The sequence below is a fragment of the Chryseobacterium carnipullorum genome, assembly GCF_900142785.1.
GTDB lineage: Bacteria > Bacteroidota > Bacteroidia > Flavobacteriales > Weeksellaceae > Chryseobacterium > Chryseobacterium carnipullorum.
On sequence record NZ_FRCD01000004.1, the window covers coordinates 57,672 to 115,342 of the forward strand.

At 36.6% G+C, this 57,671-nt stretch carries 45 protein-coding genes (2 of these 45 cut by a window edge); 10 read left to right on the forward strand and 35 right to left on the reverse strand.

Annotated elements, in window-relative coordinates:
• The 12 genes from BUC06_RS05700 to BUC06_RS05755 all read right to left on the reverse strand — a co-directional run.
• Window positions 1–807, reverse strand: partial view of a helix-turn-helix domain-containing protein gene (locus tag BUC06_RS05700; RefSeq protein WP_083563982.1) — the 5' portion only. 627 nt of this gene lie to the left of the window's left edge; only the first 807 of its 1,434 coding nucleotides appear in the window; the start codon lies at window positions 805–807; its stop codon lies off the left edge, out of view.
• 31 nt (window positions 808–838) lie between these two features.
• The gene (locus BUC06_RS05705) at window positions 839–3,610 is read right to left on the reverse strand and encodes a polysaccharide lyase family 8 super-sandwich domain-containing protein (protein ID WP_073330961.1); all 2,772 of its coding nucleotides are present in this window, start codon (window positions 3,608–3,610) and stop codon (window positions 839–841) included.
• A 283-nt stretch (window positions 3,611–3,893) separates the two neighbouring features.
• Complete coding sequence (locus BUC06_RS05710) at window positions 3,894–4,337, reverse strand: transposase (protein WP_073331547.1); 444 nt, start codon at window positions 4,335–4,337, stop codon at window positions 3,894–3,896.
• Between the two features lie 154 nt (window positions 4,338–4,491).
• Entirely contained in the window at window positions 4,492–5,223 is a 732-nt protein-coding gene (locus tag BUC06_RS05715) for a hypothetical protein (RefSeq protein ID WP_073330964.1), read from the reverse strand.
• Window positions 5,224–5,238: 15 nt separating this feature from the next.
• On the reverse strand, window positions 5,239–5,991 hold the full coding sequence (locus BUC06_RS05720) for a hypothetical protein (RefSeq protein ID WP_139263308.1): 753 nt from the start codon (window positions 5,989–5,991) through the stop codon (window positions 5,239–5,241).
• 11 nt (window positions 5,992–6,002) lie between these two features.
• Complete coding sequence (locus BUC06_RS05725) at window positions 6,003–6,725, reverse strand: hypothetical protein (RefSeq protein WP_073330969.1); 723 nt, start codon at window positions 6,723–6,725, stop codon at window positions 6,003–6,005.
• A gap of 1,086 nt (window positions 6,726–7,811) precedes the next feature.
• The gene (locus tag BUC06_RS05730) at window positions 7,812–8,345 is read right to left on the reverse strand and encodes a hypothetical protein (protein ID WP_073330973.1); all 534 of its coding nucleotides are present in this window, start codon (window positions 8,343–8,345) and stop codon (window positions 7,812–7,814) included.
• A gap of 18 nt (window positions 8,346–8,363) precedes the next feature.
• Entirely contained in the window at window positions 8,364–10,268 is a 1,905-nt protein-coding gene (locus BUC06_RS05735) for a DUF11 domain-containing protein (protein WP_073330976.1), read from the reverse strand.
• 139 nt (window positions 10,269–10,407) lie between these two features.
• Window positions 10,408–11,880 (reverse strand): helix-turn-helix transcriptional regulator, encoded by a 1,473-nt coding sequence (locus BUC06_RS05740; RefSeq protein WP_073330978.1) that lies wholly within the window; start codon window positions 11,878–11,880, stop codon window positions 10,408–10,410.
• A 9-nt stretch (window positions 11,881–11,889) separates the two neighbouring features.
• Window positions 11,890–12,666, reverse strand: coding sequence for a hypothetical protein (locus tag BUC06_RS05745; RefSeq protein ID WP_073330981.1), 777 nt, complete (start codon window positions 12,664–12,666; stop codon window positions 11,890–11,892).
• Between the two features lie 97 nt (window positions 12,667–12,763).
• On the reverse strand, window positions 12,764–13,198 hold the full coding sequence (locus tag BUC06_RS05750) for a transposase (protein ID WP_073330983.1): 435 nt from the start codon (window positions 13,196–13,198) through the stop codon (window positions 12,764–12,766).
• 443 nt (window positions 13,199–13,641) lie between these two features.
• The gene (locus tag BUC06_RS05755) at window positions 13,642–15,783 is read right to left on the reverse strand and encodes a hypothetical protein (protein WP_073330986.1); all 2,142 of its coding nucleotides are present in this window, start codon (window positions 15,781–15,783) and stop codon (window positions 13,642–13,644) included.
• A gap of 1,364 nt (window positions 15,784–17,147) precedes the next feature.
• Between BUC06_RS05755 and BUC06_RS05765 the strand changes: the two genes are divergently transcribed.
• Together BUC06_RS05765 and BUC06_RS05775 are read left to right on the forward strand one after the other, a co-directional pair.
• Complete coding sequence (locus BUC06_RS05765; RefSeq protein ID WP_073330993.1) at window positions 17,148–17,366, forward strand: hypothetical protein; 219 nt, start codon at window positions 17,148–17,150, stop codon at window positions 17,364–17,366.
• Window positions 17,367–17,804: 438 nt separating this feature from the next.
• The gene (locus tag BUC06_RS05775; RefSeq protein ID WP_073330998.1) at window positions 17,805–18,662 is read left to right on the forward strand and encodes a hypothetical protein; all 858 of its coding nucleotides are present in this window, start codon (window positions 17,805–17,807) and stop codon (window positions 18,660–18,662) included.
• Between the two features lie 103 nt (window positions 18,663–18,765).
• Here the strand turns inward: BUC06_RS05775 and BUC06_RS05780 are convergent, their stop codons facing one another.
• Both BUC06_RS05780 and BUC06_RS05785 read right to left on the reverse strand, forming a co-directional pair.
• Window positions 18,766–19,938, reverse strand: a complete 1,173-nt coding sequence (locus tag BUC06_RS05780; protein ID WP_317041430.1) for a chloride channel protein — start codon at window positions 19,936–19,938, stop codon at window positions 18,766–18,768.
• A gap of 360 nt (window positions 19,939–20,298) precedes the next feature.
• Window positions 20,299–20,895: a class I SAM-dependent methyltransferase gene (locus BUC06_RS05785; protein WP_073331000.1), complete on the reverse strand. Its 597-nt coding sequence runs from the start codon at window positions 20,893–20,895 to the stop codon at window positions 20,299–20,301.
• Window positions 20,896–21,423: 528 nt separating this feature from the next.
• Here BUC06_RS05785 and BUC06_RS05790 point away from each other — a divergent pair.
• Window positions 21,424–21,909: a hypothetical protein gene (locus BUC06_RS05790; RefSeq protein ID WP_073331003.1), complete on the forward strand. Its 486-nt coding sequence runs from the start codon at window positions 21,424–21,426 to the stop codon at window positions 21,907–21,909.
• Between the two features lie 124 nt (window positions 21,910–22,033).
• On the opposite strand, the gene BUC06_RS05795 is transcribed toward BUC06_RS05790, so the two are convergent.
• Complete coding sequence (locus tag BUC06_RS05795) at window positions 22,034–23,230, reverse strand: FAD-dependent monooxygenase (protein WP_073331005.1); 1,197 nt, start codon at window positions 23,228–23,230, stop codon at window positions 22,034–22,036.
• A gap of 359 nt (window positions 23,231–23,589) precedes the next feature.
• Here BUC06_RS05795 and glk point away from each other — a divergent pair, with 359 nt between their 5' ends.
• Window positions 23,590–24,666, forward strand: a complete 1,077-nt coding sequence (gene glk / locus BUC06_RS05800) for a glucokinase (RefSeq protein WP_083563984.1) — start codon at window positions 23,590–23,592, stop codon at window positions 24,664–24,666.
• A gap of 6 nt (window positions 24,667–24,672) precedes the next feature.
• Here the strand turns inward: glk and pgi are convergent, their stop codons facing one another.
• The 8 genes from pgi to BUC06_RS05840 all read right to left on the reverse strand — a co-directional run bounded on the left by pgi (window position 24,673) and on the right by BUC06_RS05840 (window position 36,949).
• Entirely contained in the window at window positions 24,673–26,328 is a 1,656-nt protein-coding gene (gene pgi, locus BUC06_RS05805) for a glucose-6-phosphate isomerase (RefSeq protein WP_073331010.1), read from the reverse strand.
• 319 nt (window positions 26,329–26,647) lie between these two features.
• Entirely contained in the window at window positions 26,648–28,162 is a 1,515-nt protein-coding gene (zwf, locus tag BUC06_RS05810) for a glucose-6-phosphate dehydrogenase (protein ID WP_073331013.1), read from the reverse strand.
• Window positions 28,163–28,200: 38 nt separating this feature from the next.
• Entirely contained in the window at window positions 28,201–29,637 is a 1,437-nt protein-coding gene (gene gndA, locus BUC06_RS05815; RefSeq protein WP_317041431.1) for an NADP-dependent phosphogluconate dehydrogenase, read from the reverse strand.
• A gap of 4 nt (window positions 29,638–29,641) precedes the next feature.
• Window positions 29,642–30,265 (reverse strand): HAD family hydrolase, encoded by a 624-nt coding sequence (locus BUC06_RS05820; RefSeq protein ID WP_073331017.1) that lies wholly within the window; start codon window positions 30,263–30,265, stop codon window positions 29,642–29,644.
• Window positions 30,266–30,477: 212 nt separating this feature from the next.
• Window positions 30,478–30,954 (reverse strand): RpiB/LacA/LacB family sugar-phosphate isomerase, encoded by a 477-nt coding sequence (locus tag BUC06_RS05825; protein WP_073331020.1) that lies wholly within the window; start codon window positions 30,952–30,954, stop codon window positions 30,478–30,480.
• A gap of 71 nt (window positions 30,955–31,025) precedes the next feature.
• The gene (gene tkt, locus BUC06_RS05830) at window positions 31,026–33,035 is read right to left on the reverse strand and encodes a transketolase (RefSeq protein WP_073331550.1); all 2,010 of its coding nucleotides are present in this window, start codon (window positions 33,033–33,035) and stop codon (window positions 31,026–31,028) included.
• Between the two features lie 486 nt (window positions 33,036–33,521).
• Window positions 33,522–34,838 carry a PQQ-dependent sugar dehydrogenase gene (locus BUC06_RS05835; RefSeq protein ID WP_073331023.1) on the reverse strand — a complete coding sequence of 439 codons (1,317 nt, stop codon included), beginning with the start codon at window positions 34,836–34,838 and terminating at the stop codon, window positions 33,522–33,524.
• A gap of 80 nt (window positions 34,839–34,918) precedes the next feature.
• On the reverse strand, window positions 34,919–36,949 hold the full coding sequence (locus BUC06_RS05840; RefSeq protein WP_073331026.1) for a TonB-dependent receptor: 2,031 nt from the start codon (window positions 36,947–36,949) through the stop codon (window positions 34,919–34,921).
• Window positions 36,950–37,211: 262 nt separating this feature from the next.
• Between BUC06_RS05840 and BUC06_RS05845 the strand changes: the two genes are divergently transcribed.
• Window positions 37,212–37,568, forward strand: coding sequence for a response regulator transcription factor (locus BUC06_RS05845; protein ID WP_073331029.1), 357 nt, complete (start codon window positions 37,212–37,214; stop codon window positions 37,566–37,568).
• Between the two features lie 97 nt (window positions 37,569–37,665).
• Here BUC06_RS05845 and BUC06_RS05850 read toward each other — a convergent pair whose 3' ends face one another.
• From BUC06_RS05850 to BUC06_RS05860, 3 genes are all read right to left on the reverse strand, one after another.
• Window positions 37,666–38,040, reverse strand: a complete 375-nt coding sequence (locus tag BUC06_RS05850; protein ID WP_073331032.1) for a response regulator — start codon at window positions 38,038–38,040, stop codon at window positions 37,666–37,668.
• Between the two features lie 75 nt (window positions 38,041–38,115).
• Window positions 38,116–40,137, reverse strand: coding sequence for an ATP-binding protein (locus BUC06_RS05855; RefSeq protein ID WP_073331035.1), 2,022 nt, complete (start codon window positions 40,135–40,137; stop codon window positions 38,116–38,118).
• 488 nt (window positions 40,138–40,625) lie between these two features.
• Window positions 40,626–41,057, reverse strand: a complete 432-nt coding sequence (locus BUC06_RS05860) for a hypothetical protein (RefSeq protein ID WP_073331037.1) — start codon at window positions 41,055–41,057, stop codon at window positions 40,626–40,628.
• 674 nt (window positions 41,058–41,731) lie between these two features.
• Here BUC06_RS05860 and BUC06_RS05865 point away from each other — a divergent pair.
• Together BUC06_RS05865 and BUC06_RS05870 are read left to right on the forward strand one after the other, a co-directional pair.
• Window positions 41,732–41,923 carry a cold-shock protein gene (locus BUC06_RS05865; RefSeq protein WP_073331040.1) on the forward strand — a complete coding sequence of 64 codons (192 nt, stop codon included), beginning with the start codon at window positions 41,732–41,734 and terminating at the stop codon, window positions 41,921–41,923.
• Between the two features lie 90 nt (window positions 41,924–42,013).
• Window positions 42,014–42,205, forward strand: a complete 192-nt coding sequence (locus tag BUC06_RS05870) for a cold-shock protein (RefSeq protein WP_073331043.1) — start codon at window positions 42,014–42,016, stop codon at window positions 42,203–42,205.
• A gap of 167 nt (window positions 42,206–42,372) precedes the next feature.
• Here BUC06_RS05870 and BUC06_RS05875 read toward each other — a convergent pair whose 3' ends face one another.
• Window positions 42,373–43,155 carry a hypothetical protein gene (locus BUC06_RS05875; RefSeq protein ID WP_073331046.1) on the reverse strand — a complete coding sequence of 261 codons (783 nt, stop codon included), beginning with the start codon at window positions 43,153–43,155 and terminating at the stop codon, window positions 42,373–42,375.
• A gap of 379 nt (window positions 43,156–43,534) precedes the next feature.
• Here BUC06_RS05875 and BUC06_RS05880 point away from each other — a divergent pair, with 379 nt between their 5' ends.
• The 3 genes from BUC06_RS05880 to BUC06_RS05890 all read left to right on the forward strand — a co-directional run bounded on the left by BUC06_RS05880 (window position 43,535) and on the right by BUC06_RS05890 (window position 46,020).
• Window positions 43,535–43,738: a hypothetical protein gene (locus BUC06_RS05880; protein ID WP_073331049.1), complete on the forward strand. Its 204-nt coding sequence runs from the start codon at window positions 43,535–43,537 to the stop codon at window positions 43,736–43,738.
• Window positions 43,739–43,802: 64 nt separating this feature from the next.
• Entirely contained in the window at window positions 43,803–45,485 is a 1,683-nt protein-coding gene (locus BUC06_RS05885; protein ID WP_083563986.1) for a tetratricopeptide repeat-containing sensor histidine kinase, read from the forward strand.
• 244 nt (window positions 45,486–45,729) lie between these two features.
• Entirely contained in the window at window positions 45,730–46,020 is a 291-nt protein-coding gene (locus tag BUC06_RS05890; RefSeq protein ID WP_073331052.1) for a hypothetical protein, read from the forward strand.
• A gap of 60 nt (window positions 46,021–46,080) precedes the next feature.
• Here the strand turns inward: BUC06_RS05890 and BUC06_RS05895 are convergent, their stop codons facing one another.
• The 8 genes from BUC06_RS05895 to BUC06_RS05930 all read right to left on the reverse strand — a co-directional run.
• The gene (locus BUC06_RS05895) at window positions 46,081–46,338 is read right to left on the reverse strand and encodes a hypothetical protein (protein WP_073331055.1); all 258 of its coding nucleotides are present in this window, start codon (window positions 46,336–46,338) and stop codon (window positions 46,081–46,083) included.
• Between the two features lie 416 nt (window positions 46,339–46,754).
• Entirely contained in the window at window positions 46,755–47,909 is a 1,155-nt protein-coding gene (locus BUC06_RS05900) for an efflux RND transporter periplasmic adaptor subunit (protein WP_139263310.1), read from the reverse strand.
• 3 nt (window positions 47,910–47,912) lie between these two features.
• The gene (locus BUC06_RS05905) at window positions 47,913–52,262 is read right to left on the reverse strand and encodes a CusA/CzcA family heavy metal efflux RND transporter (RefSeq protein WP_073331061.1); all 4,350 of its coding nucleotides are present in this window, start codon (window positions 52,260–52,262) and stop codon (window positions 47,913–47,915) included.
• Between the two features lie 179 nt (window positions 52,263–52,441).
• Entirely contained in the window at window positions 52,442–52,819 is a 378-nt protein-coding gene (locus BUC06_RS05910; protein ID WP_073331064.1) for a hypothetical protein, read from the reverse strand.
• A gap of 259 nt (window positions 52,820–53,078) precedes the next feature.
• Window positions 53,079–55,583, reverse strand: a complete 2,505-nt coding sequence (locus BUC06_RS05915; protein WP_073331067.1) for a cation-translocating P-type ATPase — start codon at window positions 55,581–55,583, stop codon at window positions 53,079–53,081.
• Between the two features lie 45 nt (window positions 55,584–55,628).
• On the reverse strand, window positions 55,629–56,384 hold the full coding sequence (locus BUC06_RS05920) for a DUF6544 family protein (protein ID WP_083563988.1): 756 nt from the start codon (window positions 56,382–56,384) through the stop codon (window positions 55,629–55,631).
• A 92-nt stretch (window positions 56,385–56,476) separates the two neighbouring features.
• Window positions 56,477–57,310 (reverse strand): universal stress protein, encoded by an 834-nt coding sequence (locus tag BUC06_RS05925; protein ID WP_164466239.1) that lies wholly within the window; start codon window positions 57,308–57,310, stop codon window positions 56,477–56,479.
• A 29-nt stretch (window positions 57,311–57,339) separates the two neighbouring features.
• A protein-coding gene (locus BUC06_RS05930; protein WP_073331073.1) for a DUF1003 domain-containing protein crosses the window boundary here: on the reverse strand, window positions 57,340–57,671 show its end. Its footprint extends 361 nt past the window's final position; 332 of the gene's 693 nt are visible here — the last part of the coding sequence; the start codon falls outside the window, past its right edge; its stop codon occupies window positions 57,340–57,342.

Below are 57,671 nucleotides of genomic sequence, written 5' to 3' on the forward strand. Positions count from 1 at the left end.
ATAGGATTCGAGATTTCTTTTTTTCAGTCCTATTTTTTGGGTTATTTCAAGAGAGGCATCAAGGTAGGCCACCGCATGTTTATATTCTTTTTTCGCAATAGATAATTCCCCAAATGCACGCAAAACATTTGCCTTTCCTTCAATAGAAACCTTTTTTGTCAGGAGAAGATCATTTGCCTTATGGACGTAGTAATCTGCAGAATCTATATTGCCATTTTTTAAATGTCTTTTCGCTATTGTAATAAACAACATAGGTTTGGGAAATCTCATACACTTTCTTTCATAAACATCTACAGAATCCATTATATTTAAATTACTAAATGAAGAGAGCTTCCAGTCATAGTTATCATATATTCTCTTTTCCCTTATCTTTTGGTCTTTAATTTTATGGGCTACCTTAATTGATGTGTCAAAACTTTGAATTGCCTGCCTGTAAAGACCTAATGAATGGTAATTGGTCCCATAAAAAAAAGCAAGACGTGAATTCAATTCGTCATCTTCAAAATTCTGTAGTTTTTTTTCTGCAATTTCAAGAAAACGAAAACTGTTCTTACTGTCATTTGTTATACGTAGCGCTATGGCTAAATTAAGATATGCCGTGATTTCACCCTTGTCGTAATGAATTTCCTTCGATCTTTTAATGAGGTCCAGTTCCTGCAAAATAATCTGCCTGTAGCTCCCCAATGTGCTCAATCTGCTGTATCCATCGACTTGTATGCTGTCTATTTGAAAAATGGTATAATTCTGCGCCTTAACAAGTGAGACAGATAAGAGACAGATCAGTAACAGGATCATTTTACAATTCATTTTTTTGCTTTTTTATTCTACACCACACTCATTATTTTTTTAACACTTTAAAGGACTCATCTTCTATCTGTATAAAATAGATACCTGTGGGTAAGTTTTTAAGACCAAACGCAGCTTTATTCTCTGAAATTTCTACCATAACGTTCTGTTCCATCTTTTTACCAGTACTGTCATACACCTTAATTCTACCGGAAATCGGCATTTTATCTTTAGTGATGATGTATACCCAATCTGTTGCAGGATTAGGAAAAACTCTGTAGCGACTTTTCTTTCCAACTGATGAAACCGATAAAGTCTGAATCTGCTTCAAAGAAACCTGCTCTGTAAAACCGTTTTTGGTAATAAATGAAACCTCCGTAGATCCTCCGGCAGTCTGAAGGCTTACATTAGGATTCGGAATGTCTATTTCCCAAAGACCCGCCAATTTCACAGTAACTGTTTCACTTTGGGGGACTCTGTGCAGCCTGGAAGCCGTATTGCTGATCTGCCCAAAAGTATAGGATTCGTTAGGGGCAAGCAGACCTAATCCCGGATTGGTAAGGCTCATCTTTAATTTTGTATTGTTATCCGTTTTTTGAGTCATAATGACAGCTGGTTTATCTGATTTTTCCAGCACATCATAATTAAATGTTGTTGTAGCATCCCATATCACATAGTTATAGATTGATTCCGGAATATATAATGCGATGTGGGCCTGTGTATCCTGCTTCAGAACAGAGAAAATAGCATTAAAATTGCTCAGAAAATTTCCGGTTGCAGCCCCACCCTGCAGTTGAATAGCATATTGATAGGTTGAGGCTTGCGGAGCGACACCATGATCAATGAATGCCTTTACAAAGCTGCCTGTTGTACTTCCGGTGTTGGCCTGATTAGGAGAGTTTTGAATGCTTCGTTTTACAGTAACTGAATTATTGTTGTAGGTGGTGTTGGGTATGACATAGCCGTTTCCGTACGAATCAGTGGCCCATAGTCCGCCTCCGGTTGTATTAAAATTATAATCGGTACCTGAAGCTGTGTTCCCGTTTACCCAATTAGTATCCGCTGGATTTACAATCAACGTTTGAAATAAGGTGGTATGAATTGGATAACTGCCTGCATTATCTTTAATATCAGAGCCCAAACACAGGATTTTATCTCCAAAGAAAAAATAACTTTTAAGCGCTGTCATTCCCGTCAGTGAATTGGCATCTTTATAATCTATAGCAAAAACGCCATTGTTATGAGCCATATGGGCATGAGCCAGAAAGTTTTTCCCATTCATCTGTCTCATGGTATAGTCTGCCAGAATATCAAACGGAACACTGGCAACTGTTGTTCCCGGAATATGACTCCAATCCCAGCCGTTATACCGTAGGGCAACGTCATTGGCTAAAAAAGGGTTTCCCTGAGTAATAATTTCCGTAGCACCCGCGGAAGTATAAGCTCCGAAGCGGTTTTCTGAAGGTCCGTTTTCGAAGTGCCATATGTTTTTGCTGGTTCCTTTGACACTGATCTGCCAGCCATTGAATTTATGAACACTCAGTCCTGCATACGGAAAACCAAATGTCCCTGAGGTGAGTTCAGGTAAGGGAGATAAACCTGCATTCACGACATCAGAGATATTTTGTATCCCACCTAAGGAATGTATAAGATTGATGCTTACACTATTTTCTCTTACCAGTCTGTTGTTGGCATCACCGGAAATATTCCAGAGCCGCATGAATTCTTTTCCAGCATCTGCATTTTCTACAGGGCTCGAAATATAAAGATAAGCCAAAGCGGGTCTCAAAATATTATATGACGCTGTTGTAAAGGGAAAACGTCCTGCGAGTCCCTGAGGCATTGTAAAATCTTTACTGAAGGTTCTGTAATTAAGGATGGCTTTTTTAAGGTTTTGCCGGGCTATACTGTTCAGCTCATAAGGTGAGCCTTTCAACATCATATTAAGAATGGAGGCCTGGTGTAGAGCATCTATTCCATAGGAGTTGGAATAAGCTCCTCTGTGGTGAAAAGTAATATAATCCGGCTTTATAGCATCTGCCCAGCCATTGGCAATAAGGAGAGCATTATTGATGAAATTTTTCAAATGATTCATGTTGTTTACCCTGGAGGACTCTGTATCTTCCTGAGCTAATACATAGCAAAACCTTTGCTGGACCGATGCTCGTATGACATCACTGTTATAGCCGGGATAGGTAAAATTAAAATAACGAAATTCATGAGATAAAAAAGTGGTAATCCCATTGAGAGCACCCATATGATGGCTGAACTTTCCCGCAGCTTTGAGTTCATTTTTCATAAGCAGGATTGCTGTAGCATAGGCAGAAGATCTCAGCGCAATACCGTAATGGCTTGTCACGACCTCTTCATTGTCTGCCAACAGTTCATATTCAAAGTTGGTCGATGCGGAGACGCCTTTGTCTTCAATATATTTAAAGATTTTCAGAATATCTTCTTTGACAGCAGTACTATTATAATAAAGATTGGGTGAGGCGGCAGAGCCCTGAATCTTATACAGATAAACAAGACGGATAAGGGATTTTTCGGTACTATTGAAAAACTCATCTTTATCGGCATCTACAGAAAAGTCCCAGATATTTCCTGGATGATCAAAATCATACTGGGACAAATTAAGTGCTTGTATTCCTGAATTTTTGAAACTGTTATATCGGGTATTTACCAAACTGTTACTGTAATCTGCATTTTCACCAACAAGCCAATTCCTGTATTGATCTCCGATTGTATTAATTGCAGCGTTTTGAGCATCAATCGTGTTGCCAATTCCTAATAAAAAAACAAACAATAATGTTAAAGCTTTTTTCATAATTCTAATTTTAAGATTTCAATTAAAGATGTCTGCTGATTGTTATTGAACCTCTTACAGTACGATGATAGTCATCAAAAAAAATACATGTATTGAGTTTTATGTTTTTACCCGAGTCTTGAAAAAACATCCTCTCTCCATCTGGCCACCGTATTACGGCTTAATTTAAAATACTTCTCCAACGGAGTGTTATTAAGGGGATGTTTCCTATGATAATCCGGAATATCCCCTATGCTCTCGTAGTCATATAATTTCAATTTTTTGTTGAAATTAAACGACAAATCTATTTATCTGCATATTTGTTTAGCCACCTGTGCAGAGTCGTTTTAGGGATATGGTAATCATGGATGATGTCATGCCTTGTCTTTTTACCTGTTCTTATAAGTTCCAGAATAAATTCTATCACTTCAACGGTGTATATATTTTTTCTAAACTCAGGAAGACCGGGTGACTTGATACTTTGGTTAGATGATTGAACTTCCAAAGCTCTAGCAGGTGGAGAATACAGAATAAGATGTTGTGAATAAATTCTGAAAAAATCAAATTTCAATAGCTTGCTCCACCTTAAAACAATATCAGTCGGCAAATCTTTTTGCAAAAACATAGCTTCCATCTCAGACTCGTTACACTGAAGAAAATTACAAATACGATGCGGATCTGTTTCCAGCTCATTGACTCTTTGTTTAATCAATAAACCAATATTAATATCTTTAAAATGAGTATTCATTCTGTAATTTTTTATGTTATTACTAAATGTTCTATTTTTTGATTTGAAAATTTGAATAAAAAAATATGCTTTACACTCAGTATCAAATCGTATCATATTGCATTTATAAGTATGTATTTTTATTATCGCCTAAATGTTTCAGAATGTCTTATAGTTATTGACCTAGGTATACAAAAATATTGGCAGTTATATAGGCAGGCTCTATTGAAAACGCCTGACCGCCACCGCCTGTGCTACCACTTGCCGTATGATTATGGTTCCAGGCATCTGTTGAAGTCGTTGCACTTGTACTGGCAGATGTAAAATAGTAATTCACTGACGCTCCTGCTTGGGTACCCGTTCTGGCTGCCGAATTTCCTGGTGAAGCAAGATAGTTATCACTGGCGGTATGGTTATGATTTCCTGAACTTCCTGTGACTCCACTCACAACAGTATAACCAGGCATATTTGATTGTGTTAAAGTATAACTATTATTCCCATTAACAGTTCCTATCGTTTCAGTAGTATCTTTAATATAACGGTTTCTGGAATCATACAGGACTGAACCAAATAGTATTATGGCATTGTTTCTGGCTACTACAGAAGCAATTGAAGCTGCAGTCCTTCCGTCGAGTAGATACCAGCCTGAATGATCTGCTTTTTGCATTCCGTATTTTATATCTCCTAAAGACGGAAGTAACTTTACACCATCAGCTTTGTAAATATTGCCGTTATTATCCAAGGTAAGTACACTAGATCCGGACATTGTACTCACCTGCCGTATCCGCATATTACCATTTACGTCTAATGTTTTTGTAGGTAACGCTGTATTGATTCCCACTTGCGCAAAGGCATAGGAAAAAAAAGATCCTAACACCAATGTATATAATTTTATTGTCGTTGTCATTTTATAGGGTATTTATTATTCACCGAGATAGATAAAAGTATTGGTTGTTACATATTGGGGTACAATATTCAGGGCAGTAGCAGAACCTCCTGCGTTTGCAATAGAAAATGAGTGACTGTGATCGCCCGATGTTGACGTGGTTGAAGTTTCTGTATGCTCCAGCCTATTGTTACCACCAAGGGGATTATTTAATGTAGACAAGCTCACGAGCGTTGTTCCTGTAGACGCACTTGTTAAACTATACTGATCTGGTGTCATTTGATGATTATGAGAGGCATTATCAGAAGTCGTATTTCCGGTATAATTGTAATTGGGAAGATTCGCCTGAACTAGTGCAATACTATTATTGCCTCCCAACTGAGCGACCTGGCTTGCTATTGGTGAAGCTTTCAGAAACCGCCCTGTTGCATCAGGTAGATTACTTGCAAAACCTAAACTGATCGCGCGGCTTTGTGTGTTAACTGGTAAAGACGTCACCGCTCTACCATTAAGCAGGTACCAACCTTGATGATCAGCTGCCTGAAATCCTGTCTTTATGTCGCCAAATACATAACCTATTGGCATAGCACCTGTTAGTTTACCTACATTACCCTGACTGTCAGAAGTCACAATCTGATTGGTAACACTTCCTTCCTGAACATTTCTGATTCTCAAATCTCCGTTAATGTCAAGAGTTTTGGTAGGAGTATTAGTTTTAATCCCCACCTGAGCTTTTACATAGTACATCGAAAATAGAGATAGAATAATATAAATTATATTTTTTTTCATCACTTTTATTTTTAAGATCCCAGGTATACAAATGCATTTAGTACCAAATATGCAGGCGTTAAATTAAATGCCTGATTTCCGCCATTACTGTTCAACGTGACACTTGTATGGGTGTGACTGCCGCTGTTTGTTAACGTTCGAACATCTGTTTGTGTTCCATAAGGGGATCCAGGATTACCTACCAAAAATGCCCTACCAGTTCCAGCAGACCCGCTATTTTCTATTTGTGTTATACTGTGTGTATGAGCCCCGTTAGTACTAGTCGTTCCGTTTATGGCAAAATTGGGCAGATTATTTCTTGTCAGGCTAAGACTAGACGCCCCACCTAATACTCCTAACTGTTCTGACCCGCTTTTAGTTTTCTCTAATCTGTTAAGAAAATTCGGAATATTGGTAACAAAACCCAAGGTGGAAGAGCTCGCCTGTGCATTAGCAGGGAGGGATGCAATACTTCTCCCGTTAAGTAAATACCACCCTCCACTATCGCTGGTATCGCGGCTGTACTTAATATCCCCAACAATATCTTTTCTTATATTGATAGAACTTATTTTTAGCAAAAATCCATTACTGTCAACGGCGAGTAGCTGCGAAGTATTTGGAGCAACAGGTAAGGTCCGTATTCTGGCTTCTCCATTAACGTCCAACATGGCAGTAGGACTATTGGTGTTAACTCCAATTTGGCCTGAGGCAAATCCTGAAATAATCAAGGGAATTAATAGAATAATTTTTTTCATTTCTCTAAGTATTTAAATTGTTCCTACGATTTGGTGTACAAAAATTGTAGTTTTTAAAAACAATACTACATTCCAGGGATCGTGCAGTATTGTTTTGAGATGTGTTTTTAGAATCTGAATATTGTAAATGTTTAACTATGACTAATATATAACAAAAATTGATAATTTTAAAAAATAATTCATAAAATTTAAAATATACCACATTATTTTAGCTATTTTTAACTTAATTTATTCTTTTTTTTGTGATTTAATATGATAAAATCACATTAAAAAGATTTATTTAATTTTATCTTTTGCCGCTATAAGTAATTTTGCCTTATAATTATTTCTAAAATAATTCTCTAATTAGAGATAAAACATAAAGCTCTTTAATTTTTAAACGTCTTATTCTGATTTACGATTTTTATTTAATTATGGATTTATTACTGAAATATTTATTGAAATTCATTAAAATAAGTTGATCATTATCACCAAAACCCTAACAACATTGTGTTAAACAAAAACTATTACCCAGGTATGAGATAGAGCTAACTATTACCTCAAACATTATTTTCGGATTATTTTACCAAGAAGTGACATGTCATGGACTGTACAGAAAGTTGGAAATACATGGTACATGTATACTGTTGAAATTTTTCATCATTCTTTTTTTTAATAATTGTGTTTTTAGTAAATCATGAATTTGAAAAAGATATCTGTATTTTACCCATCAAATTCGATCGCAAATAAAATAAAAAAGCCAATCATCACAAAAAGCAAAGGCCCTCAATAAGCCCCCTAAATAAAAAAATTGATTGATAACGAATTACACTCTACTTTATAAGATAGCATCCACAATATATTCTATGTCATGGAAGTCTGCACTTTTATTTTTGAAGCGTCATCAACAATTTCTTAAACCTGAAAGTATCAATGCATCAACATAAGAGATAAATACCGGGATTTTAAAATACTATTGAGCTATAAGGTCTTTATGAAAAATGATTTCAATAACCCTATACGTCCATTGGAAAGAAGCCAGACAGATAAAACAAAATAAGCTGCCTCGTAAGTGAAGCAGCTTATTATTATTTACTGTATTAGGATTTATTGTTTCCAGAAACTCCAAACCCTACCGTTAAAAACAGCCAGTTGCTTATTAAACGTATCATACACCATCATTCCCGGGGCGGGGTTGATGATGTTAAGATGCGGACTGGCCACTTTTGGCAGTATCATTGCTTTAGTGGTGTCCTCCAGGACCAAAATACCCGGAGTAGAAGTTGGAGTTCCTATTGATGTCTTTGCGGATGTCTTTTCTGTCGCTGTATTTTGGATCAACACACCATCCACCCCCGTCAACGGGTCAACCGTTGTTCCGGATGTTTCTAACGAAAGGTCTTTCCATCCCGAAGCATACTTAATCTTAACTTTTTTATCGCTAAGATCATAAACCATGGTTCCATTGACAGCCCCTGTCACCGCTGCTGTCGATGTTACCCACGGCAGTATGATTCCCCTGTTAGCCGTTCCAAATTCCAGAGAAACAGACCCGGAAGAAACAGAGCTTTTTCCTATAGCAACTTGTGAAAAAAGAGATCCAAAGGACAAAGTCAATATGATTACAAAGATATTTTTCATCTTGAATAGATTTAAAGGTTAATTAGTTGGGCAAGTTTGAGTATTGAAGCAGGTCCATCCGGCCGCAGTTCCGTTGATGTTGACCTGTAAACAATCCAGCGTAATATTATAGACCATCATACCCTCTACAAGATTAGCTGTAGGAATTGCAGCAATCTGTGCTGAGGTAAGTCTATTGGGAACAAAGCCTTTCGTTTTGGCTTCCAAGACAGTCCAGGCACCGTTTCTTACCAGTGGCCAGTTGGCTCCTCCCGAAGAAGCTCCGGCTCGTCCGAGGGATGTAATTCCAGAAGGAGAAGTCAGACGAGTACCGGCAGTCACTGCGGGCCTGTAACACACAGCCTGAGTATCTGTATCTGTGGCCGTATTATTAGTATTGTTGCCATCTGTTACATTAGACGGAGGAGTAATCGTTGCGGTATTAACCAGATTTCCGGTATAAGAAAAAGGTATATTCACTGCTACAGTATAGGTTACCGTACTTCCATTCGGCAGACTTACCACATCATTAATTGCTCCGGATTGTGTTCCGGATACAGAAGTAGCCGCTCCACCAGCTGCAACTGTGGTGTAACTTACATTGGCTGATGGAATTCCAGCAGGAACAGGATCTGAAACCACGGCATTGAGAACAGCGGAAGGACCATTATTACGGGCGACCACAGTGTAGGTGGTCGTAGTTCCGGACGCATAGCTAGAAACTCCATCGGTCTTTGTAACCGCAAGATCTGCAATCAAATTGAGTTGAGTATCTGTATCTGTAGCGCTATTGTTACCTGTGTTGGAATCTGTTACATTAGATGGAGCGCTGATGGTTACAGTATTGACAAGATTTCCAGTATAAGAAAGAGGTACGTTTATTACAACGGTATAGGTTACCGTACCTCCGTTAGGTAAGCCCACCAAATCATTGATAGCACCGGTCTGTGTACCGGAAACAGAGGTGGTAGAACCACTGGATGCCACTGCGGTATAACTCATGTTTGAAGCCGGAATTCCAGATGGAACATTATCTATAACCCTTGCGTTCAATACCCCAAACGGCCCATTATTACGAGCCACTATGGTATAAGTGGTAGTGGTCCCTGGCGTATAGGTAGTAGACCCATCAGTCTTAGTGACAGTAAGATCAGTATTTAATGTGATAGGTGACGTAACACAATGCGCACCATCATTGGCCGAACTTGCCGGAGCATCAGAAAGTAAAACCCTTCCTCCTGTCGACAGATTAAACTGATAAAACCCTCCAGCATTACTTACCCCAAACATTTCGCCTGAATTGGAGCCGAACATCGCCCCATAAGGTCCATCAAAATAGCTTCCCCCTATTTGAGTCACAAGTCCCGTATTTGGATTGATTGATATTAATTGTCCATTTGTTAATTCGACCCCATATAGAAGTCCAGTAACCGGGTTATATGCCAAATCAGGCAGATTAGTATTTGCTGACAGAGTTATGGTTGTAAAAGTTAATGTTGTGAGATTTATTTTGAAAATCTGATTGTTGCTGGTATTCTGTTTCACATAAAAATTACCCACATTATCTATTTCTCCGGCATTATAAATTGCAAGTGGAAGGCCTGTTATTGACCCATGAACAGAAGAAGTTCCGTTGGAATTGATCCTTAAAACAGTATTAGAGGCAGAACCAGTGGCCATACCATACATGACGCCATTAACCGGATTAATACCGATAGCATTATAATTACCAGAGGCAGTTCCGACTGTAGTATAGGTAAAAGGATTGGTTGATATTCCAACATCATACAAAATATTAGCCTGTGAAAGATAGAGCTTATTGCTGTTACATCCAAAAGCCTGAGCTTTTGAAAAAACAGCGAATAATAATAGCGCTAATAATACCAGCCTTTTCCCAATAATTTTTTTAAGGTCTTTGAAGTCGAGGGAATAAATATTTTTCATGGTTAAAATTTAGATTAAACTACTTGTGTATTTTGAAATTACTTGTACCTAAGCAAATCAACTGAAAAATCTAAAATTTACAAAAAAAACAGGCCCCCAACAGGCCCTCTAATAAAAAAATAAGCTAATAATCAACACTTTACACATCCCCCATAAAGCTAAGCATCCATATCGAAAGATCCTGATCAGGAGATAATTTCAGTTTTTTCCTAAGATTATACCTGTTATTTTCAACAGTCTTGACCGCTTTAAAGGTGAACTCAGCAATTTCTTTTGTAGAAAATCCCAGATAGATATAGGCACAATAAGTGAGTTCTGATACTTTCAGATTGGGATTCACTTCAAGCATCTTGCCTAAAAAAAAGGGATACACTTCCTGAAACCGGGTCCAGAAATGTGGACTTCCTTCTTTAGCCATTTTTAATACTTCAGAAAATGATTCGTTAATCTTTTTCTGAAGATCCCCGGCATGTTTTTTTTTCAGGAACAGTCTAGCTGCCGTCTGTTTTTTTATAGTTTTTGCTTTTTTATATAAATAAAGAACTGAAAATAATGCACTCACCCCTATAAATACAATAATGTAATAGAGCTCTTCCCTACGCTTCCTTTCATCTTCCACCTGATCATCAAGAAACCTGGATATAGGAATATCTAAAACATTTCTTTCAGCCAGCGTGACACTATCATTCAATTCAGTATACTTTAAAAGGTATTCATTTTCTTTTTCCGTAAGATGAAGATTCCTGTAGGCAACTGACAGCAGTTTATAGGTTTCCAGATTTCTTTTCTTAAAGCCCATTTTCTGAGTGATTTCAAGAGACTCATTAAGATAGATCAGAGCTTTTTTATACTGTTTTTTCGCAATAGATAATTCACCAAATGCACGCAATACATTTGCCTTTCCTTCAATAGGGACCTTTCTGGTAAGAAGGAGGTCATCTGCTTTGCGGATGTAGTAATCTGCAGAATCTATATCATCTCTTTTTAAATGCCTTTTAGCTATTGTAATAAATAGCATGGGTCTTGGAGACCTCATACACTTTCGTTCGTAATAGTATACAGAATCCATCATGTTTAAATTCCCGAAAGAGAAGCGTTTCCATTCATAGATATCATATATTCTTTTTTCCTTCCTTTTTTGGTCTCTGATCTTATTAGCAATAAGCAGGGACTCATCAAAACTTTGGATGGCGTACCGATGGAGTCCGAGCGAATAGTAATTGATTCCATATACATAGGAAAGGCGCGATTTCAATTCATCATCCTGACATTTTTTCAACTTATTTTCTGCAATTTCAAGAAAGAGAAAACTGTTCTTGTTATCATTCATTCCACTTAATGCAGTAGCTATGTTAAGATATCCCGTGATTTCCCCTTTATCATAACGGAGCGTTTTGGCTCTTTTGACAAGCTTCATTTCCTGCAAAACAATTCCTTTATAGTTGCCTACATTACGTAATCTTCCATAACCAATGCTTTGCAAACGATCTATTTGCAAACGGGTATAGTTTTGCGCTTTATATAGTGAAAAAGATAAGATACAGAGTAAGAATAATGTATTTTTAAAATTCATTGTTTCATTCATCAAATCGGCATATTTAAAATACCCCATATTCAAATATTAAATATCTTTCTTGTAAAGCTGTGCAGTCATCGTTCCTTTCCCCCAATTATAATTGAGTCCACTTGCACTGTTCATATTATAACGGATTATACATGGAGAAGCTGTCGTGGAGCCCTGCAGCTCCAAATAGCCGTTTAATGTGTAAGCGACAGTTATATCACTGCTTGTATTATTTATGATCCGTTCAACATATGAGGCACTTACTGTTGACATTTTGACACCATTGGACCCCCTTGGATAAGAAAACTTTCTTGATCCCGCAGGCATTTCAATACCATTCTTAACAAAACGGATTCCATAATAAAGCATCACTCCATCAGCACAGTTTAGATTGCCTGATTCTACTGCCAGCCCTAAAGGAATAGAATAATTAATAACGACCTGCACATCTTTATTGGCGGGAATTACAATGTTCAGTCCCATCCCAATATCAATATTATTAACTGAGCTACCCGTTGCCCAGGTTCCGGTTATATCAATATTATAAGGATTCGTAGCAACTAAAGAATAGATATCATCTAAAGCATATTTTCCAGGGGGCTGTAAAGCAGAGACCGGAAGCCTTTTCCCAACTCCACTGGCATCCAATACCAAAACGAGATCTGTGGAAAGTAAAGATCCATACTGAGGAACAGCCCTCAGACGGATATTCCCGTTTACATCAAGAGATTGTGTGGGGTTTGCTGTGTTAATACCCACATTATTTACCTGGGCAAGAAAATGAACGCTCACCAAAAGTGAAACGGCTAAAAAAGATTTTTTTGAAATCATCATGTTTTTTTAATTTAAAATTCATCAAATTATTCCTTCATTATTTAATGATGGAAAGGAGTATCGATTTTGTGTTTGTATTTACTTTATAGTAATCAGTCTATTCATTAGAATATTTACTTATCCATTTATAAAGTGTGGTTTTAGGAATTCTGTAGTCGGCAATGATCTGGGCTCTTGTTTTTTGTCCGGTATGAATGAGATCCAAAATAAAATCTATCATTTCTCTTGTATAAATATTTTTCCGGAACATTGGTTTTACCGACGTATGGTTTAACTTTTTTATTTCATGAGAAGAGACTGGCGGAGAATACAAAATAAGATGTTGAGAATAAACTCTGAAAAAATCAAATTTCAACAGTTTGCTCCATCTCAATACAACATCTGTTGGCAAATCTTTTTGCAAAAACATCGCTTCTATCTCAGATTCTGTGCATTTTATAAAATTGCATATGCGAAGGGTGTCAATTTCCAGTTCATTGACTCTTTCTTTAATCAATAAACCAATATGAATATCTTTAAAATGATTGCTCATCACCGAATTTTTATACTATTAATACACTTTTAAACAGACTCTTTTAATTGGTAAAACCCATTGTATCTTTTTTATTAAGAATTCAAAAAAGGCATATCCTTTTTCAAAGTAAAGACCTAATGCAAATAAAAATAAAAATCTCAAACACTCCCAAAAAACGACACCTCAAGAAGCCCTCTAATTAAGAAAATACTGCCTATAACTCATTTAAACAGTACTTATAAATACACATCCGCAATAAAAGCTCACATTGTATGCTCTGCTATCAGCAAACAGTAGAAATCATGCTAATACTTAATATTATTTCATTCATTTGATAAAATTCCAAAGTGATAAAGACTTCTTTATATTTCTCTTATAATAAAAATAATTTAACACATTGATAAAAGAGCCAGATACTAAATATCCAGCCCTTACTATTAGAAAATTATTAAATATCAAAATCAGTTCATGGGCACCGCGAAAAAATAATTCTCCCCATGACTACCCACTGTTGCACTTGGAGGAGTACCAGCAGGAGAGTTATTAGCAAACCATGTATAAAGTGTAGTAGAATTTGTAACTTTCACTGGAATTATACCTGATAAAAAAGAAAAACCGCCCATACCCGATATACTAGGCGCTAACCATCCAGAAACAAGACTACTTCCTAAAAAGCTGAAATTAGTAGTAGAAATAGTAGAACTGCTACTACTTAAAGTAATTCTCATCCATAAATTATTATTTGTTGTGGCAGCAACACTACTATCAACTAACTGCCCTATGTAAACAAGCCATCTTCCAGGTGCCAAAGTTAAAGATGAACCTATTAACGTACTAGAATTCACAGTTTTACTTGTTGTATTTATAGTACCCAGAACAGCAGGAGTAACGCCTGAACTGGTCGCCCAAGTAGCTTTACCCGTTGCATCACTAATCAAAACTTTATTAGTCCCCTCACTACCATCCTGCATTTGAAAAGCGGTGTACTGCCCAGAACTTACAGTATGTAATTTTGCAGTAGGTATTGTGATACCTATTCCCACATTTCCGCCAACAGGATTTAATACTAATGGCAATCCGCTATTTAAAACTTTATTATGACTTGAAATATAAGAGCCATAAGGTGAATCTGCAAAAGTTCCAAAATCTAATGCATGATTAGTTTCTCCATCGATTCTTAATGTTGCATTAGTGATAGTACTACCCGAATCAGATGGTTGTGCGTTTTTCCCTGTAACTACTAATTTATTGGATGGCGTTGTGGTACCAATCCCTATCCTTTTATTAATCGCATCTACAGAAAATGTACTTCCGTCTACAGAAAACGCATTGATAAGATTAGCATTGTTAAAGGCCAGTGAAAAACCTGCCTGATTTACCGTTCTTGTGCTATTAAGTGTTCCGTTAGAGTTGTACATGTTTACAGGAGAACCTACGTTTAATTTCACCCAAAGACTTCCGTCAAAATAATAATAGCCTAAAGCATCTACATTAGCAGCTATTCCTCCTTGTGTTCCGTTGAGATTATTTACGTATATCAACGTTGAAGTGGGTATAGCGGTCATGCTGAAAGCTCTTTGCCTGTCTACCCGGGGAACAAGAAGACCATCTACATTAGAAGTTGTTCCTGTAGCATTTTTAGCTGTAATATCGAGTGTCGCTTGAGGGGAAGTAATACCAATTCCTACATTCCCTGTATTGGTTAATACCATCCCGGGAGACCCAGCAATAGGAGAAGAAGCGTGAAATTGAAGCGTATTTAAACTGATACCCAAGCCTGAGAATAGACTTCCATCATTATAAAGCGCTAGTTTTTTTCCTTCCGCAGCAGTAATACTACTCCCAATATTATTTCCCAGATGAAGCAGACTGAGTGGTGATGCAATACCTATTCCTACGTTTCCACCAACAGGATTTAATACTATAGGCAATCCGCTATTTAAAACTTTATTATGACTTGAAATATAAGAGCCATAAGGTGAATCTGCAAAAGTTCCAAAATCTAATGCATGATTAGTTTCTCCATCGATTCTTAATGTTGCATTAGTGATAGTACTACCCGAATCAGATGGTTGTCCGTTTTTCCCTGTAACTACTAATTTATTGGATGGCGTTGTGGTACCAATCCCTATCCTTTTATTAATCGCATCTACAGAAAATGTACTTCCGTCTACAGAAAACGCATTGATAAGATTAGCATTGTTAAATGCCAGTGAAAAACCTGCCTGATTTACCGTTCTTGTGCTATTAAGTGTTCCGTTAGAGTTGTACATGTTTACAGGAGAACCTACGTTTAATTTCACCCAAAGACTTCCGTCAAAATAATAATAGCCTAAAGCATCTACATTAGCAGCTATTCCTCCTTGTGTCCCGGTGAGATTATTTACGTATATCAACGTTGAAGTGGGTATAGAGGTCATGCTGAAAGCTCTTTGCCTGTCTACCCGGGGAACAAGAAGACCATCTACATTAGAAGTTGTTCCTGTAGCATTTTTAGCTGTAATATCAAGTGTTGCCCGAGGGGAAGTGGTACTAATTCCGACTTGCGCTTTTGTAAATATCCCAATAACCGCCAACAGAATTGTTAAACTTTGTTTTTTCATGTGTTTATATTTATTTCAAAATTTTTGGCCGACATAAAAAATAATAACTTCAAAAAAATGACCTCACAGAAAAACTTGTTGATAGTTTCCTAATTAGAATACAAAAAAGCATTGAGATCGAAACAAGTTAACAAGACTTTTATACTTCTAACCAGACAACTTTTCGGGAAGCATCATTCTATCTTCTAGAAAAATTCAATCCTATAATTGTTTTTAACCCTTTAAATGTTACGAACTTTAAAAAGTTTAGGATATTTTTTTCTAATTATGTTTTTGAAATTTTCATCATTATCTATTTATAATTTAGATCTTCATAAGTGATTTTTGATAAGGATATCACTGTGTACAAACAAAGGAAAAAATAAAAAGTTTAACAAAAAAGAATGCCCTCAATAGTCCCTCTAAAGAATAAACAATTATGAATCAAATAATTAAACAAGATCATTACATCCAGATATCAACATTTAAAAAAAATAATATGAATCAGAAATAAAACTATCATCCTGTTTTTGTTTAGTGTTTATTATTAAAATTTTACTCGTGTTTTATATCCCAAAATATTTTCCAAAGCACTATCATTTATTTGAATTATTCATGATTCGGAACGTTTAAAATTGTTATAAAAATCAAATTCATAATAAAAAAAAAACGTTATAATAAAAAACCATAAAAAGCTTACTACCAACAGTTTAAAAATCAAAAAACGTTAACTACTTGTAATTACGAATTATTTATTAACGATCTATAAAGTTACTTTTATAAGAATTCAGTTTTTATAAAGAAAATGATTCATCGACAAACCAAACTGATCAGGAAAAGGGAATAATCAATTATTTAATGAGTATCTAGCCTAGTTTAAAAACAACAGACTAGAAAATCACAATTAATGAAGTTGTTCAGAAATATTATTCTTACCAAAACGATATCTTCAACTTAAAAAAGATCTCGGAAAAACTGATACAGCTCAATCATACCTCTAACGACGAAAATCGTAGGAACTTAAAGCAAACGTCAGATATCCTGAATAATTTTATTATAAAAAATATTAATAAAAAAAATGAATACCATATAAACAGCCAGAAAAGAGAAGTACATTTTTAGTAAGTTTGATTTTTTTGACCATCATTATAATATATAGCAGAAAAAACAACCGAAAAGAAATTGCAAAAAGTCAGAAATTAATATTTGAAAAAAATCAAAAAATCCTTAGACAGGATCTTGAATTTCAAAATGAGAGAATTAAGAATTTATGAAAATATCAAACAAATAAAGAGGATAAAAAATATAGATATAGAAAAAAAAGTAAATAATCTGTTTTTCAAAATCAGCAACCTGATGGAAATTGACAAAAAAATTATGATCTGATGACCGAAAGCTCTGGTGGAAATGATCAGTTCATCCAAAAGCTTTCCACCCAATTTCCTTTTCTCACCAAAAAAGAATTAAAACGTGGTATCTATTTCAGAATGAATTTATCTTCAAAAGAAATCTCCGCTCTGAGCAATACAACCATTATTGCAGGTGAAAATTACAATATTCAACTTATCTTTAATACTTTAACAATAATCAATATTTATATTTAAAAAAAAACATTAGAATTGTTTAAATACATAGAGATAATTTAATTAACTTTAAAGATGCAAATTGAACCGTAAAACGACATCGTCATGAAAAAAATATTTCTTATGGTTTTATATTTTAGCAGGCAGATACATTTTACTTATGAATATCAGTATGAAAATAGAAGTAAAAATATTCAACCTGTAGCACCCAGGTGTGCAGAACAGGACATTCCTTTTTATTCCTGTAAAAAACTCATCTCTCATTATTTTAATACAACATTAAATGATACCAAAAGCAAAACTCTTTTTCGTAACCTCATGTCTGAAAATTGTTTCAATATAAAAATACACTCTTTACTACATTCCTTTTGGCTGTCAGCAATCAGGGCTCCACCTCTTTTATTCAGATGAAAATATAATATACAGATAATCAGTTCAATTAATTTAATTTTTATACTTATGAAAAAAATCATGTTATTACCAATTGTCTTCTGCTCCTGTTTAGCAATCGCTCAGGTAGGGATAAACACATCAGTTCCTAATGCTACCCTTGACGTCACAGGAGTGCCCAATGTCACGACTACACCAGACGGCGTGATCGCTCCGAGGCTTACCGGTGATCAACTAGCAGCAAAAGATAATGCTTATGGAACAGCTCAGACAGGCACTTTGGTTTATGCAACAGCTGCTGTAACCACTCCTACAGTAAAAACAGCAGCAGTCACACAAGCCGGTTATTATATGTTTGACGGAACCAAGTGGGGATATGCATTTGGTGGCAGCAGCACAGGAACGATTTCCCCAGGCCAGCTCGTATATTATCATGGCACAATCACGAACGCTACTGCTAACAATAACTGGATGAACTCTTATTTATCTGATCTACCTGTATTGGATGGAATTTTGAGACTGGACGGAATTTTCCAAGCCAGTTCGGTAGCAGGTCCTGGTACGGTATCATTTAACCCTAGGCTGGTGAATATCTCCAGTACCAATCAAAAAATATGGGTTGCGGAAATCTCGAGCGTAGACCGCTTTAACTTTGGAAATGTTATTTTGGGAGCCAGTGGCGGCTGGATCAATATCGATAATGGTATTTATCTTAATTATGGAGATAATATGACCTCAGCCAGTGTACCTTATGGCCTGACCGGAGGAACACCCAATAACAACAGTAATGAAGTAGTGGTATTGGACGTCATCTTAAACGGCAAATGGTACAGATGCTACTACTTTTTGGTCATAGATAATAAAAACCAAACCGCACCAGCAGGCTACACCAGAGAAGTTTATTTATCCATCCAGAGACTGTACTAATGTTTTTTCGGAAAAGGAAGTATTTATGATGGTAAAGACTACCGATTGAGCCCCATGTTTCTAATCTATATAAAGTGATATAAAATCTTGGGGCTTTTTTTATTTATGATGCTTTTACCTGACTTTTCAAATGGTACGTATATACATTATACGGCAATATTCTTTTAGCTAAGTTTTTTGAAATAATACAACCGATTAAAACAGGAAAAAACAAAGCGTAGCCATTCGGAACGAGATTACAAACCAGGAAAAGTGCTGTAAAAGGAGCATCAATGGAGGCTGATAAGGTAGCCGCCGCTCCTACCAAGACAAAATTTAAATAAATAAGGGAGGTTTCGAAGAACGTATTACAGAAAAGAGCAAATGTAAATCCCAGAAAAGCACCAGCTACAATACTAGGCGCAAAAACGCCCCCGTCTCCCCCAGATCCGAGGGTTAATGAAGAAGCCAAAGGCTTTAAAAAGATCAGCAAAATCAGAAATACAAAAGAATAGCTTTGGGGATGAGTCAGAATTTCAGAAAGAGAATGATAGCTGTCTCCGTATAAAAATGGAAAACAAAAAATCATAGTTCCCACAAGCAAAGCACCAAGATTCACTCTTAAAAAATTATTCGGAATTCCTGAAAAAAAGTCTTTAATTTTAATAACCAATATGGTAAAATAAACTGACAAAATACCTCCCAATGCACTCAGGATTACAAAAAACGGAACCGCCATCCATTTCCAATCTGTAATCTCAAAGGAAAGCAAAGGTTCGCTTTTAAGGAAATAAAGAAAAATGCCTGAAATAAGAGCTGATGTCGTACAACTGATAAAAAGGGTTTTATTGAATTTTCTGGCAATCACTTCCATGGCAAATAGCCATCCCACAAATGGACTTCCAAACAAAATAGAGACCCCGGCCACAACACCCGCGCAGATCAGCTCCAATTTATAAATATTAGCAGAAAACTGTCTTTCATAGACTGCATTTCCGAGAGTCGCCGTGGCAACAACCGTAGAAACCTCAATTCCGGTGGAACCACCGAAGATCACCGTCAAAAATCCATTAAAATAATGAGATGGAATTTTAAACAGTGGCAAATGATCTTTTCTCTGATCCACGGTTTTGTAAATTTCAGTAATCCCTTTATTCTTTCTGTTCCTGAAAAGGTATTTTCGTAAAAAATAAATAGCCGTAATTCCTATGGTTGGAAGAAAAATAAAGAATACAGAATTGGTATTTTCGGCAAAATGAAATATGTTTTTTTGAAAATGCTCTGTGATCAACTTCAATGAATATCCCAAAAAGGATGCACAGATACTGATTAAAATGGAAACCAGCACTTATCTGAAATAGTGGTGTCTTTGTATTATTTTCCTTTTCATTACCTTATTGGATTCAAATTTTTGCAAAATTAGTTGTTATGCAAGTGTATTCAAAAAAAATAATGTATCAAATACTCTGAAAGTTGATTTAAGTCAGAATAATAATTATTTTACTTATCAATCTGTAGTTCCTATTATATCTCTTTATTTTACATACAGCTTATTACCAGAGAGATAGAATGAAATATTTATTTTTTAAGCTAAAAAAACAACAGGACTGGAAAAAAGTCGCGTAGTTTCTGAAAATCAGAACCCCACGATTCTTACCTATATAATTTTTTTCCAAAAATTCAATAATCCATTAAATGCAGTCCCTGTCAAATCAAAACTACCAGGAATTTCATCCCATTTGCTCCAATATGTAACCAAGCGTGTTCCAACAGGAGTTGTATCAAGCTGCTCTTTGACGTATTGTGAATAAGAATAATATAAATCTTTATCCGGCATTATCTTATCGTCAATTGAACCAATTGTGTCCATATTTTCGTAGAAAGAATTAAAAAAGTAGAAAGCATCATAATCAAAAAAGGAAATTTCATTGATATTGGAGTGTATAAATTCTACATTGGTAATTTTATAACGGTCAGCTATTTTTTTTGATATTTTAGTAAGAGAAGCTCTTTGCTCAACCCCAAAAAACATTCCTTTTGTGGAAGCCGCTCCAACCAGACAAAATTTTCCGACACCGGCACCGATATCCAATATTTTACTATCAGGCTTTTCAGCGAGATAATCAGCCGCCATTTTGGCAACATCTACAGGGGTCCAGTGTTGACTCGCCAATTCTCTTATGTGATTTGGATAAAGTTCATTAAAAGTACTGTCTTTAACTTCTATATTGAGTTTGAGATGTTCAAAAATCATAACATAAATTTTTCTTTGCCGCAAGTAATTTTTAATATAATAAAAATAATCGGATTAACCTACAAACTGATGTTAAAAAAGTAAAATTGACAGGCAGATCCCACAACAATATGACTGATAAAGCATTTTTGGTTTTTCTGTTTTAGTAAATAAGAACGTAACAACGTCCACTCTTGAGATCTTCCCCACCATCATGGCTTCTCATCTTTAAGCCGATCCACTTAAAGAGATTAACTTTATTAACATTTAAATTGATCCTTAATAGTGTATAATTTTCACCCATTGATTAGTATCAATGACAATACCATCTTAATGGATCGTGAGCCGTACAAACATTTTTTTTGAGCCGTACATGCAACGCTTATTTTCTTTGAACATTTAATTTTGTCTTTATGAAAAGTGCGATCTTTCATAACCGCCATACTGACCCGTTATTACTCTCCTATCCTGCACTAATATTGTCTAAGAATATTAAACAATGTCTTTTCTATACAAGCTTTTTTAAGTATTTTTACCTCACATTGATCTATGAGAAAAATCTTACTTGCAGGAATTTTGACTTTAGAAGGATTTCTAACCGTCAATGCACAGTGCACAAGTGTATCCGCAATTACAGAAAATTTTGATAGCTGGAAGGATATCAGCAAATGCTGGACTGCTCAACAGGGAAAAGCCATGCTGTATGCCAATGATAAAAGAATTATATTTTATTCGATGAGCAGCCCGGGAGAAAACATGTACCTCATTACTCCAAAAATCAAAGCTGGAACCTATACGCTTTCTTTTGATATATCCGACAACGGAGGAGAAACTACGCTTGAAATGTTCTCCATCAACAACCCATCGGATTCAAAATCATATGTTTCAATCGCTAATCCCTCAAAAATAACGGGAGATAAAAAAAGATTTGATATCTACTTAAAAAAAGATTCAAGTTTGGGTCTGAAAGTTTTGTTGAATGGAGTTCATCAGGCAGTGTATGTGGATAATTTTTCCCTTAAACCAAAAAAATAAACGCTTAGAGTGAATATTTTAGAAGTCTTATTAATCCAGAATAAAACATTTCGATGGCACCTTTACTCTCCGAAGTCTCACAGCTTTGGAGATTTTTATTCTTCATTACTTCTGTAAATAAATTCTATTCAAATACAGGAAGCTCAATGTCATCTTTAGTCACCTCTTTTTCTTTACTCCTCAACAGTTTGCTCACCATCTTGACAGGACGACTGGCTAAAAGGGCCGCTGCCTTATTCACTACGGTAACGCCAAGTTTTGATTTAGGATGTGCCAACCAGGGAACTCCAGGAGGTAACTTCTGAACTTTTTCTACAAATGGACGCATCCGTTTTTCATACGCTGCAAATGCATCTTCGTGGTGGTCATGACGTGAAAGTTCACCCGCCAATAAATAGGCCCCCACCATAGCTAATGTAGTTCCCATCCCTGTTAAAGGGGTCGGGCAATAAGCAGCGTCACCAATCATGCCCGCCCGGCCATCGAACCATCGGGGTGCTTTCACCTGACTGATGCCATCAAAATACACTTCGCTGTTATTATCGATTTCTTTCATCAATCGTTCCGCTTCCCATCCGGCACCCGAAAGTTTCTCCTTCAGCACTTTTTTTTGTTCACGATCCGATTGACTGAGATATCCTTTATCATCCGATAGAAAGCTGAAGGAAGCCCTTATCGTACCATGATTGTCGGGACGCAGAAGCATTACCCGCGATCCAGGTGCTGTATACCAGCGTGCCCATTGCGTATCGCTTTCCAGTCTGGGTATCGTATACCATGCATTATAATGCCCTAAAAATTTTAATTCCGGCTCATCCCCAAAAATTAATTTTCTCGTGGCAGACCGAACTCCATCAGCAGCAATCAATAAGTCGAACGATCCACTTTCGTTATCACTGAATGTAACCTCAACTTTATTGGGTCCCTGATGTATGGCTGTAATGTATTTCCCAAAAACATAGTGTACATCATTCTTAGTGTGTTCATATAAGATATTCACCAAATCACCTCTGAGTATTTCGGCTTCACTCGTAAAACTGCCACTGCCTTCTGCTGGAAATTCAGCTTCCACCTGATTATCACAGTTGATGAACTGTAATCCTATCTCTCCGGTATTGGCGGCAAGTATTTCTTTCTCAATGCCCATCATTCTTACGATGGCGCGCCCGGCTCCCCTGATATCCAGATTCTGACCGCCTAATCTCAACGATTGGGAACGCTCCACTATGGTTACCTCAAAGCCATATTTAGCCAGCCAAAACCCTAAGGTTGGACCTGCAATGCTTGCCCCGGAGATGAGTACTTTATTTTTACTATTCATTTCGTTTTTATGCTAAATTTGTAATTGATACAATGCCCTCACTTACTTTTTATACGATTTTTATCTGCCTTTTTTAAGTCCTCTGATTTTTGGGAAATCTCCTCCAGACTCAGGCCTTTATAATTTATAAATAGGTCATGATGGTGATTATCCAGTTTTTGTAATAGGAATGACAAGGAGCTAATGTTTACGTTTTAAGTATATAACTAAAAATACGAATACGTTTTAAAATGATGAAATTATTTTGAATATAAAAAAGACTGACTGTGAAAATATTATATTTTTTATAACGTATTTAAACAATTAAATGTCAAAAAATCTCGCTAAATTAACCTGTTGATTACCAATGCGCCACCCCTATGAAGAATTTTAAAGAAATAAGCTTACCTGATTTGTCACATACGACTTTATCAATGGCCTATCCTTCCGGACAAAAGACATTACCTGAATCAGGAATTGTCTTAGCAGCAGATGTGGGCGGAACTAAAACAGAACTGGCGCTTTTCCAGATAAAAAAAAAGAAACTGGTTGCCATCAAAAGTGAACGATACGCCACCACAGATCACAATTCATTCGTAAAGGCAATCCAGCATTTTCACGAAGATAAAACTTCTGTTATTGACTGCGCTTGTTTAGGAGTAGCCGGTCCCGTAGATGGTGATAAAGTCCGGGGCGTTAACTTCGCCTGGGAAATCGACGCCAAAAAATTAGAAGCTGATTTGGAAATAAAGAAGGTATTGTTAATCAACGATCTTCAGGCCAATGCTTACGGCCTGTCTGCCTTTAAAGCTTCCGACTTTGAAACAATTTCCAAAGGAGAAAAAAGCGAAGGGAATGCGGTCGTTATTTCACCGGGAACAGGTCTTGGTGAAGCGGGAATGTATTGGGACGGGGCCTATTATCATCCCTATGCCACAGAAGGAGGACATTCTAATTTTGCCCCAGGCAATGAACTGGATCTGGAATTATGGAAATTTTTACATCATAAATTTAAACACGTAAGCTGGGAAAGAGTGATTTCCGGACAGGGCATCAACAATATATATGATTTTTTAAGAAATTACAGGGGTGAAAAAGAACCCGGCTGGCTCACGGAACAGTTAAAGGGTGACAGCCCCTCCAAAGTCATATCTTCAGCAGCCATAGAAAAAAAGGATTCCGTATGTGTTGAAACCATGCTGCTGTTCTTAAAATACCTGGCTGTAGAATCCAGCCAACTGGCTTTAAAAGCAAAAGCGACCAGCGCAATTTATATTGGTGGCGGAATTCCTCCAAAAATTCTCAGTCTGATTGATAAAAAAGAATTTTATAAAAATTTCATCAACGTCGGACGAATGGAACACCTGCTAAAAACCATTCCCATTAAAGTCGTGCTTAATGATAAAACAGCTTTAATGGGAGCAGCTTACTATGCGGCAATGGGAATTTTGAAATGATAACAACTATTTATTTCGCCACTTTTTATACGCATTGATTAATCCGTTGGTAGAAGCATCGTGGGAATCTATTTCATCGTTATTATCCAGTTGTGGAAGTACATTGGTAGCTAACTGTTTACCCAGTTCCACGCCCCATTGGTCAAAGCTGAAAATATTCCAGATCACTCCCTGCACAAAAATCTTGTGTTCATACAGTGCCGTCAGTGCGCCTAACGAAAAAGGGGTAATCTCTTTAAGCAAGAAGGAATTGGTAGGCTTGTTCCCGGTGAAAACTTTAAACGGAATTAATTTTTCCATCTCTGATTCTTCCATTCCTGCATCTTTTAATTCGGCGGCAACCTGCTCTGCGGTTTTCCCGTTCATCAAAGCTTCAGTTTGGGCGATAAAGTTTGAAACCAATATTTTGTGATGCTCTCCGACAGGGTTATGACTGATTGCCGGTACAATAAAATCACAGGGAATCAAATGAGTTCCCTGATGAACCAATTGATAAAACGCATGCTGTCCGTTGGTTCCGGGCTCCCCCCAAACAATAGGTCCGGTGCTGTAGGTGACATCATTTCCATTCCGGTCGGTATGTTTTCCGTTGCTCTCCATATTTCCCTGCTGAAAATAGGCCGGAAAACGGTGCATATACTGATCATAAGGAAATATGGCTTCTGTTTCCGAACCAAAAAAATTGTTATACCACAACCCTATTAAAGCCATGATCAAAGGAATGTTTTCTTTAAAATCTGCCGTTCTGAAATGCTGGTCAGTTGACTCAGCGCCTTTAAGTAATTCTTCAAAATGATCATATCCTATGGTGAGCGCAATGGAAAGTCCGATACTGCTCCAAAGACTGTAACGACCGCCTACCCAATCCCAGAAAACAAACATATTTTCGGGATCAATTCCAAATTTTTCCACGCCTTCCTTGTTAGTGGAAAGAGCGACAAAATGTTTAGCGACAAATTTTTCATCTTTAGCCGATTTTAGGAACCAGTCACGGGCTGTTTGTGCATTGGTCATTGTTTCCTGTGTGGTGAACGTTTTGGAGGCAACCGTAAAAAGTGTTTCTTCAGGATCTAAGTTTTTTAAAGTTTCCACAATTTGAGTTCCATCCACATTGGAAACAAAATAGGCATGAATTCCCTCTATCCAATAAGGTTTTAACGCTTCGGTAACCATCACAGGTCCCAGATCACTTCCTCCTATCCCGATATTGACAATATTTTTAATTTTTTTCCCGGAATATCCTTTCCATTCTCCGCTATGAATTTTTTCACAAAAAGCCTTCATCTTCTCACGGGTTTCGCGAACTTCCGGCATAATATCTTCTCCATCGATACTCATAGACTGTTCTGAAAAATTTCGCAGGGCGGTATGCATCACGGCGCGGTTTTCTGTTCCATTGATTTTTTCACCTGCAAAAATGGCATCCATCGCATTTTTCACCTTACAATCTTCCGCCAGCTGCAGCAGTTTTTCAAGAGTTTCATCAGTGATGATATTTTTAGAATAATCAAAAAGGATCTCATTGAATGTAATGGACATTTTCTCAAACCTTTTGGAATCTTTTGTAAAAAGGTCTTTTATCTGAACGGTTTTTATTTCGGTATGGTGTGCCAGTAATGCTTTCCAGGCTGCTGTTTCTGTGGGATTTATTGTAGGAAACATTTTTTATTTTTTTACTATTAATATTTTACTTTCTAAGAAGCTTTGCTAAGATTAAGGAAGAATCTAAAAATTAAGAGCCTGTTTACATTTTAAAATTTTTCACCATCTATAAATAATCGGTCACTTTCATTGTCATTATCTATAAATTTTTACCATTAAGATCTTATTAAGAAGTGAAGAATATTAAGTTTAGCTTCGCTTTAAGATGTATTTAAAAATCTATTTGATTTTTCTTACTTAACCTTACCTTCTTCAATGTTCTTAAGGGTTTGGATGTTTATCAATTATTGAATAGAATGTAAACAGCCACTCTGTATTCTTATTTTTTGTCAGGCAGATTGATCCAGTGGAAGCCATCTTTTGCGATCAGAGCGTCTGCATTTTCAGGGCCCCAGGAGTTGGCAGGATAATTCGGGAAGTTGTTCATTGTATTGTTTTCCCAATAATCAAGAACCGGCATGACCACTTCCCAGGCTGCTTCTACCTGATCTGCGCGCATAAATAAAGTCTGATCTCCTGAAATAACATCCAGCAAGAGGGTTTCATAGGCCTCCGGAGCATCTGTTTTTGTTTTCGCTGAATAATCAAATACCATATCTACCGTATTTAAATTCATTTCAAGACCTGGTATTTTGCTTTCGAGTTGAAATCTGATCGCCATATCGGGTTGTATACTGATGATCAATCGGTTCTGTTTTAGAACATTTTGCTCTCCGTTATTGAACATATTGTGAGGAACTTCCCGAAACTGTATGATAATATGCGAAGCTGATTTAAAAAGTCTTTTCCCGGTTCGCAGATAAAAAGGAACGCCTTGCCAGCGCCAGTTATCGATATTAAATCTCATCGCGGCGTAGGTTTCGGTGTTAGAATCCGGGGCTACATCCACTTCTTCACGATATCCGGAAACTTCTTTTCCTTGTACCCAACCCGGACCATATTGTCCTCTCACCGCCATTGTATCAATTGTTCCCGGTACAATTTTTCGTATCGCTTTCAAAACATCTACTTTCCGGTCACGCACAAGATCGGCATCAAAGTTAACAGGCGGTTCCATGGCGATGATGCACAATAATTGCAGCAAATGATTTTGAATCATATCTCTCAAAATTCCGGAATGGTCAAAATATCCGCCTCTGTCTTCTACCCCAATCTGTTCGGTAACAGAAATCTGCACATGTTCAATATGCGTACGGTTCCAAAGCGGTTCCATGATCGTATTGGCAAAGCGGAAAGCCATTACATTCTGAACGACCTCTTTTCCTAAATAATGGTCGATTCTGTAAATTTGTTTTTCATCAAAAATCGTCAGCAACTTTGTATTTAAAGCCTTTGCAGATTCGAGATCCCTGCCAAATGGTTTTTCAATAATGATGCGTGTGGTTTCCTTATTATTGTCTAATTTACTTTTTGAAATGTTCTCTGCGATGGTGCAAAATAAATCCGGCGAAACTGCGCAGTAATATAATATTGAAGGGTCTTGCTTCCACTCTTCTTTCAAGGTATTGATTTTTGAATCAAACTCATTGTAAGAAGCGACATCCTTGATATCCGATGCCTGATAAGAAATATTTGAAGAAAATTTTGCCCATTCCTCTTTTTTAGCTTTCCCTGTCCTGGAAAATTCATTAATTCCCGCTAATAAAGAATCGCGATATTTTTGATCGGTAAAATCGGTCCTTGAAGTCCCGATTATAGCAAATTGTTCAGGAAGCCGGTTTTCAAGAAAAAGATTGTATAAAGCCGGAATAATTTTTCGTTTGGTTAAATCTCCGTTACCTCCGAAAATAATGATAACAGTGGGATTTACTTTTATATTTGATAGGTTTGCCATTACTTAATTTTTATAAAAATTCTGATTAAAAAAACAATTTAATTTTTGCTGTTGTCCATCCATTCGGTATGAAAAACGCCTTCTTTCCCTTTCAGTTCATAAGTATGTGAGCCGAAATAATCACGTTGTGCCTGGATGAGATTGGTCGGCATATTTTCACTGCGGAAATCATCGAAATAACTTAATGCCGCAGAAAACGCCGGTATAGAAATACCGTGGGTCACCGCATCAGAAACGACAGTGCGAATGCCCGGAATGCTTTTAGTAAGACTTTCTGCAACGGTTTCATCCAAAAGTAAATGTTGCAGTTTAGGATTCTTGTTGAAAGCAGCATAAATATCTTCTAAAAATTCGGAGCGGATAATACAGCCCCCACGCCAGATTTTTGCAATCAAATCTAAATTCAGGTTATACTTAAACTCTTCGTTTCCCTGATAGAGCAAATGCATTCCCTGAGCGTAAGCGGAAACCATAGCAAAATAAAAAGCATCCTCCAGTTTATCCAGATAGTCACTCTTATTTTCCTGATACTGCATTTCGGTTACATCCGGATATATTTTCGAAGCCTGCACCCGCAGCTCTTTTAAACTGGAAAGATCACGCATCGAAACGGCAATGTCAATGATCGGAGTGGGAAGATGCAAATCCATGGCCGCCTGGGAGGTCCATTTACCTGTTCCTTTGGCTTTAGCTTCATCCCTGATACTATCCAGCAAAAGATGGTCTTCCCCCTCATTTTTGTACGTAAAAATATCAGTGGTAATTTCTAACAAATAAGATTTTAAGTGACCTTCATTCCATTTTTTATAGACTTCATGAATCTGGCTGTTGTCCATTTGAAGTCCTTTCTTCATGATTTCATAGGACTCAGAGATGAGCTGCATGATCGCATACTCAATTCCATTGTGTACCATTTTTACAAAATGACCCGCGGAACGATCTCCCATAAAACCAACGGTAGGTTCACCATTGACGTGAGCGGCAATTTTTTCCAGAATGGGTTTTATGATTTCGTAAGCTTCCTTATCACCGCCGGGCATCATGCTTGGACCTCTCCTGGCTCCTTCTTCACCTCCCGAAACACCCATTCCTACAAAATGAAGACCCTTATCTTCCAATTCTTTATATCTTCGTTCGGTATCGGTATAATGTGAATTCCCGCCATCTATAATGATATCTCCTTGATCCAAAACAGCCAGCAATTCTTTAATAACACTGTCGACGATTTCACCGGCAGGAACCAGCAACATCACCGTCTTCGGACTTTTAAGACTGTCGGTAAATTCCTTCAGATCTGAATATCCATGGATATTTTGATTGTTTAAATGATTAAGGGCATTTACTTTATCCAAACTGTTATCGTATCCGGCACAAGGGTAACCATGGTCGGCAATATTCTGTAAAAGGTTGGAGCCCATTGTCCCCAAACCTATCATTCCGAATGCGTTTTGATTTTTATTTTCGTGTTCCATCATATTATTATTTTCGAGTAAAATTTTCGAGAATTGTTTTCGTCGTTTCAAAGTCTTTGTGCAGGATACTATTAATTCCCATATTTTTAGCAGCATCTGCCAGCATTGGTCTATCGTCAAAATAAATACATTCATCGGGTTTAACCTGAGCGATATCCATTGCCATTTTAAAAATTCGCGGATCAGGTTTTCTTACCCCAACATAACAGGATGAGAAAAAGCCGTCAAAGACTTCATGTAATTTAAAAGTCTGAATCCGATATTCGTTAAGATCTACATTTTCATTACTGAGGGCAAATAAGGGCAAGTCGGTTTGTTTTTTCCATTTTTTCAGCCATTCCAGGAGGTCTGGCAATTCTGTAGATTGGGAAAAAATAAATTCTTTAAACTCCTCTTTCGTAAAATCACGAGGTTTATGAAATAAAACGGTATTTAAATATTGATCGAATGAAACGCTTCCTATCTCAAAAACATTGTAGATGAAATTGTGCAGAATATTCATTTCTTTAAAATCAAAATTAAAAATTTCCGCAGCCTTTTCCCGCGAATTGTAATCCCAGCCATTGGTAAGCAATACCCCACCAATATCCATAAAGATCACTTTTATTTTCGATACGTTAAACTCAGTCATTGTTTATTTTTTATGTTATTACTACCCGGAACCGCTACTGACAGCTTATTTAGTAAACCTTAGATTTCATCCACTAAGATTCTTCTTGAGATTTTCAGCATACTTTATTGAATTTTGCTCTAGGATGAACAGCTTAAAGAAATCCGTGGATCTCTTCTTCATTTCCCTTAACTGATCAACTTTTTTTAATGGTTTGCAATTTCCATCCATTATTAAAGTCTGCGCAGATCATTATTTTCCAAATCCTGAATTTTTTTCAATCGGCGAAGATGTCTTTCTGCTCCAATAAACCGGGCATTGAGAAACGCCAGAACCAACTCTTCTGCACTTGCATAGCCCGTCACACGACCACCAAGACAGATTAAATTCATATCATCATCTTCTACCCCCTGGTGCGCCGAGAAATAATCCGTAATTAAAGCCGCTCTGACACCGGAAATTTTATTGGCCGCCACACAGGCACCGACTCCACTTCCACAAATGGCGATGCCGCGGAACACTTCTCCGGCAGCTACCGCTTTTGCAAGTGGAATCACATAATCCGGAAAGTCATCTGTATTATCGAGTTTCATTGCGCCATAATCTATCGGTTCAAATTGATTTTCAACTAAAAAAGACTTCATTCTTTCTTTGAGTTCAAAACCGCCGTGATCCGCGCAAATACCTATTTTTCTCAGTACTTTTGACATTTTTCTTTTTTTATTGAGTTCTGAAATGATTTTTTAACAGAAAAGGATCTATACTAAGTTCGTGAAAAAATTTATTCCTTCTTCAAAAACAAATCTTTCGCTTTTTTTACTACATTTTCTACGGTGAATCCATATTCTTTCATCACTTCTTCTGCCGGTGCAGATTCTCCAAACTTGTCTATTCCGATCACATCACCATCGTCGGTCGTATATTTCATCCAGCCCACCGGAGACCCTGCTTCTACCGCCAGTCTTTTTCTGTTTTTCTTTGGTAAAACCTGTTCCTTATAAGCATCAGTCTGCTGATCAAATAAATTCCAGCATGGCATACTTACCACTCTTGCCTTAATGTTACTTTTCTTTAATTCCTCCTGTGCTTCAAGGATCAAATGAACTTCTGATCCGGTGGCAATAAGAATCATATCCGGTTCTCCCTCTGAATCTGAAAGAATATAAGCCCCTTTCTCGAGGTTTTTCGCGCTTGCATATTTGTTTTGATCGATCACCGGAATTCCCTGGCGGGTTAATGCAATAGCGACTGGTCCATCTTGATGTTCAATGGCTACGCGCCAGGCCTGTGCCGTTTCGTTGGCATCCGCTGGTCGGATAACAGTCATATTGGGAACCGTTCGTAATCCAATCAATTGTTCTACGGGCTGATGGGTCGTTCCGTCTTCGCCAAGAGCAATACTATCGTGGGTAAACACCATAATCTGACGTATTTTCATGATGGCAGCCAACCTAAGCGGTGGACGCATATAATCTGAAAATATTAAAAATGTGGCTCCATACGGAATTAAGTAATTACTGAGAGCCATTCCGTTGAGGATTGATCCCATTGCGTGTTCACGGATTCCAAAATGAAAATTACGTCCGTCACGATCTTTCGCTGAAAAGGATTGGTAAGCCTCAAGAACGGTATCGGTGGAAGGGGATAAATCCGCGGAACCTCCGATCAACTGTGGTAAATATTCTGCAATCGCATTCAGTGTTTTTCCTGAAGCTTTACGGGTGGCTATTTCCTCACCGGGTTCAAATACGGGAAGCTTTTTTTCCCATCCTTCGGGTAACTTTCCAGAAGCGATAGATTCATATTCTTTGGCAAGATCTGGATGTCTTTTCTTATAATTTTCATAGAGTTTATTCCACTTATCTTCATTTTCAGCAGATTTTTTTCCTGCTTCATGATAAAAGGCTGAAACGTCATCAGGGATCACAAAATTCTGATCAGGATCAAAACCGAAATGTTCTTTCACCAGACGAACCTCATCTTTCCCTAAGGGTGACCCATGTGCAGCAGCAGAATTCTGTTTATTAGGACTTCCGTACCCGATATGGCTGCGGACTTTTATCAGTGACGGACGTCCGGTTTCATTCTGTGCATTCTTTATCGCATTGGACAAAGCTTCCAGATCATTGATGTCCGGCAGATCCTGCACATGCCATCCGTAGGCTTCAAATCTTTTAGATACGTCTTCATCAAACGCTAGATCAGTATCACCTTCTATCGTAATATGATTGCTGTCATAGAAATAAATCATATTTCCCAACCTTAAATGGCCTGCTAATGATGCAGCTTCGGCTGAAACGCCTTCCATCAGATCACCGTCACTGCAAATTGCATAAATTTTATAATCGAAAATATTGAAATCCGGTTGATTATAACGTTCAGCCATATATTGCTGGGCAATGGCCATTCCTACTCCATTGGCAAATCCCTGCCCAAGCGGACCTGTTGTTACTTCAATTCCGGGAGTAAGTCCGTATTCGGGATGACCTGCGGTAATGCTGTGTAATTGTCTGAAATTTTCAATGTCTTTCAGGGTAATATTGTAACCGGTCAAGTGCAGATAACTATACTGCAACATACATGCATGACCACAGGAAAGAATAAATCTGTCACGGTTTGCCCATTCTGGATTTTGAGGATTATAATGCATGAACTCGGACCATAATATATGACCTAATGGGGCTAAGGCCATGGGCGTTCCGGGATGTCCGGAATTTGCTTTTTGTACGGCATCGGCTGCCAAAACTCTTACGGTATCAATACTTTTCTGAATTAAATTTTTATTCTCCATTTTTATATTTCTTTTTTTACTTATTTTTCCGCTTTTACGAAGATTACAATTAAATAAAGCGTCTGTCGTTACTGACATCATTAAAAGACATTCGATAAAAGTTCCTCACTTATTTCGAATTTATACGGGCAAAAAGATAGGGGTAAACATCAAAATAAATCTTGTCAATGCACGTTGAAGCTGATGATTTAAAAAATCTGACCTCAACAGTTTTGTGTATCATGATTGGTTAATTTTATACTAACGAATGCTGCCTATACTATTTTTTTTTATCTATCTGAATTAAATAAAAAAATAAAATAAGTAATGTACTACTCTGGATTTTACATCAAAACTGTGACCATTTTAAGATCTAACTTTCAGTTTTTTATTGCCAATCGAAAGATTCTATTTTACTTTCTATTAATCCCTGGCTCAGCGCTTAACTCATTATGAATTTTTTAAAAAAAGTAAAGCAACTGTTGTCAGTTGCTTTTATTGTTCAGATTATTTTTTAAGATAAGAAACTCTCCATACAATGCCACTTACATCATCAGCCACCAATAAGGATCCGTCCGCAATCTGAAGCACCCCTACAGGTCTCCCATAGACATCGCCTTTAGCTTCATTGGAGATAAAACCAGTAAGGAAAGGTTGGTAAGGTCCTGAGGCTTTCCCGTCCTTAAAAGGAACAAATGCGACCTGATAGCCTACCAGCGATGAACGGTTCCATGAACCATGCTGTCCGATGAAGGCTCCGTTTTTATATTTTTCAGGAAACTGAACTCCGGTATAAAATGTTAACCCTAAAGAGGCGGTGTGGCTTCCCAAAGGAACATCCGGAACAATTGTTTTGGCTACCAGATCAGGCTTTTCGCCCTTTCTTCTGGGATCTTCATTTTTCCCGAAATAGGCATACGGCCAGCCATAAAATGCATTTTGTTTCACACTGGTAAGATAGTCGGGAACCAGTTCATCGCCTAATTCGTCTCTTTCATTCACTACGGTCCACAATTCTCCGGTTACAGGATTCCAGCTCATTCCCACCGGATTTCTGAGTCCTGCTGCATATATTTTCTCGCCGCTTCCGTCAGGGTTTACTTCCAGAATATTCGCTCTTCTCACTTCATTTTCCATTCCGTTCTCGCCCACATTACTTCCGGAGCCAACCGTAATATAAATTTTAGACTGGTCTTTATTGGTAATAAGATTTCTGGTCCAGTGGTTGTTGTAACCTCCTGCAGGCATATTAACGATCTTCTTTCCAGGTTTTGTTAATTTTGTTTCTCCGGCTTTGTACGGATATACCCACAGACCGTCTGTATTGGCTACGTAAAACTGATCTTTGATAATGAGCATTCCATAAGGCTGGTTTAAGTTGTCTAAAAATACAAACGACGATTCTGCCACTCCATCTTTGTTGGCATCTCTGTAGAGGATGATCCTGTTGGCAGATTTTCCATCAACTTCAGCGCCACTTTTTCCACTCACGTCATTTTTTATTTTTTCTGTGGCGGAACGCTCTGAATTGGAAAGCACCACGAAAATGTCTCCATTTTCGCCCTGGATCATATTTCTGGGGCTTTTAATGTTTTCAGCAAAACGGGTTACAGTAAAACCTTCAGGAGCGGTCGGAGCTTTGTCCTTGGGCCATCCTATAACGTTACTGAATTTGTTTTTGGAATTTTTTTCGTCAGGCGGAGGCAGTTTTAAGGTATCGGTCTGTGTGAGAACTTCAGCACCGTCTGCCCCTTTTTCAGACTTATTTTTTTCTTTGCAGCCGACCATAAGCAGCACTGCTGCCGGTAAAAGATAATTTTTCATAATTTTTTGAGATGTGATGTTTAAAATTACTATCAATACAAATATCAGACCTCATCATTTATCATTTAACGACCTATGGATTAAAATTGTGCTTTAACACCCAATACAAAATTTCTTTTAGAGGCCGGATTATAATGCCGGTTCCCAAAAGCATTGATGTCAAAGCCTAAAACATAGTCATTATTGTAAAGATTCTGAATTTGCAGGTACACATTCAAGCTTGCTGTATCAAGATCTACCGGAACCCGGAATTGAATATTTCCGATCAAGCTTGGATCAGACCAAACGGAACTTGCATCATTTAAAGGTATTTTTGAAGTATAGAAATGGGAATAATCAACAAAAAGTTTTTTAAAAAAGGTAAAATTCATTAAGCCGTTGAGGGTTGTTCTTGGCACTCCTGTCAGATCATTCCCTGAAAAATCTCTTTCGTTTTGACGGTAGTTTTGAAATGTAAAGCGGTAAAATGCACCCGAAAACCTAAATTTGATCTTACTGAGAACATCATTTTTCAAATCAAAGTTCTTTGATTCAAGCAGAACCTCCAGGCCTTTCTGAACTGTTTGCCCTGCATTGACAAAGTATTCCTGTCCGGCTTCATTTTGCCTTCTTACAATGGCATCTTTCATCCGGAAGTCAAAATAACTTCCTTCCACAAAAATAGAATTCCCAAACTGCTTTCTAATGCCGAATTCTTTATTCCAACCGAATTCAGGATTCAGATTGATATTAAATTCCTGAGTGGAGGAACGTATTTCTTCATTGGTGGGTGCCGAATTTCCTTTCCCCATCTTTCCTCGTATTGAAAAGCCTTTTCCCAGCATATAGGTGATTCCAACATTCGGAAGCCATTGATTCTTAAATACTGCTCTGTTATTTTCTGACTGCGGATAAAGCCGTTCCCACTGATAGGCATTGGAATTGAGGCTGACCGAAATATCAGTAAATAGTTTTGAATTAACATTGAATTTCTGTGACAGAAAATAGAAGCCTGAAGTATTTTTGATCCTGTCAAAATTTTGCGGGCTGCCTTCATATCCTTTATTATTATCATAGTTTTTAACTAAAATATCGTTAATCCCGCCTTCGAATCCGAATCTGTAGGCTAATGAAATGTTGTTCCAGTTTTTCTCGTAATTCAGGTGTGTCCGTAGCGCAAAATTCTTTTCAAAACGGTTCTCAAAATTGGTAATGAAGGGATTTTCAAAATCAACATAGGAACCCTGAATTAAAATAAAGTGGGAAAAATTCGGACTGAAATTATATTCGTTTGAAATTCCGGCTAACACCATTTTATTGCGAATCCCTGTGTTTTGCACCACAGCACCGGGAAGCGCGGGAGTTCCCGGTCTTGCCTGTTTTCTGTCAATCTGCATTTGCTCCAAAGTCAATCCGCCGGGGATCTGGTACTCAAGATCCGTATACATAAGCATCGCTTTGAGTGATCCCTTTTCTGAATACTGAAAACGATCTTTGATGAAAATCTGCTTCCGCTGTACTCTGGATTGTTGCCTGTAGGAATCTGTTTGATAATAATTCTGAAAAACCTCTGCAAAATGTTTTCCGATCTGTTCTGACCAATCAAAACTCTGATTAAAAGTTCCATAACTTCCGATGGATACATTAGAAGATAGGTTTTCCGAATCTTTAGTTTTAAGAAGAACAGTGCCTCCAGTAACCGCACCATAGTCTCCACTTTCCGGACCTTTGTAGATTTCCATTCTGTCAATGAGTTCGGGAGAAATCACGTTGAAATAGGTATTTCCTGATGCATCGGACAAAATAAAATCATCGAGATAAACTTTTACATTCCGGACGCCAAATGGCGACCTCAAAGTACTTCCCCGAAGAGAGATTCTATAACTTCCCGGCGAGCGTTCCTCCATTCTTGCGCCTGCCATCTGATTGATGGATTCCAGCATTCGTTCGGGGGTATTTTGACTGAGTACATTTTCAGAAACTACGGAAACAGACTTTGTGGAAGAGATAAAGCTTGCCGGTTTTTTGTAAGCATCGATTGTAACCTGTGATATCAATGTTGCCGAATCTCTTTTTTGAGACCATACAAACGGAGCATACAATAGAGGAAGGAAAAGGTATATTTTTTTCATTGTATCAGGTAAAGCAAAAATTATACTTTTTCTTTATAAGATGATCTTTCTTTTTGACCTGTTCAATTGTATATTGTAATTACACTGAATACTTCTCTATTAACGGAAGGAAGGATTTTTTAGATTTAAGGTTTCTTTTTTTCAGATGAAGGGCATTCTTCCACCCTATTTATTTCTTTTGTTTCATTTTCATTGCTCTCAATTTTTATGTAAAAAAAATTTAATTCTTTTATCATTGGCTTTGTTTTTGCCAAACAAGGGTATGAAAACAATTTATATTTTAGAAGATGAGACAGGCATCAGAGATGCATTGCAGTTGCTCCTGTCATTTGAAAACTATGATGTACGTTCTTTCTCTACTGTAGAGGCATTCAAGAACCGCGATTTATCTGTAAACCCTGATATTTTTATTCTGGATGTGATGCTTCCTGACGGATCAGGAACTGAAGTATGCAATGAACTGAAGAAAGAACCGGCTACCTCCCATATCCCAGTGATGATTATCAGTGCTCATGCAAAAGCTGATCATATCATCAAATCATGCCATGCTGACAATTTCATTGCTAAACCTTTTGATATCGATGATGTCCTTGTAAAAATTAAAAATCTGACTCATTAATTAAAGAGCTCTATCGTCTAGAGTTCCAATATTCTAAACATTAAAAAAAAGCAACACCGCTTACATTATTTGTAAACGGTGATTTTGTAACTCATCATTAATTTTTACATAGAAATTTTCCTACCAGATTTTCAAGAGCCATCAGATCAAAAGGCTTAGCGATGAAATCATCGGCTTCTGCTTTTTTTGCCAGTGCGCTGATGTCACTATTGGCGCTGATATAGATCACAGGAATATTTTTATATTCTTCTTTTTTTCTAAGGAGTTTAAGGGCCTGAATTCCTCCTATATTGGGAATCCAGTTATCCATTAAAATTAAATCCGGCTGGAAGCTTTCTACTCTTTCGAGTATGTCATGTGAAGTTTCAGAGATTTCAACTTCATATCCATTTTCAGCAAAAATGATTGTAAAAACATCTAAAATTGTTTTTTCATCATCAAAAACCAAAATTTTCTTTTTTCTATTCTCCATTTTTATATTTTATATCTGCGTTAAAGAAATACACTAATCAAGAAAAAACCTTGTCCTTATTTCAAAGCTTGATGATTAGTTTTGTCCAATTTTTACATTTTGAGGTAAAGTAAACCAGAATGTACTTCCTTCTCCTTTGGTACTGTCTACGCCAATTTTACCTGAATGTTTTTTAATAATTTCAGAACAGATATAGAGTCCCAACCCAATTCCTGAATAGGATTTCCCTAAATGATTGGAACGGTAATACCGGTCAAAAATATGGGGTATTTCCGATTGCTGTATTCCCGGTCCAAAGTCCTTGACAGAAATTTTAACATGATCGTTGACCACCTGGGTAGAAATATGGATCTCTTTAGAATTCTTTGCATATTTGATGGCGTTATTTACGAAATTAACAACCACCTGTTCTATCCTGTGTTCATCAGCATAAATATGCAGACTACTGTCACTATTGACAATGATCTGATATTCATTCTCTAAACGAACGTGGCTGCAGCTTTTATGCAACATATCATGCAGATTAAAAGTATTGCATTCCAAATGCAACTGATCCTGCCCCATTTTACTCATATTAAGGAGATCGTCAATAAGCACGCTCATCTTATCAATTCCTTTATTGGACTGCTCAATAAGTTTCACATGAATATCGGAATAGGGACGTTCTTTAATACGGTTCAACAATTGTATGGAAGCTTTCACAGCGGTAAGAGGTGTTTTCAGCTCATGGCTTGCTACACTGAGAAAGTCATCTTTGCGCTGTTCAATAAGTTTTTTATCCGTGATGTCAGCCGTCATTCCAATCATTCTGTTGGCAATACCGTTTTCATCATATCTTGGGCGGCCATGGGCCTGTATCCAGTGAATGCTTCCATCTCTCCATTTTATTGGGTATTCGGCTTTATAAATTCCGTTGGTCTGTATGGCTTCCTGTACCAAAGCTCTTATCTTGTCGCGATATTCCGGAAAAATGGCATCAAAAAGATCCGAATAATTAAATTCTTCTTCAGGTAAGTATCCAAAGTTATATTTAAACTGGTGGGTACTCTGCATGATCCCGGTCTTAAGATCGACTTCGGTTGAACCTAAACGGCTTGCATCTAACGCAATTTCTAAACGGTTGTTCATTTCAGTGACGGAATTCCTCGCGATGACCTGATCTGTGACATCATTGGCAACAATCAATATGGAAGTACTTTTATTATTCTCATCAAATATCGGTTGGTAGACAAAATTGAGATACCGGTCAACCAGATTTTCATTTTCTGTTATAAGGGCTTTAATTTCCTGTCCGTAATAGGGTTCTCCTGTATGATAAACTTCGGTTAAAATTTCAATAAAAGGCTGCCCCTCCAATTCAGGAAGCGCCTGTATTAAGGGAAGTCCAATAACAGACTTATCTTTATTCCATATTTTTAAAACCATCTCATTTACGATATCAATCTCAAAATTTTCTCCTTTCAGAGAGGCCATGGCAACAGGAGATTTTTCGACTAAGGTTTTAAAACGTTTTTCATTTTCAGCAAGACTGTGATTGGCTTTCAGCAATTGTTTTCTTGCCAACAGTAAGTCATTGTTTGCAGCATAGAGCTCATCATGTTTGGATATGAGATCTTCATTGGTTGTGAGATATTCTTCATTCAATGCAGAGAGATCATCGATGAGCTGCTGTTCCGACTTGAATTTTTCTTCCAGTTTATTTTGTGATTCTTTTCTTTCCGTCACTTCAAATGCGGTATGCAAAATAAATTCGGTATTACCCTGATCATCTAAAAAGGGCTTGTATTCAAAGTCAAAATAAAACTTTTGCATGATCCCGTCTACCTTGAGAATGGCAGGATAATCTCTGCCATTATATGTTTGTCCGGTGTTCCAGACTTCTTTCAATAGACCGGAAAATGGCTGATCATGAAGCTCCGGAAGTGCCTGGTCGAAGGTCTGTCCTACAACCTCCCTATTTTTGCCCCAGAACTTCAGCATTGCCTCATTGACACTAACAATGGTAATGTCCGATCCACTATAAATAGCAGTAGCATTGGGAGAATAAAAAAGTATCGACAACAATTTTTCGGATTGGATATAATCTGGAGAATTCATTTGAAGTATAAAAATTTTATTGTGCGGTCAAAAAGCTATTTTTAAGTTGATGTATATTCAATCAAAAATTGTTTGAGCAAAAGTCTGGCTGGATTGAAACAATATCAATTAACAAATATACAACGTAATTTGCCATTTTTTTCCAATCTTTTAATCGCGGCAATGTAATAATTAGATTTAACATAAGTAAAGATTACAAGATTAGGACTTTATAATTTGTTGTACAGAAAAACACTGGTAAGAAATTTAATTATATGAACAAAATTAAAATAACTCCAACTTCATCATCACTTCTATTACCTTTCTTTTTGTATATTAAGGTATGCAAAAAACAGGGATTCTATCTAGATTAAAGGAAAGATCCTGACATTTTTGTTGGTTACTTTACAATAATAGAGGCTTAACTCTTTGTTAAACCTCTATTGATAAAAAACATTTATATCCTTTATATGATAGAATTAAATGCTGTTTTAGCCTATCTTTTTTTCTCAAATACTCATTCTTGTTTCATTACCTTTTATTCCATGATACGTTTTTCCATGAAAGTTCTTTGAAGTATAGTATAAGTCTCTAAAATAGATATCTGTATCAATTTGATATTTTTCTACTGATTCTATGTTGATTTTCAGTTCTTTTGATTCCTGTTGGTAAGCTATTCTTTGTACCGATTTTTTCTTGCTGCATCTGCAATAGACATGATCATTTTTTACATGATCAGCCAGCTTTACAACTCTTATCTCAATATTCTCATAACTTTTATATTTTGCAAAAGTCTGATGATCTAAAGTAAACCAGGGTTCACCGTGATAAAAAAAATGATCTATAATATCAGGATGGTTAGAATGTCCTATTTCTGCTGGGGTTGACGAATAATATCCATTACATTGGGTGCAATATGCTACCTTTACTTTTACCGACATATGATATGATTTTAGTGTTTCTTTTCTATATCATAAGTTATGCCACAGATGGTCATTTTAAAATCATTAACCCTATTGTTCACGTCTTTTGCAGCGTTGAAAGTGAGATGAATGCTTATTTATTTGAATTTTAAAGTATTATATTTTGTTCAACTGACTGTACATTCCGCATCAATAAAGGCAGAAACTAAAGAAAAGATATTTTACAATATGTATAGATGTGATAAATTCTTATCTCTGGAGCTGATTCTTTAATTTAAAATTTAATTCCTGAAAAAAAATCAGTGAGCCGAACCATTATAAATCTACCCTCCTTTTATTATTATCATTGCATCAAATACTACCATCAGAAATAAAAAACAAATAAAAATATTGGTTTTCAATAAATTATGTGTACATTTGTAAAATAATCAGGCTCCTGCCGACGCTTCTTCTGAAATTCTTGAATTTACAATTCCCCATCAGTCTTCGCTTTTTCAGCCGCTAATTTTTGTCATCAATTTATCAGATGAAGTCCCTTTTTTCAGCTTGAATATTTCAAGATTCTAAAAATACCAACATCCTTTCTTGTTTTCAAATCGATTTATTACTGTTTTGATGTCATTATCAATGCTTTGATAGTACCATCAAAAAACAGTTTATCAGTTAATACAATAATTTTATAATACAATATAATGCAACAAGGAACAGTAAAATTCTTTAACGATGCCAAAGGATTTGGTTTTATCTCACCTTCAAACGGTGGTCAGGATGTTTTCGTACACATGTCAGGTCTAGTAGATACTATTCGTGAAAATGATGTCGTTACATTCGATCTTCAAAACGGCAACAAAGGCGTTAACGCGGTTAACGTAAAAGTAGCCTAAATTAAAAACCTGTTTTGATATTATCATCACAGTGATGGCAACAGCCAATACAATTTATCAGTCAATACAACAATTTTATAATACAATACAATGCAACAAGGAACAGTAAAATTCTTTAACGATGCCAAAGGATTTGGTTTTATCTCACCTTCAAATGGTGGTCAGGATGTTTTCGTACACATGTCAGGTTTAGTAGATACTATTCGTGAAAATGATGTCGTTACATTCGATCTTCAAAATGGCAACAAAGGCGTTAACGCGGTTAACGTAAAAATAGCCTAAATTTAAAAAACTGTCTGATGTTATCATCACAGTGATGGCAACAGCCAATACCCTGCTGAATAATTAAGGGCAGCTGAAATTCAGCTGGCTTTTTTGTCGGTTGAAAATCTCCCAAAATTGTATTGCATTGTATCTAAAGGATCTACTACACTGTTCATCATTTATTTTTAGTTTGCATGAATTTGAATAATCCTTTCCGTTACGGGTTTGAGGGCTTTATGATTATCCGGATTTACTCCATCCATGGTAAAAAACTCTACTTTATTCTGATATTTCGAGTACCAAACATTATTCAATCCGTTAACGATATCTAAAGTGTCCGGGCGGGTAATTTTTCTAAAATATTTAAACTTCACAGTGTCAAGCGGAATAACAGTATGTTTGGGATTAAGATCAGTCTTAAAAGTTAACCTATACTCTACTCCATTCCAATACATATGATCTTTTTTTTGAAGGTACCCATTAAAATGAGCGAATGAGCCAGCAGTTAAAAATAGCCCAAAGACACCAAATCCCATTGCATTATTTTTATTAAGCATCTCAGAAAATTTAAATGTAGGAGCATGCGTAATTTTAATTATAATGCTGTTAATCGATTCAGTGAATGCATCAATCCCGTTACCAATTCTTACGCTAATGTCATTATTGGAGGATTGTTCACTGAAAAATCCATTTTTCTCTTTGTAATGTACATAATCTTTATAACCAAGATACTTGCTCAATGCATCCAGACTTGATTTCTTTATGCTCTTATATTCCTTTTTTTCCAATACTAAACTTTCATAATATCCAAGCATTGTCTTATAGCTTAGGTTGATCTTATGGGTATTGATCAGGTCGGTACTTACATCCTTAAATACGCCACTATCTGAGGTCGCACGATCTAAATTTTTCGCTTTTAGATACACATCTTCCAGTAATTTTTTTTCAGGTAGTAATTCTTGATTCATCGTTATCAGATTTTTTCGAAAATTAAAACTTCTCCAGCAAATAATTTTACGGCTATCCTCAATGGCATTCGAAAAATTTCCAAATATTTTCCAAATTTCTGCTAACCGTTACTTTCTCTATTGCTGTTACTTTGCCATAGAAATCAGTGAGAAACTAAATACTCTTCAACAACCTGATTTCGGAATATCTGAGAAAACGGAGGATTAATCTCCGGGTTGGGAAGCAGGGGTTTCTCTTCCGTTTTCAAGGGTTTCACTTCCCAAAATTTAAGAAGCGCTTCTTTTTTCAAAAACGTGTAACACCACCTGCAATCAGTTTTGCGGGGAAGAACACCAATGTCAATTTTTAAATTTTAAAACAGTGATACAATTCTTATTAATGCTATTTGGCTTAGCATTCGGAAACCATAACGAAAACCCATTGTACAATAATAATGGCACAAACAGCATCGAAATACAATCCGGAGAAAGATTAAATCCAGAAACAGGGACTGGAGGAGATGACGGTAGTGGCGGACCTGGAGGAGGAGGAAACACCAGTGGCAGTACAGGTCAGACTCCACCACCGAGCCCAAGACCTTAATTATTAGAAGACAGATTGCTTAAATCTGTCTTTTTTTTATAATTTGCAGTCAAACTAATTAATCTTGAAAAAGTTATTTCTATTTTTCTTAACATTAACCATTACTACCAGCTGTAAAAAAAAATTACAGACTGATTATGTAAATGGTCAGGATAATTTTAATTATGCCAAAGCTAGAAAGCTCCGGGATTCAATGAAAATAGATTCTGCTTATTATTTTTACAATCTTGCAAAAGATGATTATAAAAAGATGGGCGATTCTTTAGGAGTAGCACAATCCCTAATTAATATGGGAATCATCCAAACAAACAGAGGGGATTTTTATGGTGGGATAGAAACTTCGCTGGAAGCAGAAAAATATCTTAGAAATGACAATGACATTAACGTCAAGGCAAATCTTGCCAGAAATTTCAATAATATGGCCATTGCATCTTCCTTTCTTTATAATTACAATGATGCCATAAAATTCTACCAAAATACTCTAAAATATACAAAAGATAAAAATGACAGAGCGGTCTATTATAACAACATAGGCAAGGTCCTGACAAATATGAAAGAGTATACTAAAGCAAAGTATTATTTAGAATTATCTCTCAATACTACCACAAAAAGTATAGATTATGCCCGTGCGCTTAGTAATTTGTCAGCGGCTAAATATTTATCAGATAAAAATGATGACCCTTTAAAAGATTATTTAAGAGCATTAGATATCAGATACCGATCTAAAAATATCACTGAAATGAATTCAAGCTATGCTACTCTTTCAGATTATTATTCAGATAAAGATATTGATTCTGCAAAACTATATGCAGAAAAAATGTACAGCACCTCCAAACAAATTAAAAACCCAGAAGACCAACTGCAAGCATTACAAAAGCTAATAAATCTTGATAAAAATAATTATTTAAAATATTTTAATGCGTTTCAAAATATAAACGACAGTGTTATAATAGCACGGGGAAAAGCAAAGAATCAGTTTGCCCTTATCAAATCAGATATTGATAAAACGGAGTCAAAAAATATTGAGCTGCAGGCTAAAAACCTGGAAGCTGAAAATAAAGTGTTATATAGAAATATTATCGTAGCTAGTCTATTATTAACACTTATTATTAGTGTCATATGGTATACGAAAAGAAAAAAAAGACTTCAAAAAGAAAAAGAACTCGAAGTAAAAAATACAGAATTAAAATATTCTAAAAAAGTACATGACGTCGTAGCCAATGGAATTTATCAGGTGATGACCAAGCTGGAAAATCATCTGGATATCAGCAGAAATGAAACTTTGGATGATCTGGAATACATTTATAACAGATCAAGAAACCTATCTTATGAGAATATTGAAATTAATGACGAATCAGAAATTTTCAGTGAAAAGATAAGAAAATTGATGGGCTACTTTACGAGTGATCATATAGATACAATTTTAATAGGCAATGATGTTGAGGTTTGGGAAAACATATCTCATTCTTGTAAAGCTGAAGTATATCAGGTTCTGCGGGAGTTGCTTATCAATATGAAAAAACACAGTCATGCAGACCGTGTTACTTTGAGATTTGAAAGGACTTTTGAAAAAGTTAAAATTCACTATTCTGATACTGGAGTTGGAATCAATAATGAAACTATTTTAAAAAATGGTGTTCGTAATATGATTAACCGAATTGAGAATTTGGGAGGCTGTATTACTTTTGACAATAAAACTCAAACTGAAAAAGGAATGATCGTACACTTTTCTTTTCCTTTTTCATAAAAAATATTCTTAAAAACCTTTCAAGTGCTGAAGACCATTTTATATTTTCACGTTAAAAATTGGTATTGACAGAATTTCTTATGGCTAAAAAAGGATGTTTAAATGAAGATTACACAAGTGAAATAAAAAAATTGGTAAAGCTTTCAAGGCTTGGAATTAACTATACATTCTGACTAATGTAAAATTCTTTATTATACGACATGTTTTGTCGCATGATGAATATAGCTTTGAAAAAATATGTATTATGAAACTTATGGCTATAGTACGGGAGGAAATTCTTCCAGGTGATCAAAGTATCATTGTGGAATTTCACAGTGATGAAAATAAAAGACATTATGAATTGCACTGTACATTTGATCCCCATCAAAAGGGAATTCGTAAATGGGATACGTGGGAATTTAAAACACGCCTTGAATCAGAAATATTCATCGATCCAAAGACAGATCACAAATCATATTTCACTCACTTATTTTGTGATGAAGCTACTGAAGTTAATTCTCCCTACATTAAACAGAAAAAGTCTGCTTCTATTTAAGCAGACTTTAATGGTAACAGATTGTTATCATTCAATCAGGGTATGAACAATAAATAATAGTTATTCAACTTCATCCTGGTATGTTTTTACTGTTCCGTCAAAAAATTTGATTGTCATTTGCTGTGCAAGGTCAAAATCTATTACATGTTCTGGATCTTCCTTACACTGATCATCCAGTATCTTTACTTCAAACGGCTCATGTGTTACTGATGATAACGCTCCATGATGTATTTTTTTCTTTCCATAAATAATCTCAATATTGTCAATAAGTTTGGTAAGAGTTAAAACGCTATCCTTTATGTCAGTGGTAATTTTCATAATGTAAAAAAGTTAATTGTCTGTTTAAAATATTTTTTACAAATACTAAGCCAGAATTGATCAATCAAGAAATTTTAATTTGTCTGTAAAATTGGGAGCTGTAGCTGCTACATCAAGAATTGGAGGCAGAATTTTAAATCTTTAAATCATTGCCTCTGCCACTTGTCGAGAGCGGTTTTTATATCGACAAATGGGTAGAACCAAACCTCGCAAAAGAAGTTGACCATCTTGATCTGCTCCAACGTACATTTTCCAATATTAATTTTCCATTTAATAATTTCTGTAATAACTCACTTTATAGTTTGAATACTGATAAACATTAACAACAGCCCGGTTAAAATATTTTTTACGCTGAAAAATGACTTATTCATTATTTTTAAATTTTCGATTATTTTTATTTTATTATTTAAGCGGGATTATTCCTCTTCACTTGCCGTATTTTTAAGCTTCATCAAAAGAGTATATGCATTTTTAGTAACGATTTTACTGTTCTTAAAATCCTTAAAATTTTTGACTTGAATGAACTTATTCTCAGACGCTCCCAGTGTTACAGGAGTGAGCTTGTAGGTTTGTTTTTTTTCATACACAAAAACATAATCCTGGCCTTCAAAATTGACGATACTTTCTTCAGGAAGTGCATTGGAAAATGATGTTTCGGTCTCGATATCAGCATTCATATACATTCCGGGAGTCAGGTCCTGATCATACTGCTCAAAATGACAATGCACATCGGCTGTTCCGTCTGCATTGATATCTTTGCTGATCAGAATAATCTCTCCATCATATTTTTTATCAGGCTGCGTATTGGTATAAGCTTTAAATCGTTGTCCGATTTTGAGCATTTGAAGATCTTTTTCATACACTTTAAGATTAAGGTGAATATCGTTGGGATTGATGAGTTCAAATAGAACATCAGACGGATTTACAAATTTTCCTATATTCACATTCACCTTGCTCACAAAGCCGTTGATCGTACTGTACACCGGAACACTTTTCCGGATATTCCCAGAAGTTAAACTTCCCGGATTGATATGGACCAGTTGAAGTTGTTCTGCCAAAGTATTCATCATAATTCTCTGGCTGTTCATCTCAGACTGTGCCTGCTGCATTACCTTATCACTGCTTGCCTGGCTTTGGTTGAGTTGTTTCTGCCGGTTATAGTCCAATTCTGCGAAGTGAAGTTTTGATTTTGCCATCAGATAGTCCTGCTGAAGTTGTATAAACTGGGGATTTTCTATAATGGCAATGACCTGTCCTTTATTTACCCGCATCCCTGGAAGCAGGTTGGTATTTTTCAGATAACCGCCCAGAGGAACGCTTACCGACACTAAATTTTGAGGAGGAACATCTATTCTTCCATTAATTTTAAGGACTGTCGAAATATTTCTCACAGAAAGCGACATCGTTTCTATAGGTGTATTTCTGAGTTGAGCATCAGTAAGCACAACGATACTTTCATCTTTAGCAGGTACTGCTTTTACCATTGCTTCTTCTTTTTTATTACACTGGACCACAAAAAAGAGGGTAAGAATGAATAAAACAGAATATGTATTTTGAATTGATTTTGGCATAATTTATTGATTTAAGTTGATATATTCAAGTTCAACAATGCTTTCATTGAGATTCCAAACGGCATCTGTATAATTGTTTTTGATGCTGATTGCCTGATTGACAAGCATCACAAATTCCAGATAATTAATCGCTCCGTTGATGAATTGCTTTTGAGCAGTTTCAAGAATAGTGTCAGCATTTTCCAGTTCATATTTCTCGTACTGAGAAACAATCTCCCTATTTTTCTGCTGAATTTCTGAAAGCTTTTTATACTGGTTTTTTATGGTAAACTGAGCATTCTGTAAATCATTTTCACTTACAGATTCTGCAATTTTGGACGCTTGAATTCTTGCTTTTTGTCCACCAGAAAAGATAGGAACAGAAACACCGACCTGAACAGAATGAAACTGTGGGGAGGCATTATATACGTTGTCATCTGCACCCATTCCGCGGAAGCTGTTGAGATTATAAGCAAGTTGCAGACCTGGCAATAATTTAGATTTCTCTAAAGCTGTCTGTTGGGCTGTTACATTTTTTTGCTGTTCCAATATCTTTAAAGAAGGATTTCCGGAAATATCACTTTCCAGACCGGAAGGAGAAAACAGACGGTCTCCGTCCGGAAGCCATTCTGTTTCTGAATTAAGAAGCCATTGTAATTGCAACTGCAGGGTTTTAAGTTCCTGCTCTACCTGCTTTATCTGTATTTCCACCATCGATTTTTGATTGGCTGCAGTCACTTTTTCCAACATATTGCTCTCTCCGCTTTTTAATCTTAAATTGGCCTTATCCAGAAATTGAGAATATAAAACCAATGATTTATTCAGAAGTTTTTCTTTTTCCTGCCAGTATAGAATGTTGTAAAATGTTAGCGTTACTCCTTTTTTCAACTGATATTCTTTTAATGAAATATTGAGCTCACTCTTTTTCCATTCTTCGGTGTACAGGCTTTTCTGTCTTTTGTACACTGTAGGAAATGCAATGCTCTGGGAAACCCCGAATTTCACATCACGGTAAACACTGTTGATTTGTCCGTAATCGACAGAAATTCCTGTTTGAGGAATGTCCGAAGAGGTCTTTATTATTTGTTTTGCATATTCTGATTTTAATTTCTCATTTTTCAGACCCCTGTTATTTTTCAAAGCGAGGGTAATTGCTTCATCAAGACTGATCTTAGTTTGAGATTTCATCACATTTCCTGATAAAACGAACAATAGAATGAGAATAGGAATTATTGAGTTTTTTCTTATATTTTTCATTTTAAATCCTTTTTCAATGGTTACATAAAGCAGCGGAAGCACAAAAAGCGTGAGCAAAGTCGCCATCAGAAGACCTCCTATCACTACGGTTGCAAGCGGTCTCTGAACTTCAGCTCCGGCACCGTTACTGAGAGCCATCGGAATAAAGCCCAGTGAAGCTACAAAAGCAGTCATCAGCACCGGCCTCAATCTCGCTTCTCCTCCATCCACAACTATTCTTACAATATTTTTAGTTCCGCTTTGATACAGTCTGTTGAATTCTGAAATAAGAACAATACCGTTGAGAACTGCCACTCCGAAAAGGGCGATAAATCCTACTCCTGCACTGATACTGAAAGGCATTCCTCTTGCAGCCAGTAAGAACACCCCTCCAATGATGGAAAGCGGAATCGCCGTATAGATTAAAAGACTTTCTTTCACCGACTTAAAAGCCAGAAACAAGAGCACAAAAATCAAAACCAAAGCAATCGGTACTGCAATCATCAGTCTGTTTTTGGCATTTTTCAGGTTTTCAAAAGAACCTCCATAGGTGACATAATATCCCGGAGGAAGCTTCAGCTGCTGATCTACTTTAGCCTGAAGTTCTTCTACAATCCCCTGAACATCACGGTTTTTGACATTAAAGCCTACCACAATTCTCCGCTGTCCATTCTCACGCTGGATCTGATTCGGACCATTTTTAATATCGATATAGGCAAGCTGCGAAAGTGGAATCTGATTCCCTGACTGTGTAGGAACCAACAAATTCTTGACATCATCCAGATTTTTGCGGTCATTACTGTTTAATCTGACCACCATATCAAAGCGTTTTTCTCCCTCAAAAACCAAACCTGTACTTTGTCCTGCAAAAGCGGTATTGATCACCCTGTTGATGTCTCCAATGGACAAATGATACTGTGCTATAACGGGTCTGTTATACTTGATAATGACCTGCGGAAGACCTGAAACAGGTTCAATATACAGGTTTTGAGCTCCCCTTACCGTCCCTATTATTTTGCCAATCTGATTGGCATTTTTAACTAAAGTTTCCAAATTTTCACCGAATATTTTCAGGACAACATCCTGTCTGGCACCCGTCATCAATTCATTAAAACGCATCTGCACAGGATACTGAAAACCCACTGTAATTCCCGGAACATCTTCTAAAGCTTTGCTCATTTTATCAGAAAGCTCAGGAAAGGTTTTGGCAGAAGTCCATTCGCTCTTATCCTTTAAAATCACCATCATGTCTGAAGCATCCATCGGCATTGGATCTGTGGGAACTTCTCCGCTTCCTATTTTGGTGACGACTTTCTGAACTTCGGGAAATCTTGTTTTCAGAATATGGGCTGCTTTTTGCGTGCTTTCAATCGTTGTTTTAAGACTACTGCCGGGTAAAACTCTTGTATCAACAGCAAAATCTCCTTCTTCCAATGATGGAATAAACTCACCTCCCATTCTGCTTAAAACCACAACGGAAATTAAAAAAAGAACAATGACAATACTGAAAATGGTTTTCGGCAATCTCAAGACTTTCAACAATGTCTTCCGATACATCCTTTCAGTTTTTTCCATTAACCGATCTGAGAAGTTCATTTTATGGTTTATTTTTTTGCTTAAAATAATAGAACTCATCATCGGAATATAGGTAAGTGAAAGCAAAAATGCTCCCAACAAGGCGAATGCTACGGTCTGTGCCATAGGTTTGAACATTTTACCTTCAATCCCTTGTAATGTTAAAATAGGCAGATACACAATAAGGATAATGATCTGCCCGAAAACAGCACTGTTCATCATCTTTCCTGCAGAATCTATGACAATCGTATCCATTTCCTGTTTTGAAACCGATACTGCTTTCCTGAATTTTGAGTTATGGGTAAACTGATGCATGACGGATTCTACAATAATGACAGCGCCATCTATGATAAGCCCAAAATCAAGTGCTCCCAGGCTCATTAAATTACCGCTGACGCCAAAAAGATTCATCATACAAATGGCAAAAAGCATCGCCAGAGGAATCACTGAAGCGACCAGTAAACCTGCACGGAAATTTCCCAGGAATAAGACCAGCACAAAGACAACAATCAAGGCACCTTCCATCAGATTCTTTTCTACAGTACCTATAGCGTTGTTTACCATTTTGGTTCGGTCTAAGAATGGCTCAATCACAACACCTTCCGGCAAAGTTTTCTGGATTTGCTCTATTTTACTCTTTACATTTTTGATGACCTCGCTGCTGTTTTCACCCTTTAGCATCATCACAATAGCACCGGAAACTTCACCACTGTCATTGTAGGTCATTGCACCGAATCTTGTAGCATACCCATAGCGTACATCTGCAACATCTCTGATAAATAAGGGAACATCATTGTTTTTTGTGGAGATTGATATATTCTTAATATCATCCAGATTTCCCACTAATCCTTCGCTTCGTATATATAAAACGGTAGGTCCTTTTTCGATATAAGATCCTCCTGTATTTTGGTTATTGGCTTTTAATGCATCGAAAATATCGGTAATGGTAATTCCGTAAGCATTTAATTTATCAGGATTTACAGAGATTTCATATTGTTTCAGCTGGCCGCCAAAGCTGCTGACTTCCGCGACCCCTTTTACCCCAAGCAATTGTCTCCTAACGATCCAATCCTGAAGGGTTCTCAGTTCTGTAATATCATACTTGCTTTCGTACCCTTTTTTGGAACGGACAACATATTGATAAATTTCACCCAATCCCGTTGAAATAGGTCCCAATGTAGGTATTCCTATATCCGGTGGTATTTGATTCTGCACCTGCTGCAACCTCTCTGCAACCTGTTGTCTTGCCCAGTAAATATCAACATTGTCATCAAAAACAATGGTAACTAATGAAAGACCAAACCTTGAGAAACTCCGGATTTCTTTTAAACCCGAAATATTACTGTTGGCTTGTTCTATAGGGAAAGTAACTAATCTTTCGATATCGGTAGCTCCGAATGAGGGAGCAGTGGTTATTACCTGAACCTGATTATTGGTAATATCAGGCACTGCATCGATTGGTAATTGGGTCACCTGATAAGCTCCAACGCCTATAAGTCCAAATACCAGCAATGCTATAATGAGTTTATTCTTCACAGAAAACTCAATGATTTTTGTAAGCATATATAATTCTGTTAAATCTTAATTGAAATAAATAGTCTTTGCTCCTCTCCACGCCGAGAACGCCTGTAACTCTTATTCTCATCAAAGAATTTAAAATACAGGGAATAGAGTCCAGCCAGATCAAAACGGGATAAGAGACCAACACCTACGTGTTGAACCGTAAAAACAAACGGAAAAAATTAACAGTGTTTAGGAGGCTGCCAAATGGAATTTAAGGCTCCTTTATCGTAAAAGAGATAATTGTAGGAATACATTTCTTTATGACCTTCTTTTATGATCGTTTTTATAACCTCAATCCTACAATCCGGTACAGTAAAAATCAAAACCAATGGAGATGAGTGAACCACAAAAGGAAGTTTCTGGTCTGTCTGATAGTCGGCATCTTTAACCGGATGGTCATAATGCATCTTAATGAAAGCTCTAAGCGTTATTTCCGGATTCTGTTCCTTGTGTTCTATAAAATGTTCTATAAGAACGGGGATTTTCAGCAGCTGGTATAGTTCAGTTGTTGAAAACAAATAAAGGGAAAGTAATACTATGGAAATCCACTTTTTCACATAACAAAATTAGATGATTTTAATCTTAGAATGGTTATAAATTAATACGAATTTCGATCAATAGAAACTCTTACTATTAAAAACGTGTTAGCAAGATAGAACTCAAATTAAGCATTATTTACAGAAAGAAATTACGATCAGAATAAATGGGTTGAAAAAAATTGTTTTATCATCCATCGGTATAATTTGGAAATTTATATTTGAAATACCGACTGATCAATATTTCTTTAATGGAAATATCAAGGAGGTCATCATCATTTTACATGATTTGATAATGCCGTTTCCAAAATTTAACCAATTCATACCATAATACTGAAACACACCCTGTTCCTGCGGCAATCAAAAACTGTATTAGATTCAACTCTTCAAAAGCAAAAAAGCGGGTTAAAGGCTTGACATACAACAACAGACCTGTAATGCCTACTGTAATGCCTACAATGATTAAAACCAGATTATTTTTATATCGTAAAGTGGTGATGACAGAATAGTAAAAGGAACGGTTTTCTAAGGTTAAAAACACGTTGGAAGTGACTAAAGTCAAAAAAACCATTGTCCTTGTAATTTGTTCATTGAATCCCTGGTCAACAGAAAACAGATATACCCATAGCGTTCCGACAGTTATGATCAATCCTTGAATGATACTGGTTGAAAGTTCTTTCCAATTGAAAAAAGTGGAGGTAAAAGGTTTGGGTTTCCTTGTCATTGTATTTTTTTCCATGGGCTCATTTTCATAAACAATAGAACATGTCGGCCCCATAATCAGTTCCAAAAATATAATATGAATCGGAGAAAAAATATTGGGATAAATCCAGCCCAGCGCCAATGGAATAAAAACGGTCAAAATGATAGGAATGTGTATTGAAATGATAAATTGGATAGCTTTTTTGAGATTGGTGTAAATTTTTCTGCCCATCGCAATGGCATCCACCATTTTAGACAGATCATCTTCTAATAAAATCAATGAAGCTGCCTGTTTGGCTATTTCTGTTCCCTTTCTACCCATTGCTATTCCTATATGTGCGGCTTTCAGGGCCGGCCCGTCATTCACTCCATCTCCTGTCATGGCTACAATCTGATGGTTTGATTTTAGTGCATTGATGATTTTTAGTTTTGCTTCAGGAAACATTCTCGTAAAAATGCTGTTAGTCATTACACTTTCTTTTAGTTGGTCATCCTCCAATCTCATCAGTTCATCCCCTGTAATACTGTTTTTGCATCCTTTGAATCCAATTTGTCTGGCGATAGCTTCAGTAGTGGCAGAATTATCTCCGGTGATTATTTTCACGGCAATGCCTGCATTATAAAAGTTCTCCAGTACCTTTTGGATATTCTTTTTTGGAGGGTCATAAAAAGCAATGATGCCTTTGAATTGAAACAATAAATCCTGTTGTTTTTTGGGGTATTCACTTCCGGTAAAATCAGATGTGCCAACTCCCAGGACCCGAAACCCATCCTTTGCCAAGAGTTGTATTGCTTTATTAATATATTGCTTTTCATTGGAGGCAAGATCCGAAACAGCCATCAATGCTTCTGGTGCACCTTTGGCGGCAATAATACGTTTTCCTGAGCGATTTGAAAAGATATGGGTCATCATCGGCGGTTTTCCACCTAATGGATATTCATGAATGAGATGGTAATGAGGACGTTCGTCATTTTTTGAAATGTTCTCATAAGTTTGGTGTAATGCGATTTCCATCGGGTCAAAAGCAATAGGTTCACTAGCCCACATTGCTGAGGTGATGAGTTCTTTTTCATCATCCGAGGAGGTATCGACAGGTAGAAATATTTTGTTTGAAGAGAGTAAAAACAGTTTTGCAACACTCATTTTATTCTCTGTCAATGTTCCTGTTTTATCCGTGCAGATCACCGTAGCACTTCCCAGCGTTTCAACGGTTTTCATTTGTTTCACCACAATCCCCAGCTTCATTAATCTCCAGGCTCCCAACGCCATAAATGTAGTGAATGCCACAGGAATTTCTTCTGGTAAAATGCTCATAGCCAAAGTAAGCGACTGTAGTAAGCTGTTCAATACCTCTTGAGAATGCCAGTAATTAATGATCCAGACGATCATAAAAACCACGGCACCCGTAATGGCCATTTTTTTTACAAAATTAGCAATTTGTTTTTCCAAAGGTGTTTTTTCTTCAGTAATACTTTCCAAACTGCTTCCGATCTTCCCCAATCTGGTAGCATTGCCAATAGCAGTAATGGTGGCCACTGCCAATCCACTGGCCACGGTGGTGCCGCTGTAAATAAAATGGTCTACGATTGTTTTTTCTTTGAAGACAGAAAGTGATTCTCCGGTTAGGATAGATTCGTTGACCGAAAAATCATTAGAATGAATGATACTTCCGTCTGCTGTGATCAGAGTCCCTTCTTCCACCATCATGCTGTCGCCAACCACTAAATCTTCACTTTTAATTTCTATGATTTTGCCATTACGGATTACCTTGCAGTTCGGTTGAGAAAGGTCTTTCAGTTTCTCCAAAGCATTTTTGCTTCTGGAATATTGATACAAAGAAATGGAGGTTTGAAATATGATGGCCGCAGTCAGAAAAATACCATCTCCGTTTTTGCCACTGATAAAATAAATAAAAGCCGCTACGAATAATAATATAAGCATGGGATCTTTGGCAATACGGATGACCGTTTCAAAGAAAGTGTTTCCTTTTTTGTAGTTTAAATTATTTTTCCCATTCTTTTCCCTTGACTGAATGACTTCATTATCGGATAAACCCTGTATGTTGAAATGGTGAATAGGCATTGTAAATGTTTTTAAGACAATCGATTAATGATTAGAATTTGATCTTTACTTTCCGTAGTAATGTTTATTGTATTCTATCTTTTGAATTTCAAACTTCGCATAACTGCAATCTCCTGAAGATAATCTCCATAGTACTTCCGCCGAAAAAGGAATTCGAAAGCCATTAACCTCCTTATAACCCGACATTTTGCAAAGCCAGGTTTCTCTTTTTTCATCTGTCATGAAACGTTGTGTCTGCATGGTTATAATGTCACCAACGGCATTAAAAGAGACCGTAAAATGAAATAAAATTTCTTTATATCTGAATGATAATTTTGCTGAATTTGCATCAATTGCTGTCCATTTTACCATTTCCGATGGCAACAGATTGGTAGGAAACCAAACGCTTTCTGCCACCCAGCGTTGCAGTTCACCTTCATCTGATGTGACACCTTTATTTTCTGCTACCTTAAAGATATTCAATAAGAAAACTTTTAAACTTCCTGTATTGGCAATATAACTATCAATAGCTGTAAACATCGTTGTTGTTCCTTTCCAGATAAATTGTGGCTGTCTTACGGAGAAGTGCTGTTCACCCGCTATGTTTATATAGCCTTTCTTTAGATCAGTCTTAAATATTCCGTTATGCTCCAGCCGGACTGAACTTATATAGGGCTGTCCATGTTTCAAAACTAATTTAAAATACCGTTGAACAGGTTCTGGCAAATCGTTTAATATGATACTGTCATAGAGTTGACCTGATCTGTTTTTGGTGTTTTCATACAAGACGGCCAACTGCCTGTTAAATGTAAATTGCATCATGATTTTACCAAATAATAATACAAATAATAGGATTGTAATGATGAGTATTGAAATGAGTATTGTCATCTTAAAAGCATTTGGTAAAAAATTATCTATGCTTTTCTAAAGACTAACAAAGGAACTTTGGTATGAAATGAATATTCAGCAGAATTGCCTGCATAGAAAACGTTCTGAAACCAATTTCTACTTTGATGTGTGAACATTATCAACAGAGAAGGTTCGGATTTTTTGACAGCCAACTCTATGCCTTCAAGCAGATGATCATCCTGCTTTTTCTCAGTGATATTTATACTTACAGGATAATTCGCTATCTTGTCTATCCTGCTTTCAAAGATCTTCCTGTTTTCTTCTTTCCATGGTTCTGATGTAAAATTCAGCAATTCAACAGATGCCTGAAGTGGTTTTGCAAATGATACAACCCTGATCAGCTCATTTTCAGAATCATCAAGATCTGAGGCGTACAGAATACTTTTGATTGTACCTATTTTATAATCATGAGGCACTACAATTACCGGAACTTTAGATTGATTGATAAGAGTAGAAGTGATCGTTCCTAAGAATTTTTTTAATACACCGGCCCCTCTTGTGCTAATACAAATATAATCAAAGCTATTTTCCTCTGCATATTCCACGATTCTGGATTCTGGTAAGACAGACAATTCCACAGCATACTGAATAGTTCTGGGCTCCATGTGCATGGCAGCATATATTTCCTCCACAAAAAGAACCAGTCTGGAGTGTATCAATTCTTTTTGCTCCTCCTCATATTCGTCCATTCTTACAGCATCCCATGCGGAAGGTGTCTGCAAATGATGGACATTGAGAAAAGTCAGGCTATATGTATTCTGGGCAGCTAATTGAACAGCAAACCGTAATCCGGATTTTGAATGATCCGAAAAATCTGTAGTAACAAGAATTTTTTCCACTTTTTTAAAATTTAGTTCAATATAATCGTTCATTTCTTTTGAAGAACATTCATCAGGTCTTCGAGATAATCAGTCTGTACTTCCTGAATCTCCAGTAATTTTTTATTTTGATTCACAAGCAAATGGTCTATTTTTTCACTGAGGAGTTTGATTTCCAATTCAGCTTTTAGATTAATCTTGTAATCATGTTCACTTCTTACTCTATCTTTTTGTTCCTGCCGGTTTTGGCTCATCATAATAATGGGTGCCTGAATGGCTGCCAGACAGGAAAGAAGCAAATTCAGCAATATAAAAGGATAGGGATCAAAGGACTTTGCTGATAAGAACCAAATATTAATCAATATCCAAATCAAAATAAATG

Coding starts and splice junctions, on each gene's coding strand:
- BUC06_RS05775 (WP_073330998.1), top strand. CDS start 17,805: ATGAAAAAAATCATGTTATTACCAATTGTCTTCTGCTCCTGTTTAGCA.
- gndA (WP_317041431.1), bottom strand. CDS start 29,637: ATGATGGAACACGAAAATAAAAATCAAAACGCATTCGGAATGATAGGT.
- BUC06_RS05745 (WP_073330981.1), bottom strand. CDS start 12,666: ATGATGATTTCAAAAAAATCTTTTTTAGCCGTTTCACTTTTGGTGAGC.
- BUC06_RS05870 (WP_073331043.1), top strand. CDS start 42,014: ATGCAACAAGGAACAGTAAAATTCTTTAACGATGCCAAAGGATTTGGT.
- BUC06_RS05765 (WP_073330993.1), top strand. CDS start 17,148: ATGACCGAAAGCTCTGGTGGAAATGATCAGTTCATCCAAAAGCTTTCC.
- BUC06_RS05720 (WP_139263308.1), bottom strand. CDS start 5,991: ATGAAAAAAAATATAATTTATATTATTCTATCTCTATTTTCGATGTAC.
- BUC06_RS05845 (WP_073331029.1), top strand. CDS start 37,212: ATGAAAACAATTTATATTTTAGAAGATGAGACAGGCATCAGAGATGCA.
- BUC06_RS05905 (WP_073331061.1), bottom strand. CDS start 52,262: ATGCTTACAAAAATCATTGAGTTTTCTGTGAAGAATAAACTCATTATA.
- BUC06_RS05755 (WP_073330986.1), bottom strand. CDS start 15,783: ATGAAAAAACAAAGTTTAACAATTCTGTTGGCGGTTATTGGGATATTT.
- BUC06_RS05865 (WP_073331040.1), top strand. CDS start 41,732: ATGCAACAAGGAACAGTAAAATTCTTTAACGATGCCAAAGGATTTGGT.
- tkt (WP_073331550.1), bottom strand. CDS start 33,035: ATGGAGAATAAAAATTTAATTCAGAAAAGTATTGATACCGTAAGAGTT.
- BUC06_RS05790 (WP_073331003.1), top strand. CDS start 21,424: ATGAGAAAAATCTTACTTGCAGGAATTTTGACTTTAGAAGGATTTCTA.
- BUC06_RS05705 (WP_073330961.1), bottom strand. CDS start 3,610: ATGAAAAAAGCTTTAACATTATTGTTTGTTTTTTTATTAGGAATTGGC.
- zwf (WP_073331013.1), bottom strand. CDS start 28,162: ATGGCAAACCTATCAAATATAAAAGTAAATCCCACTGTTATCATTATT.
- BUC06_RS05785 (WP_073331000.1), bottom strand. CDS start 20,895: ATGATTTTTGAACATCTCAAACTCAATATAGAAGTTAAAGACAGTACT.
- BUC06_RS05860 (WP_073331037.1), bottom strand. CDS start 41,057: ATGTCGGTAAAAGTAAAGGTAGCATATTGCACCCAATGTAATGGATAT.
- BUC06_RS05890 (WP_073331052.1), top strand. CDS start 45,730: ATGAAACTTATGGCTATAGTACGGGAGGAAATTCTTCCAGGTGATCAA.
- pgi (WP_073331010.1), bottom strand. CDS start 26,328: ATGTTTCCTACAATAAATCCCACAGAAACAGCAGCCTGGAAAGCATTA.
- BUC06_RS05750 (WP_073330983.1), bottom strand. CDS start 13,198: ATGAGCAATCATTTTAAAGATATTCATATTGGTTTATTGATTAAAGAA.
- BUC06_RS05710 (WP_073331547.1), bottom strand. CDS start 4,337: ATGAATACTCATTTTAAAGATATTAATATTGGTTTATTGATTAAACAA.
- BUC06_RS05820 (WP_073331017.1), bottom strand. CDS start 30,265: ATGACTGAGTTTAACGTATCGAAAATAAAAGTGATCTTTATGGATATT.
- BUC06_RS05795 (WP_073331005.1), bottom strand. CDS start 23,230: ATGAATAGTAAAAATAAAGTACTCATCTCCGGGGCAAGCATTGCAGGT.
- BUC06_RS05850 (WP_073331032.1), bottom strand. CDS start 38,040: ATGGAGAATAGAAAAAAGAAAATTTTGGTTTTTGATGATGAAAAAACA.
- BUC06_RS05730 (WP_073330973.1), bottom strand. CDS start 8,345: ATGAAAAATATCTTTGTAATCATATTGACTTTGTCCTTTGGATCTCTT.
- BUC06_RS05740 (WP_073330978.1), bottom strand. CDS start 11,880: ATGGGGTATTTTAAATATGCCGATTTGATGAATGAAACAATGAATTTT.
- BUC06_RS05840 (WP_073331026.1), bottom strand. CDS start 36,949: ATGAAAAAAATATACCTTTTCCTTCCTCTATTGTATGCTCCGTTTGTA.
- BUC06_RS05855 (WP_073331035.1), bottom strand. CDS start 40,137: ATGAATTCTCCAGATTATATCCAATCCGAAAAATTGTTGTCGATACTT.
- BUC06_RS05880 (WP_073331049.1), top strand. CDS start 43,535: ATGCTATTTGGCTTAGCATTCGGAAACCATAACGAAAACCCATTGTAC.
- BUC06_RS05725 (WP_073330969.1), bottom strand. CDS start 6,725: ATGAAAAAAATTATTCTATTAATTCCCTTGATTATTTCAGGATTTGCC.
- BUC06_RS05920 (WP_083563988.1), bottom strand. CDS start 56,384: ATGATGCAATTTACATTTAACAGGCAGTTGGCCGTCTTGTATGAAAAC.
- BUC06_RS05875 (WP_073331046.1), bottom strand. CDS start 43,155: ATGAATCAAGAATTACTACCTGAAAAAAAATTACTGGAAGATGTGTAT.
- BUC06_RS05715 (WP_073330964.1), bottom strand. CDS start 5,223: ATGACAACGACAATAAAATTATATACATTGGTGTTAGGATCTTTTTTT.
- BUC06_RS05915 (WP_073331067.1), bottom strand. CDS start 55,583: ATGCCTATTCACCATTTCAACATACAGGGTTTATCCGATAATGAAGTC.
- BUC06_RS05735 (WP_073330976.1), bottom strand. CDS start 10,268: ATGAAAAATATTTATTCCCTCGACTTCAAAGACCTTAAAAAAATTATT.
- BUC06_RS05900 (WP_139263310.1), bottom strand. CDS start 47,909: ATGCCAAAATCAATTCAAAATACATATTCTGTTTTATTCATTCTTACC.
- BUC06_RS05895 (WP_073331055.1), bottom strand. CDS start 46,338: ATGAAAATTACCACTGACATAAAGGATAGCGTTTTAACTCTTACCAAA.
- BUC06_RS05835 (WP_073331023.1), bottom strand. CDS start 34,838: ATGAAAAATTATCTTTTACCGGCAGCAGTGCTGCTTATGGTCGGCTGC.
- glk (WP_083563984.1), top strand. CDS start 23,590: ATGAAGAATTTTAAAGAAATAAGCTTACCTGATTTGTCACATACGACT.
- BUC06_RS05825 (WP_073331020.1), bottom strand. CDS start 30,954: ATGTCAAAAGTACTGAGAAAAATAGGTATTTGCGCGGATCACGGCGGT.